Raw genomic sequence first — 49,460 nt, 5'->3', positions numbered from 1 at the left:
TCAAATCATCTAAATCCGTTAAAGTATTTTGTAAATGATGTGTCAACATACTACACCCCTGTTATTTTATCTCTAAAGCAACTCATCAGCCATTTTATTTGCTAAGGCAGACAAGTCTACTTTGTACGCTCCCGACTCTACAGCCGTTTTAAGTTTTTCTATTTTGTCACCACTAAGTTGGGAGTTTCCAACAGCAGTAGAATCCTCTTTTTTTTGTGAACCTTTAGCGCTATTTATGTAGCTATGATTCAGACCAGAACTATTTAAATTAGAAATCATAATTTTTCCTTCTAAGCCCGCCACTCGCGAACTTTATTCATATGCAACTATATCGGCAAATAAATAATTTACTAAAGTAAAATCAAGAGCTCTTTTTTGATAAATAGTCATACAACATTTGTGAAAATCCAAAACTCCCTGCACTCGCTTTTGAGAGTTCATCTCTATACATTGATTTGTATATTTTATCTCCAGGATCATTTTGACTTGCAAACAGACCTTTTTCATCTTTCATTGCATTGTCCATAAGCATTTTTATAATAACAGCTTCAAATGCATCCGTCTGTTTTTTGAGTGCCTTATCATCTACTTTCGTATCTATTTTAGGTATTGCGCTATTTTGCGCATACATTTGCGCTTTCATCGTTGCTGGGTTTATTGAGTAACTCATTATATTACCTCTAAATCTGCAGAAATACTTCCTGCAGTTTTCATCGCTTCAAGTATAGATATAATATCTTTAGGTGAAGCACCAAGTTTATCTAAAGAGCGTACAAGATTTGCGACCGTCGTTGTCCCTTTTTTAGTATAAACCTCATCTTGGTTAAGACCAATAACTAAATTTTTATCGACTTTCATAGCCCCCGCAGGATTTGGAACACTCCTATCTGCGACTATTTTTATGGTTATATCCCCGTGTGTTAAAACAATCGGTTTTAATTCTATATCTATTCCAGCAACTATGGTACCAGTTCTCTCGTTGATAATTATTTTATCTTTAGGTTTATAGCTTATATCTATACCTTGAACCTGTGCTAAAAACTCTACCATTGAAAGATTTTTAGGACATTTCAATTTAATACTTCGAGAATCAAGAGCAACAGCAACTTGTGTAGAGTAGTATTTATTAATCGCTTTTTGTACTGCTACTGCATTTTTAAATCCAGACTCTTTTAGAGATAAAGTAGCATAATGTTTATGGAACAGGTCACCATTGATTTCACGTTCAATTAAACCACCATTGTAAACCATACCACTTGTAGGATGTGACTCACTCCCTGCCCCTCTTTCGTTACGTCCACCAATACTTACTGAACCTTGAGCAAGTGCATAAATCTTACCGTCCACCCCTTTTAGAGGTGTCATAAGAAGTGTTCCACCCTCTAGTGATTTTGCATCTCCTATAGATGAAACAACCACATCAAACTTATCTCCCTGACGAGCAAATGGTTTCATTCTCGCAGTTACAACAACAGCAGCAACATTTTTTGATTTTATGTCAATTGGTTTTATATCTACATTCATAGCCTTAAGCATATTAGATATAGATTGAAGTGTGAATTTTGAAGTCGTACCATCACCTGTTTTTTTCAAACCAACGACAAGAGAGTAACCAATAATTTGATTCTCTCTTACGCCAACAATACTTGAAATATTCGCAATCTTCGTTGCGTTTAGTGATGAGAAAAGAAGTAAAAAAACAAATAGATATTTCATACACAAATCCTTATTATTACAAAGGATTTAGCAAGTTTTATTCCACTTTAAAATAAGTAAGTGTTGTATTTCCAAATTTTTTAGATTTTTGTCTGCTGTAAATGCCTATGGTCTCTGGAAGTTCCAAGCCACTCATATGTTCTATGATTATCATCTTCACATTTTCTTGTGGTAAATTCTCTATCAAACGCAGCGTTTTATCATAAATATCTTCCATACCTTCGCGGATACTAAATGGAGGATCAATATAAAAATAGGCATCCTCTTTTTCTTTTTTAAGCCTGCTAATCACTGCGTTTATATTTGAAAAGCTATCTCCACTAAATACCATGCAGGCATTTGGATCTGTTTTCGCCATATTTTCTTTTAAAGTTTTAATGGCTTCTCTATCTTTTTCCATAAAATATATTGTTTTTGCCCCACGACTAAGTGCTTCAAGCCCAATAGAACCACTCCCTGAAAAGACCTCTACAAAGTGTGCATCTACAATATCAAACTGCAATGTGTTGAAAAAAGATTCCAATACTATTGTTTTAGAGCTTCTTGTTGTTGTTTTAGAGGGAAGATTAAGTGTTTTTCCCTTATATTTTCCTGCAATTATTTTTTTTGTAAGTTGTCTATTTTTCATAAAATGCTTTCACTGCCCGTAATATATTTTCTTGGTACTCTTTGGTAAGATACTCTATGCGTTTTTCTAAAATGCTAAAATCCAAAGCCTCTTGTGGCATCTCTTTTACTGCGTTTAACTCTGTCACATTTGTAGTACCTGTAGAGGATGCTTGAGGATAGAGTGCATTATACTTTTTTTCTAGTGCTAAAATCAGCTGTGACTTGGAAAATGGTTTTAACAAATCTGCTTTTTCACTGCTCGCTATGTAAAAACATCGCCCCTCCTCCAAACACTCTTCATCTCGAATAATAATATCACTCTTCTTCGACGAACTCAAATATCTACTTAAAAATATTTCTAATGATTTTTGTAAAAGTGGGGACTGACATTCAACTGCTACTTTCATATTTATCCTTATAAATAGTACTCTAAAGAGTATCTCAAATCTTCATCTAACTCAGGTAACTGCAACATCCACTGCAAATAGTTCCTATCAAGTTGAATAATCTCTTCAATATATCTGCCCTGATATTTACCAAATGGTAATTTTTCTAACAGCACCTTTGAAAAACTCAACTCTTGCATTTTTTGCAATGGTGCCATCTCTTGTAAATATTCAAAAAGTAATTTTGTAATAATAACATCACTTTTCACATCATGAGCAAACAAAGCATATTTAATGCCATACTCTTTTTTTAACGCCTCTTCCTTTTTATAAAGCTTCAGTTCATAACGTAAAAAATTAAGAGAAAAAAGCTCACACTCACAAATAAGATGTTTACTCACCCTAGAAGTATCTACAACTGCTCCCTGCCATGCCAATGAATGAGACAAAAGCTTTTCCAAACAAAATGCTGCATTATGCATAACTAAAATATTTTCATCCTTATTGTACTTTTGCAAAATTTCAAACGCAGTACTATCCTTAAACGCAGCACTCTCTTTTATCATCTCATTTGTAACGTTATGTATGCTTGAAGCAAGTGCAGGAATCTTTTTGCCCTCATTTATAAATTCCGAAACTAAGTTTTCTTCGTAAAGAAGAGAAATAGCACAAATTACATCCTTTGCTTCAACCCCAGTCGTCTGTAAATCTAAAAATATCAGCATTTGACAACTTTTACTTTTTTACATTTAACGCTCAAAATCATAAATGAAAAATAACCGCTAATAAGTAAAAAAAGATATAAAACATAGATATTAAACCAATCAAAAAGAGTAGCTGCGTTTGAGAAGAGTTTCATAGATATAAACGCAACTATCATTTGTGCTCCAACCAGCCATATAAGGAGCATAAACCATTTACGCCATACTTTTACCAAATCGCCATAGCCAATTTCTTCTATTTGCTGACTTTGGCTGTTTTTATCAGGACAGCTAAACAAAATAAGTTTGAAGTTCGCATAACAGCGGTTAAAAACAGTTTTAAGTGTCAAAAATAGAGAAAGTAGTAGCGTTACACTCCAAATAATAGCAAACCAAAATTTAAAAATTTCAAATAAAGCAGCATAAACTTCATTATCAAGAGGAACTGCACCTTGTTTAATATATACAACTAGCGTTGTAAACGCAGCCCCTAAAATAGCTAAAAAAACGCTCAAAAAAGTGAGCCACAGCATCCATCTAAGCCATAAAACAAGGTAAAATCTACTCACTCTTTTTCCCAAATGTTCCAATCATGCCATGATAATGTTCAAGCGTCATAAAACTCTTCTCGAATCTATATCTAATAATAAATTCCACAACCATATTTTTAAAATCAATATCAACATTTTCAGCCCTGCCATAATATCCAAGAGAAATATTTTTACTCTTCTTTGCTGCTTCTCTATCATAGCTAATCGCCAATATTTGCAGGTATTTTCCCTCTTTTACTTCACCTAAATTCTCTTTTTGCAGTGAAGCGCCAGAGAGATTAATAGCTTTAAATAAAAAAATATCATTAAATTTATCTACTTTTTGATCCATTTCTAACGCGTCAAAAAGCTTTTCTAAAAGTCGTAAATTCTCTTTTCTAGCAGTCTCATAACTAGATATTTTATTTGTTAGATTTTTTAATCTATCAAGAGCTGAACTCATGGCAATTCCTTTAATAACTGACCTTACGCACCTAGAGCAAACTTAAGTGGTATAAGTTGTATACAAGTTCAAGGCAGAAGGGTGTAGGAGCTACTAGTAGCTTCAAATCCTTCTAACGCAGAAATTGTATGCAAATTATACCATCCCAAAGGGACAAAAAGATAAAGCATCATCTGCTTCGTTGGAAATTCCCCTCCGTAGCTACGGCTACGCAGGAAAACTTCCGCCTTGCACCTAACGCTTTCTCTTTTTGCTTAAGATTGCTTTAGGTGCGTAAGGTCAGTTAATAAAAGTATATCAAAAAAAGCAACACAAATATAAGGTATAATTACAATATTAACTTAGAACAATAATATACAATTAATAAAGAGACTTATGGATTATCTAAAAATATACCCAACACAAACATTAAACGGTGAGATAGAAATATCAGGTGCTAAAAATGCTTCACTTCCACTAATAGCTATGACTATTCTAGCAAAAGAGGCTGTAACTATAGGCAATCTTCCTGATGTTGTAGATATTAAGACACTACTTAAACTTCTCTCAAAACTCGGAGCAAGTTGTGAATTTTCAAAAAAAAGTGTTCATGTTGACACTTCAAGTATAAATGAGACAAAAGCAACTTATGACATCGTAAAAACTATGCGTGCTTCTATTTTAGTGTTAGGACCTATTCTTGCACGATTTGGACACTGTGAAGTTTCACTTCCTGGGGGTTGTGCTATTGGGCAGCGTCCTATTGATTTGCATCTTAAAGCCCTAGAACAGATGGGAGCAGAAATAGACATAAAAGCTGGGTATATCCAAGCAATAACTCCAAATGGCTTGCATGGATGTGAAATTATTTTTGATAAAATCACCGTTACAGGAACTGCAAATATTGTAATGGCTGCAGCACTTGCAAAAGGTGTAACCACCATCACAAACGCAGCGAGAGAACCCGAAGTTGTACAGCTTTGTGAAATACTTGCACAAAGTGGTATCGTTATAAAAGGCATAGGAACTGCCATTTTGGAAATTCACGGAACAGATAGTAAACTCTTAAACATAAAAGATTTTGATGTTATTCCAGATAGAATTGAAGCGGGCACTTACCTATGTGCAGGAGCAATAACAAAGAGTGAAATAACTTTAACAAATGTTGAGCCAAAACATCTCGGTGCTGTTCTTTCAAAACTTGAAGAGATGGGAAGCAGCTTTACACTTACAAAAGATACTATTTGCATACATCCTGCAAAAGAGATTAAAGCTGTAAAAATAGTCACACAAGAGTACCCTGCTTTTCCAACAGATATGCAAGCCCAATTTTTAGCTCTTGCTACTCAAGCAGAGGGTGTTTCCATAATTGAAGAGAAACTTTTTGAAAATAGATTTATGCATGTAAGTGAGCTTCAGCGTATGGGAGCAGATATTACTCTTAACGGTCATACAGCAACAGTAAGAGGGAGGACACAGCTTAGTGGGACAGATGTAATGGCTACCGATCTTAGAGCTTCAAGCGCACTTGTTTTAGCAGGACTTGTAGCAACAGGAGAGACCAATATTCATAGAATTTATCATCTCGATAGAGGATATGAAGCATTAGAAAGCAAACTTCAAAATATTGGAGCCAAAATAGAGCGGCTCAAGGAGTAAAAAACTACTCCTCTTTAAAAACAACCATTTCATAAAGACTTCTTTTGGTTACTAAAGACTTCTCAGGTGATACAGAGTGTGCATTTTTTGCCACCTGTACATCATGCCTCAATTCGGCAATCTCTCGCTCCATAGAGTCAATACTCTCTTTAAGGTTTAAAATAATGTCCACACCAGCAAGATTAACACCAAGTTCTCTTGTTAAACGCAGTATAAGTTTAATTCTATCAATATCTCTTTGAGAATAGAGTCTTATTCGTCCATCAGAACGCGAAGGCATAATGAGATTCTCTCTCTCATATTGACGCAAGGTCTGAGGATGAATATCTAAAATCTTTGAAACGATACTAATGAGATAAACTGGTTCATCGTATGTATGCATATTGTTACCCTCCTATACCGTTTTAGGTAATTTCTCTTTCATTAATTCAACTAAATCAGCATCTAAATCATCTACATTTGGCAAAATAATATTTGCTTTTAAGTAAAGAACACCTCTTTGTTTGGTTTTACGGTTCATCGCACCCATATCTTTGACACGAAATCTTTGTCCATTTTTTGTATTTTGTGGAATTTTGAGTTTTATCTCTTTATCCAAAGTTTTTACAGAAACTTTTTCACCAAAAAGTGCAGCATAAAGAGGAACATCAATAGTTTTTACTAAATCATCACCCTCTCTTACATACTCAGGGCTTGGAGCGACTGTTATTTTTAAGAATAAGTCTCCAACTCGGCCATTTTGTGCATGTCCTTTTCCTTTAACACGCATCTTCTCACCACTTTTTACACCAGCAGGGATTTTTATATCAAAACGGTCACCATTCACTGAAACGGAGTGTGAGCCACCCAAAATAGCTGTACTAAATGGAATTGTAACACTTGTCTCAATATCTAAGTTTGGTTCTTGGTAACGCTGCTGTGCTCCGCCAAAACCGCCAGAACCAAAACCTGACGCGCCACCAGCTCCACCAAATCCGCTAAAGCCACCGCCCCCACCAGAGAACATTTGTCTTAGAATCTCATCTAAATCGGCTTGTCCGCCTGAATTTCTTGAAAAATCGTGGAAGTCTTGACCACCAAACATACTATCACCATACTGATCATACTGTGCTTTTTTCTCTTTATCACTCAGTATTTCGTATGCAGCATTAATCTCTTTAAACTTATCCTCTGCATCCTTATCTTTATTCACATCAGGATGGTATTTTCGCGCTAATTTTCTATACGCTTTTTTAATTTCTGCTTCACTCGCACTTGGAGATACCTCAAGTGTTTTATATAATGATTTACTCATATCTTTTTCCTACCTATTTCATAATTTATAAATTTATTAGTAGAATTATATCACAAGAGTTGAGTGGATGTCAATCAAGTTGGAAAATAATTAACTTTTTAAACTATTAGCGATACAATTAGTTATGAAAAATAATTTTATGAACTTTATTACTCGCGAGTGGCTTTTTTTACTCTCATTATGCGGACTACTCTTTACCTCTTACTATCTACATGCTTTTGCCACATTTTCTCAAGCAGATTTAATTCCAATCTTTTTATTGTTTACTCTCTTTGTTGTAATAAAAGGATTAGAAAATAGTCATCTGCTTTTACAGGTGAGTTCTTTTTTGGAAAAATCTAAATTTTTACCTCAAAAACTGCTGTTTCTTAGTTTTTTACTCTCCATGCTTATAAGTATAGATGTTGCTCTTATGACACTCTTACCAATAGTTCTAGCTCTAAAAATAAAACAAAGAGATAAGCTTGTCATTTTAGTGGCGCTCACTGCACATATTGGAGCAGCATTAACTCCTTTTGGAACACCACAAAATCTTTTCATTTACTCCTATTATTCTCTTAATACATATGAGTTTATAAGAACAATAGCCCCTTTTTCATTGATTATGCTTACTCTATTTTTCATTGTTTCACTTTTTATAAAAACAACATCAAATAGGAGAGGGGAAGAGTTAATAGAAAATATAAACAAACCTTTAGCCTACATATATCTCACTCTTTTTCTTACTGTGGCACTTGTTATCTTGCACATTTTACCGCTACATCTTCTTCCATGGATTTTACTCTTTATATTTTTCTTTGATATAAAGAGTTTCAAAGTTGATTATCTTTTACTTTTTACATTTATTATTTTTATAGGTTTAACCGCAAATATTAAACAGATGCTCGGCACAACAATAGAACATCCAACACATATCTTTATACTTTCATCTTTTTTAAGTCAGTTCATTAGTAATGTTCCGACAACACTTATACTAAACAAGTTTACATCACAATACGAAGCACTACTTTGGGGAACAAATGTCGGAGGTTTTGGAAGTATCATCGCTGCCATGGCAAATCTCATTACCTACAAAATTTATATTTCTCATAATGATTCAAAAAATACAAAATCATTTATATTGCAATTTACAGCGTATGGATACGCTGCGTTTATAGTAGGATACATACTCTATTTTTTAATTATGTAAGAAAAATCATATTTATACTATTAACGTAGAATCTAAAATGAAAAGAGTAATGTAATTTCAAGGTGCATAGAGAGGAAGCGTACTAATGTACGTGACGAGCGTAGCAACGCGGAAAGTACGTTGCTATTTTTATTTTAGTGTAGGAAATGGCGAATTTCTGAGAAATAAAGACTCATACCGAATTCATTCGCAGCCTCTATAATCTCTTCATCTCTTATTGAACCACCAGGCTCAATAACATTTTTTACACCAGCTTCTGCTGCTGCATCAATTGAATCACGGAAAGGAAAGAATGCCTCAGAGGCAAGTGCACAACCACTAACATCAAGTCCCATATCCTTTGCTTTTTTAAGAGCACACTGAGCTGCATCAACACGACTTGTCATTCCCATACCAACAGCAACCATCGCTGCATTTTTAACATAGACCACACAGTTAGATTTCGTAAGTGAAGCTACTTTGTAAGCGATTTCAAGGTCTTTCATCTCCTCTGCTGTTGCTGCATTTTTAGAAACAAGTTTCGCATTTTTCACTTCATCATCTTTTACTTTATCTGCATCTTGATAGATAAACCCACCATCAATATGTTTGAAGTCTTTTTTATCATTTGCAAGAATGAGCTTATCACTACCCATTTCAAAAAGCTTGATGCGTTTTTTATTAGCAAATACTTCTTGAGCCTCTTGGGTAATACGACCAGCGATGATGACTTCAATGAAAATCTCATTCATCTTCTGAGCCATTGCTTTATCAACTGTACCATTTACTGCAACAACACCACCAAACGCAGAGACCGGATCACATTTTAATGCCTCTACATAAGCATCAAGTAAATTATCGCGAATAGCAAAACCACAAGGATTTCCATGTTTTGAGATACATACTGCATTGTCATCTCCAAACGCAGAAGCTATTTTAACCGCACCGTTTAGGTCATTGAGATTGTTAAAACTTGCTTCACCCTTAAGTGTTTTGAAGTTATTTGAAAAGTGTTTGTCAAATTCATACAAAGCACCATTTTGATGTGGATTTTCGCCATAACGAGTATTCATTACTTTATTTCCAACAATAAACTGCTTCTCACCAAAACCCTCGTTAAAACGCTCATTCATATAATTTGCTATCATACTATCATACGCAGCAGTATGCTCATACGCTTTTACCATAAATCCACGACGAAAATCTTTTGTATTTTTCTCATTTTCTATCGCATCAATTACAACAGCATAATCTTCTACATTTGTTACAATAAGCACTGCATCAAAGTTTTTTGCAGCAGAGCGAACCATAGCAGGCCCACCAATATCGATGTTTTCTATGATTTCATCAAAATCATCAGTTTTTTCAATAGTCTCTTTAAAAGGATAAAGATTCACACACACCAAGTCAATAGCCTCAACACCAAGCTCTTTTGCTTGATCTAAATGTGATTGCTTATCACGACGGTGCAAAATTCCACCATGAACATAAGGATTAAGTGTTTTTACACGTCCCTCAAAACATTCAGGAAATTTTGTCACTTCATCGATCTCTATCGCTTCAACACCGCTCTCACGTAGCAGTTTAAATGTTCCACCAGTTGAAATAATCTCGTAACCGTTTTTTACTAAAGATTTACAAAAATCTACAACACCGTTTTTATCACTAACACTTACTAAAGCTCTTTTTTTCGCCATCAAATTTTCCTTATTATAAATCTTGTTCAATTACTCTTGCAAAAGTATTGAAATGATTATCTTGTAGTTGTTCTAAACTCATATCTACATCATTTATGCGAATTGAATCACCACCAACTGTTCCAATTTTTTCTATACTCATTGACTCATCAAGCATCGCTTCAAATGCTTCACAGTTTTCAGCTTTTACCTCAACAATAGCACGGCTCATACTCTCAGAAAATATATCTCTATCATCCGCAACACTCATCTCTACATCACAACCAAGTCCACTTGTTGCAGCCATTTTTGCAAGTGCAATAGCCACACCACCACTACTTGCATCTTTAGCACACTCAAGTAGATGTTTTTTATTAGCTTCTATGACTAAGTCCCATAAAGCAAGCTCTTGTTTATAGTCAATCTCAGGTATAACACCAGCAACAGTATCATAAAGCTCTTTCATATATAAAGAACCACCAAATTCTGATTTGCTCTCACCTACAAGATAAAGTGCATTTCCCTGCTCTGAAAAAGAGGACATTAAAACATTGTTCTCGTCATCATTCACACCAACAGTTGCAATAGAAGGTGTAGGGAATACTGAGACACCGTTTGTTTCATTATAGAGTGAAACATTTCCACCAATTACAGGCGTAGTAAGCTCTGCACACGCCTCTTTAATACCTAAACAACCCTCACCAAACTGCCACATAACTTCAGGATTTTCAGGATTTCCATAGTTAAGACAATCTGTAATTGCAAGTGGTCGAGCACCACTCATAGCTACATTTCTACCACTCTCAACAACAGCAGCAGCACCACCCATTTTAGGGTCAATGTAACAGTAACGAACATTACAGTCAGCACTCATTGCAAGTGCTTTCTTATTCTCTTTTACACGAATAACAGAAGCATCAAGCATCCCGCCATTTTTAATAGTATTTGTCTGTACCATTGAATCATACTGCGTATATATCCATGATTTATCTACAACTTCCATAGATTTTGTAAGTTTTTCAAATGCTTCTTGATTTGGAACTCTATCAAAATCATCTATACTCACTTTATGAATATCATCAAGATATGCAGGTTTTTTCATAGGACGATTCAGCTCAGGAGCCTCTTCGCTTACAGGATCAACTGGAACCTCAGCACACTTCTCTCCATGCCAGAAAAGTTCCATTTTTCCTGTATTTGTCACTTCACCAACAACAGCAGCATCCAAGTCCCATTTTTCAAAGATTTTAATAATCTCCTCTTCACTTCCTTTTTTCGCACAAAGAAGCATACGTTCTTGTGATTCACTCAGCATAAAGTCATACGGAGTCATATTCTCTTCACGAGCAGGAACTTTATCAAGGTGCATTATCATTCCACTTCCAGAACGACCAGCCATCTCAAACGCAGAAGATGTAAGCCCAGCAGCACCCATATCTTGAATACCAATTACATGATCAGTTTTAAAAAGTTCTAAACACGCCTCAAGCAGAAGTTTTTCAGTAAATGGATCTCCAACTTGCACAGTAGGACGCAGTGATTTTGATTCTTCCGTAAAACTATCAGAACTCATAACAGCTCCACCGAGACCATCACGACCTGTCTTTGCACCAACATACATTACAGGATTTCCAGTTCCCTCAGCTTTACCGTAAAAAATCTCATCACTTTTTGCAATACCAAGAGTAAAAGCATTGACTAAAATATTACCATTGTAACACTCATCAAAACTTGTCTCACCACCAATAGTCGGAACACCCATACAGTTACCATAGCCACCAATTCCCTCAGTGACACCACGCACAAGGTAGCGTTGATGTTTTGAAATATCATCTTTATTTAAAACATTTCCAAAACGAAGTGCATTTAAGTTTGCAACAGGACGAGCACCCATTGTAAAGACATCACGCATAATCCCACCAACGCCAGTAGCGGCACCTTGGTATGGTTCAATGAAACTTGGATGGTTATGTGACTCCATCTTAAATACAGCCGCATAGCCATCACCAATGTCAATAACACCCGCATTCTCGCCTGGTCCTTGAATAACCCAAGGAGCTTTTGTAGGAAAGCCTTTTAAGTGAATTTTTGAAGATTTGTAAGAGCAGTGTTCACTCCACATAGCTGAGAAAATACCCAGTTCTACTAAGTTTGGCTCACGTCCTAAAATCTCTTTCATATGTGCATAATCTTCTTGTGAAAGTTTATGATTTGCTAGTTGTGTATCTATATCTGGAAGTTGTTGGCTCACGAGGAAATCCTAAAATTTGGTTTTTAAAGAGGGATTATATCAAAAGCTTAGTAAAAGTTGTTTTAATGGAAAGAAAAATCTACTTTTGTTCGTATATTTTTCTTTAATGAAAAGATATTTTTATATGAAATTTTTTCAATTTCATACTCTTTCACTGCGTTTGGAAGTTTTATTTTGACCTCATCATTCACTGTTTTTCCAATCAAAGCTTTTGCAATAGGAGAATGAATGGAGATGAGATGATTTTCTGGTTCACTCTCTAAAACACCACAAATGGTGTAAACTTCTTCCTCATCACTGTCGAAGTTTAACAGAGTAACGGTACTACCAAAAGAGACACGTCTATGCTCATGAAGCGAGGGGTCAATGATTTTGGATTTTTGTATCATTTTATTTAAATAAAAAAGTCGCTTATCGATGAAACGCAGCTTCTCTTTTGCCGCCTGATAATCTGCATTTTCACTTCTATCCCCCAATGCTGCAGCTACAAGCTTTTCATGCGCGACCTTAGGCTTTTCAACTTCAAGAAGATACTTAAACTCTTCTATTAAAATATCATAACCCTCAACGCTCATTGGCTCTACCATTACACTAACACCCTACTGCTCATACCCTAGAATATAATAAGTTTCTTTACCTGGCAATTTTTCTACCTGTACTTTAAATTTTTCACTAAAATGTTTAATTTTTTCATGCGCTTCTTCTGCTAATTCAGGAGTTGGTGATTCTATTTTAATTTTAAAGTAATCTTTTGAATTTGAAAGTGCAACATAAGCATTTTCTACTTTTAAATGATCATTTAAATCCATTATGTGTTTAGCAATTTTTTCATATCCTGAAGTATTGCTTTTTATTTTATCCAACTGTTCAACCAAAGCTTCATTTGGCGTGTACCCTAACTGAACTAACATTGCCGTATCTTGCATATATCTATCCTTATAAATTTTATAAATAGACTTCTTTCATAACCTAAATATACTTCAACATTTTATAGAGAGTTTTAATCAAGGCAGATGTTCTTCAGCGTAGCCGTAGCTACGGTGAAGGTTATCTAACACAGAGTAAAGCTCTCTATAAATTGCCCAAAGGGAGGGATAAAAAAAGCGAACTTGCACAAAACTTTTCCTCACCGTAGCTACGGCTACGCTTGCCCGTAGGAAATGCCCTTGGGGTACAAAAAAGATTTTGCACAATTTCATCTTTTTTTCTTCCCTTTGAAATATATCTAGGTTATGAAAGAAGTCTAATAATAATACCAATTTTTTGTAAATATTCAGAATGTATTTATCTATAGAGACTATAATTACGAAATAATCATGATTTTTAATCATTACTACAACTAAAAGAGGGATACATGACTGAAGAAATACTTAAGAAAATAAAACAACTTCCACCACTTCCAGAATCTGCTATGCAGATAGAAGAGGTTTATAAAGATCCTGACAGCACTTTTAATGATATGGCAAAGATTTTAGAAAAAGATCCACTTTTGACAGCTGATATTTTAAAAGCTGCGAACTCTCCACTCTATGGTTTTTCTCGTGAAATTAACGCAATTAGCCAAGCAGTTGGTCTTTTTGGAATGGGTACAGTACGCGGGTTTGCACTTGCAAGTATTGTAAAAAAATGTTTTTCACTTGATCTATCACCATATGGAATCACAAATGAAATGTTTTCTGACCTTTCAAAGAAACAACATGCACTTATGACTACATGGTGTTTAAGAAAAGAGAACCGTTACCTTGGTGTTTTATCACCTGCTGCGTTTCTTGTAGAGATTGGTAAAGTACTTATTGCACAACAAGTGATGGCAGATGGAAAAACTGAAGAGTTCCGCAACGCACTCCAAGAACTTCAAGATGTTAAAGCAGCTGAGAGAGAAATCATAGGTGTAGATACTCCAGAAGTAAGTGCCACTATCTTCAAACAATGGAAATTTGAGAGCAATCTTGTAGATGTCATAGGAAATTGTCAAAACCCTGACCTTGCAACTGATGAAGACAAAAGACCTGCTCGAATCCTCAATGTAGTCCGTGTAGCTGTTCCAATTAATGGAAAAGTTACAGACGCTAGTATCAAAGCAGCAAAAGAGTTAATAGAAAAATATGAACTAGATATGGAAAGCTTTGATACTGCAATAGAACATATAAAATAGAGATACAAAACAATTGAAATCTCTACTTATAAGACTCACTCATGGTTTGAGTGAGCAAGATATTAGTGCAGAAGAACGCCCATTCATAAACGAGTGGCTTGCAAAAAAATACATCACCCATAAACATGTCATATACCAATTTAACTCAAAATACCGTGCTGGCGTTTTGGGACTCGTGCAAAAAGGGACTGCCTATCTGCATGTCATTGGCGAAAATGTAAAAGACCTTTTTATTGCTGAAGGTGACTTAGGTGTTGCTACTGAAGGTGATTTGGTAATTGCTAAGCGTCTGCTTGGAAAAAGAGGCACACCGAGTGCGAAAATTGCTGAAATTGTAGGACGAGAACAGACATATAGTGTTGCTTGCATTATAGAAAAAGAGCATCATCGCTCTTTAGTAGAGTTAAAAACGCACTACCCTATTGGCGCAGAGATGAGACCTGAAGCACTACAAGAGTATGAAGTTGGAGACCTTTTTAAGATTGACAATTTAGAGAATAGCATACTAGAAAAAATCGGTAACATAAAAGATCCAAAAGTAGATGAAAAAATCGTGCTTGCACAATTTAACAAACACGATACATTTGATGAAGAAACGCTTAAAATTGCCCGTTCTTTTAAAGAGGTAGATGCTAGTAAATACTCTAAACGCAAAGATTTACGCGATCTTACTTTTTGTACAATTGACCCTGTTACTGCAAAAGATTTTGATGATGCAATTTACTGGGATGATAAAAATGCAACACTTTATGTCGCCATTGCAGATGTAAGCGAATATGTCAAACCCTTTGGTGCTTTAGACAATGAGGCAATTTTTAGAAGTTTTTCTATCTATCTGCCACATAAGTCTATTCCAATGCTGCCAAGAGAGCTCAGCGAAACACTCTGCTCTTTACAACCTTATGTCGACAGACTTGCTTATGTTTTTGAGATAAAACTTGACCCTCACTCTCTTGATGTTATTCACTCAGAAGTTTATGAAGCACTGATGCACTCAGACAGACGATTTAATTATGAAGAGATTGACCTCTTTTTTGAGGGAAAATTGCAAGCAAAAACGCCAGAAGAGTCAGAAATTTTCGAATGGATAACAAAACTAAGAAAAGTTACAGACAGACTTAAAGAGCTGCGTTTAGCAAAAGGCTTTGAGTTTCATTCAACTGAAATTTCTATGGAGTTAGATGAAAATACAAATCTTGTTGCGACAACAGTTGCGCAGGAGACACCCTCTCATGGTCTCATAGAAGATTGTATGCTTTTAGCTAATAAAGAGGCTGCAAAACGATATAAACGAGGACTTTTCAGGGTTCATGAAGCACCAAGTCAGGCAAAACTCCAAACACTCTACCAAGAGTTAGCTGGTATTGGAATGCATATTGAGATTAAAAACTCTATAAAAGAGACTATTGAAGAGATACAAAAGCAAGCTAAAGATATGGGCATTGAGTCAGAAGTTGACACCCTTATTATCCGTTCACAAATGCAGGCAAAATACTCTCCTGTAAATGTTGGTCATTTTGGGCTTGGTTTTGATGAGTACACCCACTTTACCTCTCCAATTAGACGCTACAGTGACCTCATTGTCCATCGTCTTTTAAAAGCTATAAACGCAGGAGACAAAGAGGAACAAACTTATGTCCTTAGAAATATAGAGTCACTAAGTATGGAAATAAGTGAAAAAGAGCGTGAGGCGAGTATTATAGAATCTGAATATAAAGCGCGCAAATATGCTCGCTGGGCAGCACAGAATCTACATAAAGAGTTTAAAGCCAGAGTAACTGCCACAGATCCTGAGCTAAGAGCAGAATTGCACGATGAAATCATAGGAGCACATTTACATTTCCTAAATGGTGCAGATGTTTCACTCTTTGAAGATATTATAATTCGTATTGACAAGGTAGACATCTATAGAGCTCGAATTTTTGCTAGTGTTGTGGGAAAAGTGGATGTATAAAAACGAGTTTGATAAATATATTGCTAGTAAAAAGCTTTCAAACTCTTTTGTATTTTTTGGTGAAAGTGCATTTTTAATAGATATGTACACAAAAATGCTTAGCAATATAGATGATGCAAACATTCTGAGCTACTACCATGATGAGTATGATTTTAACTCAGCAAAAGCACATCTTTCACAAGGTTCTCTCTTTGGTGATAGAAATATACTCATCATTAAAAGTGAAAAAAAAGTTCCTAAAAAAGAGTTAGATACTCTTTTAGGATTGTGTGAAAAAAATTCTGACAATATTTTTATATATGCCTATTATGGCAATGACCATAAAACCTATAACAATAAAAAAGCATTTGCAAAGACAAAGGCTATGAGCGTCCGTTTTTTCCATCCAAAAGAGTATGAAGCACAAAATATTATTTTGAATGTAGCCCAAGAAAAAAATGTCAAAATTGACAAATACACCATCTCACACCTACTTAAAATTCACAATGGAGATGTTGCACTTGCAGCAAATGAGATAGAAAAATTTCGCGTTTATGATAGAGAAATCACAACAAAAGATGTTGATACCCTTGTGTATGGTTTAGCAGAAATAAATCTCGATGAGTTTATTCAAAAGCTCTTTACAAAAAAAGATTATAGAGATGATTTGCAAAGCATTTTAGAGCATGGTGAGGATGAAATACGAATAGTGAGCGCAATTACAGCCTACATAACCCAACTCTATATGTTTAACATCTACATTCGTGTTAATGGTGCACCTAATGCCATAGAGATTTTAGGCTATAGAGCTCCTAATTTTGTGATAGAACAAAAAGCGGCAATGGCACTCAAAGTAAAACCAGAAGTCTATTTTAAACTCCACGAGTTACTTCTGTTAAATGAACTAAAAATGAAAAGTTCTCATATAGACAAGAGTGCTATCTTATTTTCTACCTTAATAAAATTACAAAAGTTAATTTAAAAAACAAATTTTAAAGATTTTCATTGTATACTTCTACTATGAATAATTATAGTAATGCACTTAGGGAACACCATTTAAAAGCAACACCACAAAGACTAGAGATTGCCAATGCTTTAGCTTATTATGGACATATAAGCATAGATAATCTCTATGAAATAATGCTAAAAAAGTTTAACTCTATCTCCTTAGCAACAATTTATAAAAACATTAACATTATGCTTGAGAACTCTTTTATACAAGAAGTTAAAATTCCTCATGAAAAATCAGTCTATGAACTTTCAAAAGAGGCACATTCTCATCTAGTTTGTAATGAATGTGGAGAGATAGAAGACATCTCTATTGATTTATCGCAAGTATCAAACGCAGCCGCAACTAACACACACTTCAAAATCGATAAAATAGACCTTGTATTTTCAGGACTTTGTCAAAAGTGTCAAACTCTTTAACCTACACTCAGAACACTTCTAGTATAATGGCGTATTAATTTTTCCAAGAAGGAATCGTGATGCGTGGATATAAAATTTTTGCTGGTTCAGCAAGTGTTGAGTTTGCAAAAGAGATTTGTACTCTTTTAGATGTGCCGTTAGCAAAAGCGGATGTAAAAAAATTTAGTGATGGTGAGATTTCAGTACAAATTGCTGAAAGTGTTCGTGGTCGTGATGTGTTTATAGTTCAGTCAACAGGTGCTCCCTCAAATGACAATCTTATGGAACTGCTTATTATGACAGATGCGTTGAAGCGTTCATCTGCTTCGAGTATTACAGCAGTTGTACCTTACTATGGATATGCAAGACAAGATAGAAAAGCTGCTCCTCGTGTACCGATTACAGCAAAACTTGTTGCAAATCTTTATGAGACTGCAGGTATTGACAGAGTCGTTACCATAGATCTTCACGCTGGTCAAATTCAAGGTTTCTTTGACATTCCTGTTGACAATCTTTATGGCTCTGTAACATTTGAGCAATACATCAAAAGTAAAAACCTTAAAAATCCAATGATAGCTTCACCAGATATTGGTGGTGTTGCGCGTGCCAGATACTTTGCAAAACGCATGGGTTTAGAGATGGTTATAGTTGATAAACGCCGTGAAAAAGCAAATGAAAGTGAAGTAATGGGCATCATCGGTGATGTTGAGGGATATGATGTCATTATGATAGATGATATGGTTGATACTGCCGGTACTATGGTAAAAGCAGCAACTGCACTTAAAAACAAAGGTGCTACTTCTGTTATGGCATGTGCTACGCATGGTGTTCTTAGTGGAAAAGCATATGAAAACCTTGACAAAGGTGAACTAGATGAGCTCATCATTACAAATACTTTAGTAACAAAAGAGCATAAAAACATTAAAGTTTTAACTGTTGCACCACTTTTTGCTGAAGTAATCCGTAGAGTGTATCATAATGAAAGTGTTAATTCACTTTTTATGTAATTAAAAATATTTCGTAAGTTAGGAAAATAATGCCCTTAAAAAATATAAGAAACTTTTCTATCATTGCTCATATTGACCATGGCAAAAGCACTCTTGCCGATAGAATTATTCAAGAGTGTGGTTCTGTAACTGAACGCGAGATGAGTTCACAAATGATGGATACGATGGATATTGAGCAAGAGCGTGGTATCACCATTAAAGCACAGAGTGTACGGCTTGACTATGTCAAAGATGGAGAGCATTATGTTTTAAACCTTATAGACACTCCAGGTCATGTTGATTTTTCTTATGAAGTGAGTAAATCTCTAGCTTCAAGTGATGGGGCACTCCTTATAGTTGATGCTGCACAAGGTGTTGAAGCACAGACTATTGCCAATGTTTACCTTGCACTTGACAATGACCTTGAACTCATTCCAGTTATAAACAAAATAGACCTTCCTGCGGCTGATCCAGATAAAGTAGCAGAAGAGATTGAGACAAGCATTGGAATTGATGCCACAGATGCTATTTTAGTATCTGCAAAAACAGGTGTAGGCATACATGAGCTTGTAGATGCCATCGTTGAGAGAGTCCCTGCTCCGGTTGGAGACCCTAATGCCCCTACAAAAGCCATTATTTATGACTCATGGTTTGATCAGTATCTTGGCGCACTAGCACTTGTTCGCGTCTTTGATGGTTCAATAAAGAAAAATCAAACCATTAAACTTATGAGTAATGGTGAGGAGCATCAAGTTCTTGATTTAATGTATCCACATCCTATTAAAAAGCTCAAAACAAACACTATTAAAAGTGGTGAAATTGGCATTGTTGTTCTTGGTCTTAAAGAGGTAAGTGTTGTCAATGTAGGCGATACTGTGACAGATGCTAAAAATCCAACTGCTGAGGCTGTTGGAGATTATGAGCCTGCAAAACCTTTTGTATTTGCCGGTCTTTACCCAATAGATACTGATAAATTTGAAGATTTAAGAGATGCATTAGATAAACTCAAGCTCAATGACTCTTCTCTCTCTTATGAGCCAGAGACTTCTGTAGCACTTGGATTTGGATTTCGTGTCGGCTTTTTAGGGATGCTTCACATGGAGGTCATCAAAGAGAGACTTGAGCGTGAGTTTGGACTTGATTTGATTGCTACTGCACCATCTGTTGTCTATCATGTATATCTCACCAATGGAGATTTAGTCACTGTACAAAATCCATCAGAACTTCCAGAGGTAAATCACATTGACCGTATTGAAGAGCCTTATGTAAAAGCAACTGTCATTACACCGAGTGAATATCTTGGAAATATTATGAATCTGCTTATATCTAAACGCGGTATTCAAAATAAAATGACCTACCTCAATGAAGAGCGTGTTATGCTTGAGTATGAGATACCAATGAATGAAATTGTCATTGATTTTTATGATACACTCAAGTCTATCTCAAAAGGGTATGCTTCTTTTGATTATGAACCAACAACATTTAAAGCAGGTGACCTTGTAAAGCTTGATATAAAAATTACAGGTGAAGTAGTGGATGCACTTAGTGTCATTGTACCTCGTACATCTGCACTTTCTCGCGGTCGCGCACTTGTTAAAAATATGAAAGAGCTCATACCTCGTCAACTCTTTGAAGTTGCGGTACAAGCATCACTTGGCAATCAAGTCATTGCTCGTGAAACTGTTAAAAGTATGGGGAAAAATGTTACTGCAAAATGTTACGGTGGGGACATTACTCGTAAACGCAAGCTTTTAGAGAAACAAAAAGCAGGGAAAAAACGAATGAAGTCCATAGGAAAAGTACAACTTCCTCAAGAGGCATTTATGTCTGTACTTAAAATGGACTAAGTAAACGCAGCTATGAAATGCATATTGTGTGAGAAATACTCTCTTACACATATATGCAAAGATTGTCAAACAAATTTTCTTACACCCTCCATCTACAAACGCAAACTTCCAAATAATATTACCGTCATCTCTTTTTACAAATATAGCGAAATCAAAGAGCTCCTCTTCACAAAACACACGGACATTGGATTTTATGTTTACAATATTTTAGCCAACCTAAGTTTCAAAAAATTTGCCGAAGAGTTTCATACAAAAGAGAAATATGTGAGCATTGCAGTTGATGACAATCCCAAGGGCGGCTATTCGCACACTGCCATTTTAAACCATGCACTTAAAAGCTACAACATCATGCCCCTACACAACAAACTAAGAGCACAAAGCACCATTTCATACTCAGGAAAAACAAGAGCCTTTAGAGAGCAAAACCCTCGAAATTTTCATCTAAAAAACTTCAAAAATCCAAATGTACTTCTAGTAGATGACATCATCACAACAGGAACAACCCTTCGTGAAGCAATAAAGACTTTAGAAAAAAGAGAGAAAGAGGTAGCCTTTTGCTTAACACTTTGTGATGTAAGTATAAGTGTGTAAATGATGATAAAAACACAATAAAAAGCCAAATACTTTATAGTGTATCTCTTTTAATATTCTGTTTAAAACATTATTTACAAAGGGACTAAAACAGTCCCTTCAGTAGCTGATTCGCTGCTTTTTGCAACTCCTTTGTTCCTTTTTTATCCATGTATTTTTTAGCCTCTTTTTGCAGTGCTTTTGTTGCTTCTTTTTCTATAAGCTTGTTTGCATCAATTCCAACTTTTGGAGATTTAATATCTCCTTTGAGGGTAATTGTGAGTGGATTTTTATTTGCTATTATATCAATTTTAGAGTTGATTTTTTGCGTTAAAGTATTAAGCTTTGTATTTGTTGTTTTAATGGATGATGTATTTGAACGTAAATCAAGATTAGCGATTATGTGTTCTTTGTTAATGTCTGCGTTTACATCACCTTTAAATTTTTGTACATACATATTTATATGCGCATATTGTTTTACCAAGTCAAGCACTTTATTTTTTGTAAATGTTCCATGAGTTAAAAATCCTGATAGTTTTCCTTTTGATTTTGCAAGATTATAATCCAAATCTGCATCAAGAGAAGCTTTGAAAATCTTAGGATAAATTAGGATATCTAAAATATCCAAAGTTTTTAAAGAATTTAAATCTGCATGAAAATCATCGTTATGGAGCTTAGCATAAAGCTTTCCACCTGCAATATTTGAATGCGCTGTAAAATCTAAGTCTTTGGCTTTTTTCAGTTCACCATTAGCGACTAAACCACCTTTTAAATGACGATCAGTTACAAAGTAGAGTCTGTTTAAGTCACTAATTTTTACCGTATAGTCACTATTTATAGAAGCGTCTTTCATATTGAAACGGGCTTTTTTCACATTCAGATCTGCAAGTGTTGAAAAGAAGTTTACTTTTGTATCTATAATATTTTTATTAAGTGTTGTCTCTGTTTTTGCACTAAACGCAGTCTTTGGCATTTGTGAAGTGAATTTATACGCTTTTGTAAGATATCTAGAATCAAGCAGACCTTTTTTAATCTCTGTATTGACATTTCCTTGAAGGTTTTTCATATCTGCGTTTGAAATATCTACCTGCATATCAAATAGCGCATCTGCATAGTGAGGCTGTTTTATCATATAGAGTAATTTTTGCAGTTTTAATCCAACTACATTTGCTTTGATGCTTTTTGGAGCAAAATTTTCTAAAATAGCTTTAAAAGTCGTATTTGAACTTGCTAAATCAGTTTTACCTGTGATGCTCATTTTCTCTTTAGATCCTTTTACATCTCCATCTAAACGCAGCGCACCTCTTACATCTGCTCCTGTTATTGGTTTAAGCAGAGCCAACTCTTTTACATTTACTTTGTAATTAAGATTGAGTTTTAATGGTTGAGGAACTACATCTCCTGCAGAGCTTATTTTTGCCAAATTAGAATTTAAAAGATATTTGTAGCCAACACTATCACCTTTTAATACCGCTCCAAGATTCATACTAAACGCAGTCCTAGGAATAGTAATGTTAAAATCTTTTTTCATTACCTTAGAGTTAAGTAGCCCATCTCTTGTAATGAGTTCAATATTTCCATCAAGTTTATGTGGTGTAATATTTTTAAAATTCACATTCAAATCAATTTTTGCTTTTGCATACTCTTTTTGATTTACCATATATAAAAGAGATTCTAAATCAGCAGAGTCAATTTTAGCAATAATGGAGGTTGGATTCAAATCAGTTAAAACAATATGATAATTTGTATCACTTCTTGCCACATCACTTTTTCCATCAATATTTATAAGTTTCATATTACCTTTTACGGTTCCATTTGTGCGAAATGCACCTAAAAGTTGCGTTTTAGTTAGGCTCTTAAGTGTTTGCAGTTGCTCTAATTTCAGATTATATTTCACATCAAAAGATTGTGCAAAAAGGGAATATGTTCCTTCTAAATGGACACTATTGTTTTTATTTAGCAAAAGATTGATTTCAAATTTATCCATACGAAGATAAAAAGTCTCCAATTTTGAGGGCAAATGAAGCTGCTTTTGTATTTCTGTTTGAATAAGGGGTTTAATGGTACTGTTTCCGAGCGTTGTAAACGCTACTACATATACTATAAACACTATTGCTACTATAATTCCTACTAACCATGATATTATTTTCATATGTACTCTCCAACTAAGTATCTGACTATTATTACATAATGATACAAAAATATACTTCATATTCTTTTTAAATTTACAATTAAATTACACTTGATATAGATAGGCTCAACTAGATTAATCAATATTTATTAACTACTACTTGACATTGTTACACTCAATATGTATAATACGCTTATCTTACCAAAAAAGGAGCAAGAGAATATTATGTCTGATAAAAATATAGAAAACGAAAATCTTCAAGAAAATGAAGATATTGAAAACTCTAACGCATCCGAGGAAGAGACTCAAACAGAGACTACTCCAGAAGATGAATTTGAACTTTTAAACAAAGAATTAACAGAGTTAAAAGATAAATATGCGCGTGTTCATGCTGATTTTGATAATATCAAAAAGAGATTAGAGCGTGAAAAATACACAGCAGTTGAATATGCAAATGAAAAATTTGCAAAAGATATGATTCCCGTAGTGGATTCACTTGAAATGGCACTACAATCTGCAAATGCAGATGCAGAGCCCCAAGAGCTTATTGAAAAACTTAAAGAGGGTATTGAACTTACTTTAAAACAATTTACAACTGCACTTGAAAAACATGGAGTAACCATGGTATCTCATGATGAACCATTTGATCCAAATATTCATAATGCTGTACAAAGTGTAGATCATGATGAAATCAAGAGTGGAGAGATTGTCCAAACTTTCCAACGCGGTTATAAATACAAAAATAGACCACTTCGTGAAGCAATGGTGGTTGTTGCAAATTAATTCGCAACAATGCAACATAAGTTGCAAAACTAATTTTTAATACAGTATATACTTTCACTGTTTTAAAAATAAATATATATAAATAAGAAACTTAAATTAAAGGATAATAAAATGAGCAAAGTAATAGGAATAGATTTAGGAACAACAAACTCATGTGTAGCAGTTTATGAAGGTGGTGAAGCGAAAATCATCCCAAATGCGGAAGGTAAAAATACAACTCCATCAGTAGTTGCGTTTACAGATAAAGGCGAAGTTTTAGTAGGTGATCCTGCAAAACGTCAAGCTATTACAAACCCTGCAAAAACAATTTCATCAGTTAAGAGAATTATGGGTCTTATGATGAATGAAGAGAATGCAAAACTTGCACAAGACAAAGTAACATACAAAATTGTTGATAAAGATGGTATGGCTGCTGTTGATGTTGCAGGAAAAGTATATACTCCTCAAGAAATTTCAGCAAAAATTCTTACAAAACTAAAAGAAGATGCTGAGAGTTATTTAGGTTCTAAAGTTACTGACGCTGTTATTACAGTTCCAGCATACTTCAATGATTCACAAAGAAAAGCAACAAAAGACGCTGGTACTATTGCTGGTCTTAATGTTCTTCGTATTATCAATGAGCCTACTGCATCTGCATTAGCTTATGGACTTGAAAACAAAAGTGAAGAGAATGTACTTGTATATGACCTTGGTGGTGGAACATTTGATGTTACAACACTTGAAATTTCTGATGGTACATTTGAAGTTCTTTCAACTGATGGTAATGCATTCTTAGGTGGAGATGATTTTGATAATAAAATCGTTGACTGGTTAGCTGAAGAGTTCAAAGGAAGTCATGGAATTGATCTTAAAAATGATAAAATGGCACTACAACGTCTAAAAGATGCTGCTGAAAATGCTAAAAAAGAGCTTTCAAGTGCAACTGAAACTGAAATTAACTTGCCATTTATCACTATGACAGAAGCAGGACCACAACATTTAGTTGTAAAACTTACTCGTGCTAAATTTGAGGGTATGATTGATTCTCTTGTAGCTGAAACTATGAGTCACATTGATACTGCAATGAAAGATGCAGACCTTAATAAGGGTGACATCAAAGAAATTATTATGGTTGGTGGTTCAACTCGTGTTCCTGTTGTTCAATCAAAAGTATCAGAGTACTTTGGTGGAAAAGAGTTAAATAAAAGTGTAAATCCTGATGAAGTTGTTGCAGCTGGTGCAGCTATTCAAGGTGGTGTTTTACGTGGTGATGTAAAAGATGTTCTTTTACTTGATGTTACTCCACTTTCACTTGGAATTGAAACTCTCGGTGGTGTCGCAACGAAAGTAATTGAGAAAGGAACAACAATTCCTGTAAAAAAATCTCAAGTTTTCTCAACAGCAGAAGACAATCAACCAGCCGTTAGTATTAACGTTGTACAAGGTGAAAGAGAGTTCGCAAAAGACAACAAATCTTTAGGTCTTTTTGAACTTACAGACATCCCAGCTGCACCACGTGGTGTGCCTCAAATTGAAGTTACATTCGACATCGATGCAAATGGTATCTTAACTGTATCTGCACAAGACAAAGGTACAGGTAAAGAGCAAAAAATTACAATCTCTGGATCTTCAGGACTAAGTGAAGAAGAGATTAACAAAATGGTTCAAGATGCTGAAGCACACAAAGCTGAAGATGAGAAACGCAAAGCGCTTGTAGAGCTTAAAAACCAAGCAGATGCACTTATTGCTCAAACTGAGAAATCTATGACAGAGATGGGTGATAAACTTGAAGCTGATGAAAAAGCGAAAATTGAAGCTGCTATTAATGACTTAAAAGAAGTTCTCAAAGATGAAAATGCTACAAAAGAGCAAATCGAAGAGAAAGTAAAAGCATTAACTGAAGCAAGCCACAAAATGGCTGAGCAAATGTACAAACAAGAACAAGGCGGTGAAGCTGCTGGTTCTGCAGATGCTACAAAGAAAAAAGATGACGACGATGTTATCGATGCAGAGATAGAGTAATACACTCTATCTCCACCCTCCCCTTATAATTTATCTATCTACTTAAGGCTTTCATAGCTGCTATTAAATATTTTGGATTATGAATAGAGTCATACACTGGTATTACCTCTTTATCAGTATCAAAATGTCCATAAACTGCCATTTGTGCTGTTCTCACAGAGTACTCAACCGTAAAAACACAATCTTTTTCTACCTCAGCAAACTGTCCTAAAAATGCAAAATTTGTAGCACCTTTTGGAATGACATCAGGTCTATCACCAAGTTTTCTAGGCATAAAAAGACTATCGATAAAAGGCATAGAAACAGGAAGACAATTAATTTTACCTGCCTTTGTAATTGGCTGCATCATCTCTTGAATTTTAAGATGATAATAGAGCTCTTCTAAAATCTCCTCTCCATTACACTCTGACATAGTTTTATTGACATAGTTCCCTTTTCTATCTGGATAGAGTGCATAACCCCAAAATATTTTCACACTATCACTCTGATTTGGAAAATGTGGCTGATGGGCAATAACTATAGACATAAGCCAATTTGAATCTGTCATAGTAACCAAACCACCCGTGCCATCAACATTTCCGGTAAAATCTTGCATATAATCATGAAAAGTAGAATCTTTGAGAGTTACCGTAAATGAGTACCATTTTTGTAAATCAACATTATCACAAAAAGGGCTGGGATTTCCAAAAATCTCATGTTTTTTAGCTAACCTTTTCCATAACTTCCACGAACCAGACTCATCAACACCTTTAAGTTTTGGTACTTCACTCCATGAACCAACATCTGTACTCTCTGTAATTGAACCATTAGTAATAAAGACATAATCATCTTTAGCTAACACTATCTCATCTCCATTTTTAAGATGAATTACTGTTGCCGTATGCTTATCTGCTGATAAATTAAAGTCAATATCTACAACCTCTCTTCCCATTTCAAAATGCACACCTCTAGCTTCAAGGTATCTACGTAGAGGTCGAATAACAGAGTCATACTGATTGTACTTTGTTCTTAGTATTCCACCAATTTTATAAAGTCCATCGACAAGATGTATAAAACGTTTCATATAACGCCGCATCTCTGCGACCGAACTCCATTTTTGAAATGCAAACATAGTTGACCAGATATACCAGTAGTTTGTATCAAAAAACTCTTGATCAAACCAATCTTCTATACGTAGATTATTTAAAGTAATTTCAGGTACAAAAGTAAGTTCCACAAGTTTTGCCTGCTCTTTAAAAGAGAGTCCATAAGAGGATAGATCAACTTTTTTGGCATCTTTAAGGAGTCTTGCCTTTGCATTTGAGACATACTTTTTATTAAAAGCGAAAGACTCCTCTTTGACTGAAACTGTTTCATCTTCAAGAGAGGGAATATTTGAGAGTAAATCCCAGTAACACTCATAGTGAGCTTCGTGCATTCTTCCACCACGGACTAAAAAGCCATCTTCTTCATTTCCAGAGCCATCACAAGCACCACCAGCAATATTGTCTTTTTCCAAGATATAGATGTTCTTTCCTAAAACACCAGTATCTTTTTCTAAATATACAGCACTAGCTAATGCGGCTATACCACTTCCTATAAGATAAACTTTTGAACTATTTTCCTGCATTTTTATCTCCTAAAAATTGAGTTTAAATTACTTGAAATCCTTTTTTGCAAGCTGCCAAGCAGAATAAAAGTCCACTATATCTCCACCGTTTTTTGCTTGAAATTTTTTCGCATCTGCTAGCGATTTAAAAGCATACTTGCTTACATGGCTCATAGTACCATGCTTTTTACTTCCTACCACATAGTATGCTTCTTGCACAGGAATAAATTTTAACGATGAGACATCAACAACTTTAGGGTTTTGTAGTTCAGCGCCATGGCGTAAATCGTTGGTTAAGCAGTGTAGTGAGCAATATTGACGTACGGTACCATTACTATCTGTTGCTGCATGATTTGTTTTATAAAACATCACTAAATTCATTCCACAAACAGCACAATGCTCTTTTGCTTTGCCCTTTTGTAATAAAATTGCATCTTTTTTGGCTACAGTTTGGAACATCTGATGTTGTTTTACTTTTACCTTCTTTACACTTTTTACCTTTTTTACCTTTTTTACACTTTTTACATTCTTTACACTTTTCACGCTCTTTTTAACTTGTGGAGTATTCTGTAAAGTTGCACATCCAGAGAGTAAAAATATTGATAATGATATAAATAGGAGTTTTAGCACTTTTTTTCCTTTGTTTTTAGCTATTTTATCAGTTTATTATTACAGAAGTGTTAATCTAAGGATATGAAAAAGATTATGCATTATGCAAAAGAGATAATATTCTTAATTGTAACAGTAACAATTATGACAAATATAATGAGTCTCTACAAAAGTCAGAGTTTGACACATACACCACTTAATATTCGTTCCATTGAATTAATTGATGGCTCTGTATATAAGGTAAAATCAGATAAACCCCTTTTAGTTCACTTCTGGGCTACTTGGTGTCCTGTATGTAAATTAGAGGCTTCAAATATTGTTTTTTTATCGAAACATTTTGAAGTATTGACCATAGCCGTTAAATCAGGAGATGATGCAAAAGTTCGTCACTTCTTACAAGAGCACAACTATAATTTCAAAGTATTTAACGACCCAAACGCAGCCCTTGCTTCTAAGTTTCACATCACTGGTTTTCCTACTACTTTTATCTACAATAAAGAGCATAAACTTGCATTTAGTGATGTTGGATACAGCTCCACGCTTACACTCTATCTTAAAATGTTATGGGCAGGTAGATAATTGCATAATTTTGAATTCCAACACCCCACAGCGTTTATACTTTTAGCACTTATCATTTGTATCTATAAATGTCCCCTAAGTATTAAAAAAATAGTTTTTCCCCATACCTCACTTTTTCGACAACACGGAGGCTGGATTAACAAAGAGAAGCTACTTTACTCTTTGATTTTAACCCTTTTAGTCACTGCCCTTGCCTCTCCTGTCTCTTATGACTCCAAAGATGCACAACAACGTAAGGGTCGTGACCTTGTTTTTGCACTAGATACCAGCGGTTCAATGAATGAAAGCGGCTACTCTTCCAAAGAGAGCGATGCAAGTAAATTCACGATTTTAGAAAATCTTATGAAAAGTTTTGTGCAAAAACGATTTGATGATAATGTCGGTGTAGTTGTCTTTGGTTCTTATGCTTTTAGTCCCGTACCAATTACCTATGATATGCATTCACTCTCTTATATGCTTGATTTTTTAGAGGTTGGCATGGCTGGAAGTTCTACTGCCATAGGTGATGGTCTCGCCCGTTCACTCGATATGCTGCAAAAATCTCATGCAAAAAACAGGGTCATTATTCTTGTCACAGATGGGTATCAAAACAGTGGAGAGACAAAAATAAAAGATGCTGTAATAAGGGCAAAAAAACTTCATGTAAAAATATACACCATTGGTCTTGGAAAAAAAAATGAGTATGATAAAAAACTCCTTGAAAAAATAGCAAAAGATACAAATGGTGTCTCATTTAGTGCAACAAACGCAGATGAATTAAAAGATGTATATAAAGAGCTGAATACGCTTGAACCTAGTGCTATACGCTCTGAGCACTATCTCAACAAAAAGGTGCTTTTCACCTATCCTCTCGCATTTGCAATTTTACTTCTTTTATATATGCTTGCAAAAAGGAGAACTTAAATGGCACTTCTTAATGCGTGGGTTTTATTTGGACTTATTCCTCTATATCTTATTTACAAAAAAGAGATACACCCTCATAAGCAAAAGAAACTACTCTACCTAAGCTTGGTTTTTATGTTTTTTGCAATGGCAAGACCAGCCTATGAAAATGCTTATGTAGAGCAAAACTTCAATTCACATGATTATATAATAGCAATCGATGCTTCCTACTCTATGCAGGCAAAAGACTTAAAACCCAGCCGATATAAACTTGCAAAATTAGCTATTAAAAAACTCATAAAAGAGCATCCCCAAGATAGATTTACGCTCTTTGCGTTTACATCATCTACACTACTTATCTCCCCTCCTACGACCGATACAGAGATAAGTATAATGGCACTGGATGCATTAAATCCAAAGTATATTCTCACAAAAAGCACCAATCTAAAAAATCTTTTTAAAACAGTAGCAAAACTTCCTATAAAACAAAAAAATCTTATTATATTTAGTGATGGGGGCGATGAGCACTCGATTGAGACTCTTGTAAAAATTGCTAAAAACTCTAGCATTATTCCCTATATTGTTGCTACTGCTACACAAAAAGGAGCAGCACTTAAAAAGGGTACTAAATACATAAAAGACAGCCATGATTCTATTGTTATTTCAAGAATAAACCCTATGTTAATTGATTTATCTAATGAAACAGGTGGAAAATACTATGAGCTAAGTAGCCTCAATGACATAGATAAACTCTCAAGTGATTTACAAACGCAGCAGACAAAAAAAGAGCAGATTCAAGTAAAAACATATAAAGAACTTTTTTATATTCCTCTGCTTATAGCTATTGTTTTATATATATCTTCTATTACAAGAATTGCGCAGAGATTTTTAGTTTTCTTGCCATTATTTCTTTTCATTCCAAATCAAAGTAGAGCAAATTTACTAGATTTTCACTATTTGAAGAGTGCAAATCAATCCTATAAAGAACATAAATATAACAATGCTGCCACTGCGTTTAAAAAGGTTTCGCCCTCACCAAAAAGTTACTATAACATAGCTACATCCTACTATAAAGAGGGTGCATATAAAAAAGCAGTGAGTTACTATATGCAAATAAAAAGTAGAGACAAAGAACTCAAACAAAAACTCTTTTATAATCTTGGAAACTGTGCTGTAAAACTAAAAGAGTATGATAGAGCTAAAAAGTACTATATATATGCGCTTGCATTAGGTGAAGATAAAGACGCACTTTATAATCTTACACTGCTTAGAAAGTTACCCCTTAAAAGTGCAAAAGATGTCTCAAAAATGCTGCCAAAAAATCAGCAAACAGCAAAAAAGAATAGTTCTAAGAAATCCTCAAATAAAAAAAAGAGTAGTGGTAAAAAGGGTTCAAACAGATCAGGAAACAGCCAATCTAATGGCAGCGGAGCGAATAAGAAAACCAAACGAAACAAATCTATAAAGAGCACAAGTAAGAAACAAAAAGGTGCTTATAAATTCACATATAAAGCTTATGAAAAAATCAACAAAGGATATACAGATGAAAAAGAACCTTGGTAGAGTACTCTTTACACTCATTCTATTTTTTATATCTGCACATGCACAAAATTTAGCCGAATATAAATTATTGGCAAATAAAAAATCTGCTTATGTGAAAGAGGCGATAGTAATCACATTTACAGCCACACAACTCAATCATACAGACAATATGATGTTTTCACTGCATCCTAAAAAAAGCAATGATTTTAAAATCATTTTACTCAATAAAAAAATTGATGATAAAGATCACCATAGTTCACATACAGTTTTTACTTACCTTCTTTTTCCTCTTAAAGCAAAAGAGATAGCTCTCAATTTTGACTTTACTATTCGCACAGCAAGTGACAATGCAGTAGCACAAAGCTATGTAGATGACCATGACGGCAGTGTTGGCATTCAAACAAAAGACACAAAAGTAGCAATTGAACCCCTACAGATAAAAGTAAAAAAACTAGCAAAAAGTATAGATTTGGTTGGAGATTTCAAACTCAAAAAAAAGTTACAAAACAGTGCGATCAACCAATACGAATCAACAAATATAGTCTATACTTTGAGTGGCACAGGTTATGATAATAAAAATATTCATCCTATCAAAAAGATAAAAAATGTAACTGTATTTTCTGAAGTAAATGACATTTATACCAAACTGACACAAGATGGATATAAGATAAAAAGAGAATACATTTATGCATTAAGTGCAAAAAACAACTTTACCATACCAAAGATTACCCTGCAAGCCTACTCTCCAAAAAGAGGAATATACTATACATTAACAATACCAAAGCAGATAATTACAGTTACAAAAATAGAGACATCTAGCCTTTTAGATAAAGAAGAGTCACCCAAAGATAAGCCTTCCATAGACTTTGAAAGGTTCAAACAATTTTTAATCTATTTAATGATTTTTATAAGTGGTTACATTACTGCATTAAACACACCAAAGAAGATAAAGAAAAAACTTACATTTCAAAAACATGATGCTTTGCAAAAAGCAAAAACAGCAAAAGAGTTACTTGCCATACTTACAAATAGTTATGACCTGCAAGAAATGCATGATGAGATTAGAGTGTTAGAAGAGCTTGTTTATAAAGAGAATAAAAGTATTAGTTTTAAGAAAATAAAAGCAGAAATAATTGAAAAATTGAAGAATAAAAGGATTTACTAATGAAACTTCTCATCTTAGGCACATGCCTCACCCTGACTACTCATCTGCTCTATGCTTCCGAATCTGCATACGAGCAGGGCAGAGATCTCTATTTTCAAAATGGTTGCGCTAACTGTCATGGAACAAACGCAGAAGGAAGTAGTTACTATCCAAAATTGGCAAATAAGAAGAAAAAATATCTAACAGATAAATTAGAAAACTTCAAAAAGGGAATTGCAAATACCCAAAAGCAAGAGATAATGTTTACCTTTGCTCAAACACTTACACAAAAAGACATTATTAATATCACGAGTTACCTTGCAAACTTTAAAAAAGATAACTCAGATAAATATGATGTAGAAGAGGATTTACTCGGAGTTGATTACTAATTATTCAGTAAAAAACTCTTTATAAACTTTTTCAAAATAGCGTTTTGACTTTTCAGCTTTTTCAATTTTAACATCAAAAATCTCTTTTGATGCAGGGTATTTTTCACTATACTCTTTATACATATCACATTTCATATCCATGTTCGTAGAGAACTGCTCTATAACAGCTCTAAAATCATCAGGTGTAGCAACCCATTGCATAAAGTTTTTAAACATTCTCTCTCTTACATCAATAGCAAAAGATTCATCAAGCCCTTGGGCCATTCTTTTTAAATCCCAGCGAGAAAAATAAATACCACTTTTAGCTGGTGGCATAATTTCAGCATAAATAGCTCTTAAGTAGTCGGGGTAATCTTCTGGAGTATCCATATCACAACTATCATCTTCACAGGACTGGTTCATAGCCTGTCTCTGCATCTGCTCAAATTCACCTCTTAACTCATTTAAATCTTTCATATCCATAATTTTATTCCTCTATTTTATAAATTGTTCGTATATCTCTTTTGCTAAAGCATCACCACTAAGCGCACCATTTTTTTCCAAATATGTACCTATAAGTTTTTCACCATCACGCAGTACAAAATCACACTTGTTATAAACCTGAACAAACTCATCTGCTTCATCTAAAAGTTCAACAGCTTTTTCTTGGTACTCCTGTGCAATATAAGCACCATTTACATGAGATTTTTTCATATTAGAAAGTGTAAAATAAAAATCATCTTCACGTATATTCATCGGTATCATCATAGCGTCTACATTATCTGCTTTTACAAGTTTATTTAACAAAACAAAAAGGCGATTTGGACTTGCATGTTCTGCAATAAGACCATATAACTTTGTCTCTATTTTGATTTCATCATTTAGATTCATTGTATCAATATTTTGCATATTTTCACTCATTATTTAATTCCCCACAGTTCTTTGGCTTCATCTTCTTCTATCTGACATCTACGACAAAGCATTTCACCACCATGATAGGCAAAGAAATTGCCACATTCATCACAGCGTTTTATATCAAAACGGACTAAAGTTTCAACCTTTGGCTCAAAAAAGTTTGAGAGTGCAAAAGTTTTTCTTAGTGTTAGCGAATCTGGCTCACAAACATCATGACAACTATGACACTGCACGCAAGAGAGTGGATTAAAATTAATCACAGAACCTCTACCATCTGAACTTAATGCACCAGTAGGACAAATTCTGTAACACATCTGACAATTCGTACAACTGCTCTCATCTAAATCTTTTTGAGAAATAAAACTAATATCTTCTATGGAAATAGTATGAAAAGTCTCAGGCACCTCTGCTCTTTTCATCGCCATAAGCAGTAAACTTCTTCTATCTGGAAGATTTTTTTGCTTAATTTTAACAATATCAGCACTCGTCACTTCATGCGTTTTTAATGTAGTATCCGTTGATTCCACTTCATTTTCAAACTGTTGTTTTATACTGACAGCTTTTTTCAAGCCATCTTTTGAGAGTAACTTTCTTCTGCTTAGGGTATCTGTTTGAACTATCTCTTCTTTAATGTCCAACTCTTTTAAAGCAATAAAAGAATTTTGTTCCATCGCTTCTAAAAGAAAATTAACCTCTTCAACTCGCTCTTGAATAATTGGTAAATTTTTTGCAGCAATAGGACACTCTTTACAAGCACCAATATCCGCAGTAATACTTTGAGGCGATATAAGTGCCATACTTAACAACTCTTCAACGCTTAATGCAGCGATACAAGGAAGTTCATTTTTACATGTTATAACATCCAAGTCATTTTCTAAAAAGTTAAAAACATAATTAATAGGCTTAAAGTCATCCAACTCATAAGCAGCAGTAGGACAAACAGCATCACACCCACCACATCCAACACATTCACTTGGGACAAAGGAGATAACACCTTCATCTATTTTAATAGTTTCAACGGGACATACTGTAACACATTTATCACATATAGCAAATTTGTTTGAAGTATGTACACATTTTGAAATGTCTAAAGTTAGTAAACTCATGCTATGTATTTATACTCTTTTTCTTTTAATGCACTAAGGTACTCAAAATCACTTAAAATAAATTCTAAAGTAAAATCAGCCAAATCAAAATAAAATGCTGTTCCTGCCTCATTTTTTACATTTAAGAGATACATAGGCATCCACTCTACAATATGATCTTTCATAAAGCCATATTGAAGCTGTGCAAGTTGTTTAGCAATCTCTATGTCATTCTCTTCAAGCGCTTTCATCTCTGCTCTGCAAAGTTCGTACATAAATTCTAACTCAATTCCAATGTGATCTGCTGACATAACACGAGCTTTATCAAGTTCTACTTTAAATTCAAAAGCATTGAAAATTGCCTGTACAGGGTTATCTCCACCTGTTTCCATCATCTGATCTTCTCGAGTATAAAATGATTCATATGGAATGAGATGTAGTAAAAAAAGATTAGTAAAATCAACATTGAGATATCTCTCAATTAACTCTTTTCTATCAAATTTATCTCTTTTTTTCCATGTTTTATATGTTGGAAAAAAAGATAAGATATTCTCATCCTCTTCTATTGATTTTAATAAGCCTTCATCAACTTCACTCATTGTAAGTCTTGAAAGTAGTGCATATATATTTATACGAGCAATTTGTTGTTGTTTTAAATCATTATTCATAAATAATGTACCTTTATGGGAAGTTTCTATATTTGAAAATTATATTAAAGCACCACTTGAAGTGGGCTTTAATCTAGAATTTACACATCTTTAATGTTAAATTCATAAGCTTTTTGGCTTGGTTTAACCGGACGCTTAATAAAGTAAGGACGACGTAATTTATCTGACGCTGTCAATGGACGAGTCAGTTGATCTCTCCACGCCTTATACACCTTAAAGTTGTTTTCATAATTTACATGAATATCACCAATTTTATCATCATTTCCAGCTTTAGAAAGAATGACTTTTTGATGCCAACCATGATTACCAGCAATTGGGTCTGGATGACAAGGAGCTACAGCATTTTGCCATGCACCACTTAGTCCATTCCACCAGATATCATCTAGGTCTCTGTTGTACTCTTTAAACTGCCATGCTTCATGAGGATGAATACCCTCAGTAGTCGTCATAGTTCCAATTTTACCATCATTTGTCATAGAAACTTTTGGTGAACCTAAACTCATTACACCTAATGTATGTTCAAATCCTGGAATTTTCACAGCATCTTTAAGTTTCCAACGACCAGCATGGTGTGAACACGCAAGCACACCTGGACGAGTAGCCTCAGTAGGTACTGCCATAGCGATGAAATAACCACTCTGAATACCAGAGAGTGTATCTTCAATTTGTACTTTCACCGCATCACCACGCTTAATACCAAGCTTTTGGGCATCTTTTGTGTAAATCCAAATTGGATTATGATTTTGTGAAATCTCCATAAGATGTTTCGAGTTTACTGAACGAGTATGAATGTTGTACGGCAGACGATATATCGTATTTAATGCAAATTCATTATCACCTTTCATATGTTTATGATGAACTTGAGTTACAAGATGCACCATTTTATCATTTTCAGCTTTATTTCTAGGATAAATAGGAATAGCATACTCTGGCCATTTCCATTCAGTTAACCACTCAGAGAAGAATTCAAGTTTTCTACTTAATGTATGAAAACCGCCTAATACTTCTTTATCTTGTATAATACCTATAGATTTCATAAATTTACCATCTTGAACCCATAATGCACCAAACTGATCTTTTTCAACTTCATTTTTTTCATATTTATGACCATGCGCGTAAACATAATCACCCTCAATTTTAAGTTCTTCTTCTTGAGGTTTATATACATTAGTTTTTTCAGTCCAACAACCATGATCTCTAATGTAAGAATATACAGGGTACTCTTCGCCTTTATACATTTTCTTCGCAGTTTCATTCAATCTAGGAAGTAATGAAAGTGCAGCATCAAAATACTCTGGTACAGTTACACAGCGAGATGGGTCTTTTTTACTTGCCCAGTAGTCTCTAATACCTAAAGAACCATCAGGATCTACATAATGGAAAATTAGATTTGGCCAAAATTCACTCTCTTCCCAAACTTCACCAAGACCAAACTTTGTATGTGCTTCTAGTGTAGCACGAGTTGGATCTTTTGGTTTCCATCCAGATTTTTCAGCAGCAACACGAAGAACTGCTTGACGGAATTCAATACGCTGTTCTGGCTTCGATGGAGTTGACTGTTGGTCATTTCTCTCACCGGCAAGTCCAACTGGAAGTACATAGTCACAGTACCAGTTAGTCTCAGACCATGTTGGAGATAAGTTAAATGTTAATTCAAATTTATCTTCACGTTTAAGCGCTTCCATCCATCTAAAACCATCTGGATTAATCCATAATGGATTGTGCATTCTTGGGATATATACAGAAATAGCCTTAGGAATCTTAAGACCACGTTTTGTCCATTTTGCATGCCAGTTGTCATCCATCATAATCTGAGGTAACATAAAGCCCATTTCATATGTTGAAATCGGATACTCTGGTGGCCAAGCCAACTCATTCCATGCATCAGTTTTTGCAGGGTGTTTTCCAGCTACTGTAGCTTTATCACCTTTACCTGCAACAGAAATTTCATGCCAATGGTGCATACCTACACCACCAATATCTCCACGCATTGCTCCAACAAAAGCAAGAGGTAAGAAACCTGCACGAGTATTCATCCAACCACCACGGTGACCGATCGCTCCTGCACGCCATAGATATGAAGCTATTTTAGCACCAGCTGGAACAAAAAGTTCCCAAAGTTGGTCAAGTTTATACTCCATACCTTCAAGTTTACACTCTTTAACAACAAATTCTTTTGTATATGGAGAATAAAGCTCTTGTGCTAACTCAATAAATGACTCATAAGAGTCATCTTTTGGCATTTTAGAGATATAGCCATAACTAATCATCTTTTTAAGATAATCTTTATTTGCCATCAATCTATCCCAGTTGAGCCACTCTTTTACATATTTATGATCTACTATATCTGAACCGTCTTTTTTCTTTTCATTTAAAATACGATTTGCAAGATAAAGATAAAGAGCTGCTTCAGTTCCTGGCCAAGTTGGTATCCAAAGGTCAGCCATACCAGCAGAGTTACTCATTCTAGGGTCAATAACAACCATTTTAGCACCACGTTTTCTTGCATCAGCAATTAAACCTGCTGATTGTTGGAAGTAGTGACCAGCATCTGCTGCATGAGATGATTGTAAGAAAATAAGATCTGCATTTCCCCAATCTGGTGAATTTCTATCATCATTTGCCCATTGAATAGTACCTTGACGAGCACCTGCAGAACAGATATTTGTATGTGAGTTGTAACCATCAATTCCTAAACTTTGAGGAACACGGGGACCAAAACCATTTTCATTTGGACGACCAACATGATACATTATTTGTTTTTTAGAAACTTCATCACCTTTAGCAAGTGTATCGTGCATTTTCTTACCAATGACAGCCATTGCTTCATCCCAAGTTACACGAACCCATTTACCTTCACCACGCTTAGAACCCGGAGCACGCTTAATTGGAAATGGAATACGATCTGGATCATACATCTGAGATGTTACAGCGTACCCTTTTGCACAGTTTCTACCACGAGAACCGGTATGAAGTGGATTACCCATATATTTACGTACAGTAAGCACTCCCTTATCAAAATCGTTCTTGTTTACCCATGCAGTAAGACCACAACCAGCTTCACAGTTTGAACAAACTGTAGGAACGATTGTATAGTCATTTACTTGAATACCATCTGGATTTTCAGCCGAACGAACACCATGTCGTTCAATACCACCACGCTTCCAATCTGTTCCATCAAGCTCTTTAAAACTATCCCACTCTTTTTGATCAGGATAAAATGAAAGTGTATCAGGAGTATTTGTAAACTTACTATCCGTTACAGATTCTGCAGCAGCATCAGTTGTAAATACACCCTTTGCAATAGCTACGCCAGCAACGCTAAACGCAGCACCTTTTAAAAATGTTCTTCTACTTTGTAAATACATTTATACTTTCTCCTTAACTCAACGATAATAATTGTGGAATAACAAGCCAAACATGTTTTATTACCCACAGACCAACGATTGCTAACATCGATGCAAGATTTAAAAGATTACTACTATTACTAACACGTGCAAGTGCTACAAGTAACATAGGTAAAATATAAGCTACCCATTGTCCAATCCAGAACATAGTCGCATAATCACCATCACCTTTTATATTTGACAAGATAGCAATAACTTCTTCTGATTTCATTCCACCGAAGATATACTCTGACATATAGATAATAAATGCCATCAAAGCACTAAGCCCTAAAATAGCTCCAAAAAACTGTCTTGTCTTATCACTAAGTTTAGAACCACCAAGTAAGATCATAGCCGCAGAACCACTTAATGTTGCTGCTAAAATCATCTGTACTGATTCTGTTGACATTTGCCATAACTCACGAGCAGTAGCTTCTGCCATAATACCTGCAGTATATAGTGTTACAGGAATAGCAAGCAGTGTTACCCAAAAAAGGAGTTTATCAAAGAAGCCTGTAGAATTTTTTGTTAATAAACATTTATCTTTTCTAAGCATTACTACAATCATAAGAGATTCAAGTCCAACAAAAACTGTTGCCATCCATGCACCAACTGTAATAGCTGAAGTCCAATGAGGATAGAAAAATATATGCCACATTCTAAATGGTTGGTGTAAATCAGCCAATGTAAAGAGTAAGAAAACATTCATCATAATAAATGAAACAATTAATGTTGGAGTTCTTAAACCTTTCATCTCATCGGGATTCTTTTTCATTAATAAGAAAAGCATAAATACTAAACCAGTACCAATACTTTTCGCCCACATATTCATTGTAACAAACCAGCCCCAAAATATGTCTGGTAATGGTACGTCCAAAGTTACTACTGCTTGTGTTGCAGCTATTGATTCATGTATCATTCGTGGTGCCCTCCTAATGGAAGATGTGTTATTTTATTAAATAAGCTAAATCCCTCTACTCTTTCTGATGCAAGAGGATTCAGATTAACTTGACTTGCTCCAACATAGAAATGGTGAGGATTTGTTCCCTTCTCTGGTTTACGAACCTGAACATCTCTATGATCTTGAATATACATAGATATATTTGAAGTAGGATCTTCTAAATCACCAAAAATATTTGCTTCAACAGGACAAGCAACAACACAAGCTGGCATCATAGATGAAGCAACACGGTGCGCACAATATGTACACTTGTCAGCAGTTTGCGTTTCAGGATCTATATAGATTGCTCCATATGGACAAGCCATAACACAACCAGCACAACCAATACATCTTTCGCTGTCAATGTTTACAATTCCATTATCAATATAATGAAGAGCAGACACCGGACAAATTCGCTCACACGGAGCATTTTCACAGTGATTACATCTTAGAGGTGTAAACGTTCTCTTTGTTTCAGGGAAAGCTCCCACATCCACATATTTGACACGAAGTCTCCATGTACTTAGTGGAACTTCATTTTCCACTTTACATGCGATCTCACAACCTTTACATCCCATACAAAGATGTAAATCAACTAGGAAACCTAATTGCATATATTCTCCTTTGGCCAATCACAGCTTAATTAAGATTTATAACTACGATTTATTGTTATTAAAAGAAGTTCTTATCAATCATAATAAAAACTTATTTTACTGTCTAAATAGTATCTAACTTAACTTAAAGTTTATATAAAAAAGAGAGAATGAAATGATTGTTTTCATGGGATGTGTAGATTAATTTAACTTATATTTAAAGAAGTTATGATTACTATAAACAGACTATATATTTATAGTAATCAGTAGATTTTTATTGTTTCAATCTTACTCGAACAGATTGTTCGTGTGCAGTCAAACCTTCAGTATTTGCGATAAGAGCGCACTCTTCACCTATTTCATTAATTGCATTTGCACTAAACGCAATGATAGAACTTTTTTTCATAAAGTTCTCAACGCCAAGAGGAGAGTAGAACTTAGCAGTTCCTCCCGTAGGTAGCGTATGATTTGGTCCAGCGATATAATCTCCAATGGCTTCAGGTGTGTTATGACCTAAAAAGATTGCCCCAGCATGTTTAATATATGGTAAGAGTTCAAAAGGGTTCATAGTAGCAACTTCGAGATGTTCTGGTGCTATTTTATTCATTAGTGTTATTGCTTCATCCATATTAGTAACAACAATAATTGCACCACGCTCCTCTATAGACTTTCTTGCAATCTCCTGACGAGGAAGTTTAAGCAGCCAATTTTCTATCTCAATTTTTACTGCATCTGCCAACTCTTGAGAAGGTGTAATTAAAATCGAACTTGCCATCTCATCATGTTCTGCTTGAGAGAGCAAATCAATAGCTAAATGATTTGCATTTGCACTATCATCAGCAAGCACACCTATTTCACTAGGTCCTGCTATCATATCTATATTTACTTCACCAAATACCATCTTTTTTGCAGTTGCTACAAAGATATTTCCCGGTCCTGTAATGACATCCACTTTTGGAATAGTTTGAGTACCATACGCCATAGCAGCAATTGCAGAGGCACCACCTACCTTATATACTTCACTAACACCACATAAATGGCATGCAGCAAGTAGTAATTCATTTGGCTCATTATCGGGAGTAGGCGTACAGACAATAATTTGTTCAACACCAGCAACCTGAGCAGGGATAACATTCATAAGTAATGAAGATGGATAAGCTGCTTTACCTCCAGGAATATAGAGTCCAGCACTATCAACAGGAGTAACTTTTTGTCCTAAAATAGTACCATTAGACTCTGTATCAAACCATGATTTTGGCTTTTGTTTTTCATGATATACTTTAATTCTATCATAAGCTAAATGCAAAGATGCTTTTAAATTTTCATCTAAATTATCATACGCTCTGCTCATTGCATCAGTTGTAATTTTCAGATCTTCATCTGATGCAGGCGTCCAGTGGTCAAATTTAGATATATGCTCTTTTAAAGCACTATTTCCATCATTTTTAATTTCATCAATAATATTTCCAACTATCCCACTTACATGAGCAATATCCATCTTCCCGCGGTTTAGCAATTCATTAAATTTTTCACTAAAATCATTATCAGTTGATTTTACAAATATCATTATTTTACTACTCTCTTTTTAGATTTGTCAAAAGTTGTTTTTACAGTAGCCAAAGCGCCAATAAAAGCATTTGTTTTCATATAGCCTAAAATTGGTTGATACATCGGATCTCCATTAGGGAATAAGAACCAAATACCTGGTAAGCCTGGAGTGTTTTGAGCTAATACGGCAGGAATATAATCTCTCTGATCTGTCCATGAACGGATAGCTATAAAATCCTTATTAATAGACTCAACAACTTTTGAATCTTTTAATGTAGTTCTATCTAATAAAAGACAATATTTACAAGAGTGACTTGAGATAATAAACAGTACTGGTTTATTCTCCTTTTTTGCCATCTTCATTCCACTATTAAAATCTTTCGCCCAATGAACTTCAGAAGCCATAACTACCGAAGTTAAAAGTATAAATACCAATATAAGTTTACGCATGTTTTTTTACCTTTTTTAATAATTCTTTAGAGCAATCTTCCGCTGATTTATCTGTAACATCAATAACAACATCTGCAAGTTTTAAATACTCAGGTCGTCTTTCATCATAAAGTGCTTTTGCTTTTTTCAAATCACTCAACAAAGGACGCTTCTTTAACTTTCTTGCTGCGTTTGGATGCTCTTTAATTCGTTTGATAATTGCATCAAAAGGAGAGTCCAGAAGAACAATTATACCTATTTTTTTTAAATTTTTCTGTTTATAAAAGCCACCACCCGTAGAAATCAATGTATTTTTCACACTATTTTCAAGCCATTTTGCAATATTTTTTTCTAACTTTCTAAAGTATACCTCACCCTCATGTTCAAAAATATTTTTTATTTTTCTATTTTCCATACTTTCAATAAGGTCATCAGTATCTATTGCAATATAATTGGAATGCTTAATAACTTCTCGTGCAACACTTCCCTTACCAACCCCCATAAAACCAATTAGTACTATATTTTTCATCTTTATGCCCTGCATATTTTAAATTCTTAGCGCATTATATAAAAATAAAATTATCTGCTATTTAAACAGCCATTTATTAAGAGTTGATATAATATCTTTTTTAAAAACTATATATAGGTATATTATGAAACACACAAAAATTATTTCACTTGGATTTCTTTCTGTTGCACTCTGCTCAACCCTGCTTTTTTCTTCAGAACTTACTGCAAAAAAAGCTGCGCAACAAGATGAAACTTCTCGTCTTCAAGCATTAAGTAAGTTTGCAAATGTATTAAATATTGTACAAAAGTATGATGTTGATAAAATTACTATCAACCAGCTAATAGATAAAGCATTAGATGGAATGATGAGAAATCTTGATGCCCATTCAGATTTTCTTACACAAAAAGATTTTAAACGCCTAAAAGTACAAACTGATGGTGAGTTTGGTGGATTAGGTATTACGGTGGGTATGAAAGAGGGAGCACTTACTGTTATCTCTCCAATAGAAGGAACACCTGCTGATAAAGCTGGATTAAAAGCTGGTGATATTATTTTAAAAATCAATAAGAAATCAACTATTGGAATGGGCATTGATGAAGCTGTCTCCATTATGCGTGGTAAAGTTGGAACACCAATAGACTTAATGATTGTCCGTAAAGGAGCAAGTAAACCACTCTCCATCCATATAGTACGCGGCATTATTAAAATCCAATCAGTTTACGCAAAAGTAATTAATAATGACATTCTTTACCTACGAGTTACAAGTTTTGATAAAAAAGTTGTTAAAGATGTGAGAAAAGAGATTAATAAAAGAAAAGGAACAACAAAAGGAATTATTCTTGACTTAAGAAATAATCCAGGAGGACTCCTCGATCAGGCAGTTGGCTTGGTAGACACGTTTGTTGACAATGGTGTTATTGTCTCTCAAAAGGGAAGAAGAAAAGATGAAAATCAGGTCTATTCAGCACATGAGAGCAATACGCTTACAAAGGTACCTCTTGTTGTTCTAGTCAATGGAGGAAGTGCAAGTGCAAGTGAAATCGTAAGTGGTTCATTACAAGACCATAAGCGTGCTGTTTTAGTTGGAGAAAATACTTTTGGAAAAGGAAGTGTGCAAGTTGTTTTACCTATCTCAAAGACAGAAGCAATTAAACTCACTATTGCAAGATACTATCTACCAAGTGGAAGAACTATTCAAGCCGTTGGTGTAAAACCAGATGTTGTAGTCGCTCCAGGCGAAGTAAAAACACATAAAAATGAGTTTATGATTAAAGAAGCAGACCTAAAAGAACACCTTAAGAAAGAACTTCAAAAAATTGATGGCAAAAAAGAAAAAACTAAAGAAGATAAAAAAGATAAAAAAGATATAATAACGCCAGAAATGCTTCAAAAAGATATTCAACTTAAAGAAGCTGTTGATATTGTCAAATCATTAATTATAGTAAAAGGATAGAAAAGGTGCAAAAAAGAGAGTTACTCTACGAAGGTAAAGCAAAAAGATTATATCTTACAGATGATGAAAACTTAGTTATCTCAGAATTTAAAGATGATTTAACTGCGTTTAACGGTGAAAAAAAATCAAGCGAAGCAGGTAAAGGTGCGCTTAACAATAAAATTTCAACAGAGCTTTTTAAAGTGCTTGAAGCCAAAGGTATTCCAACTCACTTTGTAAAAATGTTGGATGACAACCATATGCTCCATAAAAAAGTTGATGTAATTATGATTGAAGTTATCGTACGCAACATCGCTACTGGTTCACTAACTCGTAACCTTGGCATAGAAGATGGAACAGTTTTACCATTCACATTAGTGGAATTTGACTACAAAAATGATGCACTAGGTGATCCAAAACTCAACGACCAACACGCGCTTATTTTAGGACTTGTAGATTATCAAGATGAACTTGACAAGCTCCGTCGCATGGCAAGACAAGTCAATGACATTTTAAAACCTTATTTTGCAGACAAAGGTCTTAATCTTGTTGACTTTAAACTTGAATTTGGAAAAGACAAAGATGGAAACATCATCTTAGTAGATGAGATTTCACCTGACAACTGCCGTTTTTGGGACATACAGAGTGGTGAGAAGATGGATAAAGACAGATTTCGTCAAGGTCTTGGTGGATTAACAGTTGCCTACGAGCAAGTATTAGATAGAATTTTAGGAAAATAATTATGATAAAAGCAATAGTAAATGTATACTTAAAGACAGGAGTTTTAGATTCTCAAGGAAAGGCAGTACACCATGCACTTGACTCTCTAGGATTTAACTTGGTAGAAGATGTTCGTATTGGAAAGCAAATTGTTTTACAACTTGATGAGACAGATAGAGAAAAAGCAATGAGTGATGTAACCAAAATGTGTGAAGAACTTTTAGCAAATACTGTAATTGAAGACTACAATATAGAGCTAGTATAATGAAAGTATCAATTCTTCAATTTCCGGGTACAAACTGTGAATATGACACAGAGTATGCCTTTAAAAAACTTGGTGCAGATACAGAGATAATCTGGCACAAATCAGAAACAATTCCAGACAATACTGACCTGCTTGTGGTAGCAGGGGGATTCTCTTATGGAGACTACCTTAGAAGTGGTGCTATTGCAAAATTTTCTCCTGTTATGAAAGCAGTTACTACCTATGCAAACAATGGCGGTAAAGTTTTAGGAATTTGTAATGGTTTTCAAGTTCTCACAGAAGCAGGTCTGCTCCCTGGTGCGCTTAAACGCAACGAGGGCCTACATTTTATCTCTAAACACCACCATCTTAAAGTACAAAATAGTGATAACATCTTCTTAAAAGAGTTGAGTGATGGAGATATTGTAAATATTCCTATTGCACATCATGATGGTAACTACTATATTGATGATGCAGGTTTACAAGAGCTTGAAGAGAATGAACAAATTCTTCTAAAATATACAGATGCAAGCGGTGGTGTACAAAATCCTAACGGCAGTGTCGCTAGTATTGCAGGTGTTTGTAATAAAAATAAAAATGTATTTGGTCTTATGCCACATCCTGAACGTGCTATGGAAGTAGTGCTTGGAAGTGATGATGGAGTAAATATGTTAAAAGGTTTCTTTGAGTCGTGATAAAAGCTTTTCTACTTGTCTTATTGTTTATTTCATCTTTATATGCAAATAAAGTTATATACCTTAGCTATGATGAAATACCAACACGAATAATTCAAGGTGAAATTTTCACGGTTACTCTAAAAGCGCTCTCAACAGTTAAAAAATATGATGATATTTCATATGAATTTTCTAACTCAAGAGGGGTAAAGATTTTAGATGATATTCCTATACGAGAAAAAAAAGGAAAATTTTTATATGATACCTTTCATCTTCTGGCAACTTCAAATGTAGTAAAACTTCCTGATGTCAATGCCACACTTATTGCATCTCAAGAGTATAATTCTACTTTTATTCAAGGTAAAAAACTTAATGTTATTCAACTTAATCCAAAGAATAACTTTTCAAATATCATAGCCAACAATCTAGAACTAAATGATTATAAAACAACAAGCTACGATAATAAGCATAATATTATAGTTTTTGTAGTCTCTGCTGAAAACACCAATATTGACGCAATGCATTTTAAAAATGTATATAAACAAGGTAAAGAATCTTCAACGAACTCCTATTTAACATCAAAAATCACCTACTTCGTGGTTATAGATAAAAGAGCTGAACACTTTTCTTTTACCTATTTTAATCTACTAAAAAACAGTTTTGAACTTATAGACATACCAGTTATTGTAGATGATGACAGCGTTACAACACAAAGTGATTTAAGACCAAGGGACCAATCTCATGATATGCAAAAGATGTATGTAGCCGCAGCAATTGCAATTCTGGGATTTATTCTTATTCTATTAAAAAGAAGAATCGTCTATTTGATTTTAATCTTTTTACCACTAGGCTATATTCTTTATCTTTCTATGCCTCAAAAAGATATTTGCATTAAAAAGGGAGCACAGATACATCTTCTACCTGTAGATAATGGAACAATTTTTGAAACAACACAAACACAATATAGCCTTCCAAAAGAGGGTCAAACAGATCATTACATTAAAGTAAAACTAAATAACAATAAAATAGGTTGGGTAAAGAATGAAGATACTTGCTCATATTAACTGGTTTATAGCTACTACAATTATATTTATAGCTTTAACTTTTTCCATCATTATGTACCCAATATTGCCTCGTCCTTATGCCCGAAAAATTGCTGCATGGTTTGTACGTATTGCAACTTTCTTTTCTGTAACTAAGATAGGACAAGAAGATCCAGAGGCACAAATGTTTTTAGTAAATCATCAAAGCGATTTAGATATTGGAGTAATTGAAACTATTACATCAAAAGACATCACTTGGGTCGCAAAAAAAGCTCTTTTTGATGTACCATTTTTTGGTCTTGCTATGAGTCTTCCTGAAGATATTGAAGTAGAGCGTGAAAGTAAAATCTCTCTTATAAAACTTTTACACGCAGCAAAAGACAGACTTAAGAAGAAAAGAGTACTTACAATGTTTCCAGAGGGAACACGCTCTAGAACAGGTAAAATGCTTCCCTTTAAATCTGGAGCAAAATTTATAGCTGATAAATATCAGTTAAAAGTACAACCTATTGTCTTAATGGAAACATCAAAATGTTACAATATAAAAGAGTTTTACTATATGCCAAAAAATATAAAAGTCATATTTTTAGACTCATTTATTGCAGATAAGAGTGACCAAAACTGGCTAGAAAATTTACGGTCAAAAATGCAACAAGCATACGACAATGAAATTAAAAGAGAGAAATAATGAAACGATATTTAGGACAAAAGAAAATTCTTCGTATCTACATAGATACTTTAGATAAATACAATGGTGAACCTCTTTTTGAAGAGATTTTAAAAGAGGTAAAAAAAGAAGGATTAGCAGGAGCAACTGTTTTTAAAGCGGTTGCGGGTATTGGTGCTTTTTCAGAAGTACATAGTTTTAAAGTATGGGCTTTAGCACAAGAGCTTCCCCTTGTGATTGAAATTATAGACGATAAAGAAAAAATAGATAATTTTATAGAGCATATTGATCATATGATGGATAATGGATTAATGACATTAACAGATACAGAAGTTATAAACTATAAACATAAAAATTTTAATAAACAAGAAGAACAATGAATTTAACACTTATACTTTTCGTTGGCGCAGGTGGTTTTTTTGGTGCAATATCAAGATTTTTAATTGCTACTGGTGTACAAAAAATTTCAGGTTCACTCTTTCCTTTAGGAACACTTAGTGTCAATGTTCTTGGAAGTTTCATAATTGGATTAGCTGCAATGTTCTTTGCACAAAATGTGCAACCAGAGTATAAAGCCTTTGTAGTTACAGGATTTTTAGGAGCACTCACAACATTTTCAACATTCTCCTTAGAAAATGTAAATATGCTTCAAGATGGTGAATTTACTAGTTTTGGAATCAATATATTTTTAAATGTAACGCTAAGTATCACAGCTACACTTCTTGCTGTTATATTATTTAAAAGATTATATTCTTAAATCGTTATAACCTCATCTGCACACCAAGAGGCTAACTCCATATCATGTGTTATAAGTAACATTGCCGTGGAGTCAAGTCTCTTTATCAACATCTGCATTACCTCTAGTTGAATAACATTGTCAAGTGCTGATGTTGGTTCATCAAGCAGTAGAAGTTCACTCTCCATCAGCATTGCTCGTAAAATGGAAGCACGCTGGAGTTGCCCTCCTGAAAGTTCATGAGGAAGTTTATGTAAAAGTTCTTTTTCTAACTTAATCTCTTTTAGACAGACATCAAGCCTATCTAATGATGCTACATCAGATATTTGATTTAAAAGTGTATAGCTGGGATGAAAAGAGCTGTATGGGTCTTGAAAAATTTGAGAAATAGAACTACAGCTAACAGTGCCACTAAATGGTTTTAAGTTTCCTAAAATCACTTCAAAGAGGGTACTTTTACCAGCACCACTCTCCCCTACTATTGCTTTTAGCTCTCCTTTTTTTAAACGCAGAGAAAAATTTTCAAAAAGTAACTTCTCTTTTGAGTAACCAAAAGAGAGATTCTCTATTTTTAAAGTATCTTGCAAATCAAATCTCTAAACAAGAGTTACATAAACTTTCGATAATTCTTCATATAAAAACTCAGGAGTAACATCACTATTTGTTTCCCAAATTGATTTCATTACAACATTATCCTCTTTGTCATTCCATACTTTAATATATGTTCCCTCTTTATAGCCATTATCCTGACGGAATTGGTTTAAAATATTTTTTCCTACATAGAGTCTATAGAGTGAATCAAGATTTAATCCACTCATAGCCACTAAATCAAAAAATTCACCAAAAAGAGTATCTAAATCAACAGCTTCTTTAGAAATAGCTACGCGTATGAGATTCTCTACCTTTTCTAAA

The 49,460-nt window shown here is 34.4% G+C and carries 54 protein-coding genes (1 of these 54 running past the window's edge); 24 read left to right on the top strand and 30 right to left on the bottom strand.

Features of this window, described 5'->3' with window-relative positions:
- Positions 1-72: 72 nt before the first annotated feature.
- The 8 genes from MV589_RS09665 to MV589_RS09630 form a co-directional block, all read right to left on the bottom strand.
- A complete protein-coding gene (locus tag MV589_RS09665) occupies positions 73-279 on the bottom strand; it encodes a flagellar biosynthesis anti-sigma factor FlgM (protein ID WP_297434331.1) in 207 nt (68 codons plus the stop codon).
- Positions 280-361: 82 nt separating this feature from the next.
- Entirely contained in the window at positions 362-670 is a 309-nt protein-coding gene (locus MV589_RS09660) for a rod-binding protein (protein WP_297434330.1), read from the bottom strand.
- Positions 670-1,716 carry a flagellar basal body P-ring protein FlgI gene (locus MV589_RS09655; RefSeq protein WP_297434328.1) on the bottom strand — a complete coding sequence of 349 codons (1,047 nt, stop codon included), beginning with the start codon at positions 1,714-1,716 and terminating at the stop codon, positions 670-672. Before MV589_RS09655 ends, MV589_RS09660 begins: the two co-directional genes overlap by 1 nt.
- A 37-nt stretch (positions 1,717-1,753) precedes the next feature.
- Positions 1,754-2,344, bottom strand: a complete 591-nt coding sequence (rsmD, locus tag MV589_RS09650; RefSeq protein WP_297434326.1) for a 16S rRNA (guanine(966)-N(2))-methyltransferase RsmD — start codon at positions 2,342-2,344, stop codon at positions 1,754-1,756.
- Positions 2,334-2,732, bottom strand: a complete 399-nt coding sequence (locus tag MV589_RS09645; protein WP_297434324.1) for a hypothetical protein — start codon at positions 2,730-2,732, stop codon at positions 2,334-2,336. Before MV589_RS09645 ends, rsmD begins: the two co-directional genes overlap by 11 nt.
- Before the next feature lie 8 nt (positions 2,733-2,740).
- Positions 2,741-3,436, bottom strand: coding sequence for a putative quorum-sensing-regulated virulence factor (locus tag MV589_RS09640; RefSeq protein WP_297434322.1), 696 nt, complete (start codon positions 3,434-3,436; stop codon positions 2,741-2,743).
- Positions 3,430-3,981 (bottom strand): hypothetical protein, encoded by a 552-nt coding sequence (locus MV589_RS09635; protein WP_297434319.1) that lies wholly within the window; start codon positions 3,979-3,981, stop codon positions 3,430-3,432. The genes MV589_RS09640 and MV589_RS09635 overlap by 7 nt, the downstream gene beginning before the upstream one ends.
- Positions 3,974-4,405 (bottom strand): hypothetical protein, encoded by a 432-nt coding sequence (locus tag MV589_RS09630; protein WP_297434316.1) that lies wholly within the window; start codon positions 4,403-4,405, stop codon positions 3,974-3,976. The genes MV589_RS09635 and MV589_RS09630 overlap by 8 nt, the downstream gene beginning before the upstream one ends.
- 375 nt (positions 4,406-4,780) lie before the next feature.
- Here MV589_RS09630 and murA point away from each other — a divergent pair, with 375 nt between their 5' ends.
- Positions 4,781-6,043 carry a UDP-N-acetylglucosamine 1-carboxyvinyltransferase gene (gene murA, locus MV589_RS09625; RefSeq protein ID WP_297434315.1) on the top strand — a complete coding sequence of 421 codons (1,263 nt, stop codon included), beginning with the start codon at positions 4,781-4,783 and terminating at the stop codon, positions 6,041-6,043.
- 4 nt (positions 6,044-6,047) lie between these two features.
- On the opposite strand, the gene MV589_RS09620 is transcribed toward murA, so the two are convergent.
- Positions 6,048-6,425: a heat shock protein transcriptional repressor HspR gene (locus MV589_RS09620; protein WP_297434313.1), complete on the bottom strand. Its 378-nt coding sequence runs from the start codon at positions 6,423-6,425 to the stop codon at positions 6,048-6,050.
- 12 nt (positions 6,426-6,437) lie between these two features.
- Positions 6,438-7,337, bottom strand: coding sequence for a DnaJ C-terminal domain-containing protein (locus MV589_RS09615; protein ID WP_297434311.1), 900 nt, complete (start codon positions 7,335-7,337; stop codon positions 6,438-6,440).
- A 124-nt stretch (positions 7,338-7,461) separates the two neighbouring features.
- On the opposite strand from MV589_RS09615, the gene MV589_RS09610 reads away from it, so the two are divergent.
- Entirely contained in the window at positions 7,462-8,526 is a 1,065-nt protein-coding gene (locus tag MV589_RS09610) for an SLC13 family permease (protein ID WP_297434309.1), read from the top strand.
- 134 nt (positions 8,527-8,660) lie between these two features.
- Here MV589_RS09610 and purH read toward each other — a convergent pair whose 3' ends face one another.
- The 5 genes from purH to MV589_RS09585 all read right to left on the bottom strand — a co-directional run bounded on the left by purH (position 8,661) and on the right by MV589_RS09585 (position 13,631).
- Positions 8,661-10,202 carry a bifunctional phosphoribosylaminoimidazolecarboxamide formyltransferase/IMP cyclohydrolase gene (purH, locus tag MV589_RS09605; protein ID WP_297434307.1) on the bottom strand — a complete coding sequence of 514 codons (1,542 nt, stop codon included), beginning with the start codon at positions 10,200-10,202 and terminating at the stop codon, positions 8,661-8,663.
- A gap of 13 nt (positions 10,203-10,215) precedes the next feature.
- Entirely contained in the window at positions 10,216-12,432 is a 2,217-nt protein-coding gene (purL, locus tag MV589_RS09600) for a phosphoribosylformylglycinamidine synthase subunit PurL (RefSeq protein WP_297434305.1), read from the bottom strand.
- A 62-nt stretch (positions 12,433-12,494) separates the two neighbouring features.
- On the bottom strand, positions 12,495-13,019 hold the full coding sequence (gene greA, locus MV589_RS09595; RefSeq protein ID WP_297434303.1) for a transcription elongation factor GreA: 525 nt from the start codon (positions 13,017-13,019) through the stop codon (positions 12,495-12,497).
- 12 nt (positions 13,020-13,031) lie between these two features.
- Positions 13,032-13,358 carry a hypothetical protein gene (locus MV589_RS09590; protein WP_297434301.1) on the bottom strand — a complete coding sequence of 109 codons (327 nt, stop codon included), beginning with the start codon at positions 13,356-13,358 and terminating at the stop codon, positions 13,032-13,034.
- 78 nt (positions 13,359-13,436) lie between these two features.
- Positions 13,437-13,631, bottom strand: a complete 195-nt coding sequence (locus tag MV589_RS09585) for a hypothetical protein (RefSeq protein ID WP_297434299.1) — start codon at positions 13,629-13,631, stop codon at positions 13,437-13,439.
- 155 nt (positions 13,632-13,786) lie between these two features.
- Here MV589_RS09585 and MV589_RS09580 point away from each other — a divergent pair, with 155 nt between their 5' ends.
- From MV589_RS09580 to MV589_RS09550, 7 genes are read left to right on the top strand one after another with little or no spacing between them, the layout of a single operon-like run.
- Positions 13,787-14,587: an HDOD domain-containing protein gene (locus MV589_RS09580; protein ID WP_297434297.1), complete on the top strand. Its 801-nt coding sequence runs from the start codon at positions 13,787-13,789 to the stop codon at positions 14,585-14,587.
- A gap of 13 nt (positions 14,588-14,600) precedes the next feature.
- Positions 14,601-16,541 (top strand): RNB domain-containing ribonuclease, encoded by a 1,941-nt coding sequence (locus MV589_RS09575; RefSeq protein ID WP_297434295.1) that lies wholly within the window; start codon positions 14,601-14,603, stop codon positions 16,539-16,541.
- Positions 16,534-17,502 carry a DNA polymerase III subunit delta gene (holA, locus tag MV589_RS09570; RefSeq protein ID WP_297434293.1) on the top strand — a complete coding sequence of 323 codons (969 nt, stop codon included), beginning with the start codon at positions 16,534-16,536 and terminating at the stop codon, positions 17,500-17,502. Before MV589_RS09575 ends, holA begins: the two co-directional genes overlap by 8 nt.
- A gap of 38 nt (positions 17,503-17,540) precedes the next feature.
- On the top strand, positions 17,541-17,948 hold the full coding sequence (locus tag MV589_RS09565) for a Fur family transcriptional regulator (protein ID WP_297434291.1): 408 nt from the start codon (positions 17,541-17,543) through the stop codon (positions 17,946-17,948).
- A gap of 59 nt (positions 17,949-18,007) precedes the next feature.
- Complete coding sequence (locus MV589_RS09560) at positions 18,008-18,934, top strand: ribose-phosphate pyrophosphokinase (RefSeq protein ID WP_297434289.1); 927 nt, start codon at positions 18,008-18,010, stop codon at positions 18,932-18,934.
- Positions 18,935-18,963: 29 nt separating this feature from the next.
- Positions 18,964-20,760 carry a translation elongation factor 4 gene (lepA, locus tag MV589_RS09555; RefSeq protein WP_297434287.1) on the top strand — a complete coding sequence of 599 codons (1,797 nt, stop codon included), beginning with the start codon at positions 18,964-18,966 and terminating at the stop codon, positions 20,758-20,760.
- Positions 20,761-20,772: 12 nt separating this feature from the next.
- Positions 20,773-21,351 carry a ComF family protein gene (locus tag MV589_RS09550; protein WP_297434285.1) on the top strand — a complete coding sequence of 193 codons (579 nt, stop codon included), beginning with the start codon at positions 20,773-20,775 and terminating at the stop codon, positions 21,349-21,351.
- An 85-nt stretch (positions 21,352-21,436) separates the two neighbouring features.
- On the opposite strand, the gene MV589_RS09545 is transcribed toward MV589_RS09550, so the two are convergent.
- On the bottom strand, positions 21,437-23,482 hold the full coding sequence (locus MV589_RS09545) for a hypothetical protein (protein ID WP_297434284.1): 2,046 nt from the start codon (positions 23,480-23,482) through the stop codon (positions 21,437-21,439).
- Positions 23,483-23,641: 159 nt separating this feature from the next.
- On the opposite strand from MV589_RS09545, the gene grpE reads away from it, so the two are divergent.
- Both grpE and dnaK read left to right on the top strand, forming a co-directional pair.
- Positions 23,642-24,244, top strand: a complete 603-nt coding sequence (gene grpE / locus MV589_RS09540) for a nucleotide exchange factor GrpE (protein WP_297434282.1) — start codon at positions 23,642-23,644, stop codon at positions 24,242-24,244.
- Positions 24,245-24,355: 111 nt separating this feature from the next.
- The gene (dnaK, locus tag MV589_RS09535; protein ID WP_297434280.1) at positions 24,356-26,245 is read left to right on the top strand and encodes a molecular chaperone DnaK; all 1,890 of its coding nucleotides are present in this window, start codon (positions 24,356-24,358) and stop codon (positions 26,243-26,245) included.
- A gap of 34 nt (positions 26,246-26,279) precedes the next feature.
- On the opposite strand, the gene MV589_RS09530 is transcribed toward dnaK, so the two are convergent.
- Positions 26,280-27,854 (bottom strand): oleate hydratase, encoded by a 1,575-nt coding sequence (locus MV589_RS09530; RefSeq protein ID WP_297434278.1) that lies wholly within the window; start codon positions 27,852-27,854, stop codon positions 26,280-26,282.
- A gap of 27 nt (positions 27,855-27,881) precedes the next feature.
- Positions 27,882-28,463, bottom strand: coding sequence for a nitrous oxide reductase accessory protein NosL (locus MV589_RS09525; protein ID WP_297434276.1), 582 nt, complete (start codon positions 28,461-28,463; stop codon positions 27,882-27,884).
- Between the two features lie 63 nt (positions 28,464-28,526).
- Here MV589_RS09525 and MV589_RS09520 point away from each other — a divergent pair, with 63 nt between their 5' ends.
- The 5 genes from MV589_RS09520 to MV589_RS09500 are packed head-to-tail and all read left to right on the top strand — an operon-like array spanning position 28,527 to position 32,978.
- Positions 28,527-29,021: a redoxin domain-containing protein gene (locus MV589_RS09520; RefSeq protein WP_297434274.1), complete on the top strand. Its 495-nt coding sequence runs from the start codon at positions 28,527-28,529 to the stop codon at positions 29,019-29,021.
- On the top strand, positions 29,022-29,924 hold the full coding sequence (locus MV589_RS09515; protein WP_297434272.1) for a vWA domain-containing protein: 903 nt from the start codon (positions 29,022-29,024) through the stop codon (positions 29,922-29,924).
- Positions 29,925-31,466, top strand: a complete 1,542-nt coding sequence (locus MV589_RS09510) for a vWA domain-containing protein (protein WP_297434270.1) — start codon at positions 29,925-29,927, stop codon at positions 31,464-31,466.
- The gene (locus MV589_RS09505; protein ID WP_297434268.1) at positions 31,447-32,610 is read left to right on the top strand and encodes a hypothetical protein; all 1,164 of its coding nucleotides are present in this window, start codon (positions 31,447-31,449) and stop codon (positions 32,608-32,610) included. Before MV589_RS09510 ends, MV589_RS09505 begins: the two co-directional genes overlap by 20 nt.
- Positions 32,610-32,978, top strand: coding sequence for a c-type cytochrome (locus MV589_RS09500; protein ID WP_297434266.1), 369 nt, complete (start codon positions 32,610-32,612; stop codon positions 32,976-32,978). Before MV589_RS09505 ends, MV589_RS09500 begins: the two co-directional genes overlap by 1 nt.
- Here the strand turns inward: MV589_RS09500 and MV589_RS09495 are convergent, their stop codons facing one another.
- The 10 genes from MV589_RS09495 to MV589_RS09450 form a co-directional block, all read right to left on the bottom strand.
- Complete coding sequence (locus tag MV589_RS09495) at positions 32,979-33,440, bottom strand: hypothetical protein (protein WP_297434264.1); 462 nt, start codon at positions 33,438-33,440, stop codon at positions 32,979-32,981. It abuts the gene before it with no gap.
- A gap of 12 nt (positions 33,441-33,452) precedes the next feature.
- Positions 33,453-33,878 carry an RNA-binding protein gene (locus tag MV589_RS09490; RefSeq protein WP_297434262.1) on the bottom strand — a complete coding sequence of 142 codons (426 nt, stop codon included), beginning with the start codon at positions 33,876-33,878 and terminating at the stop codon, positions 33,453-33,455.
- On the bottom strand, positions 33,878-34,978 hold the full coding sequence (locus tag MV589_RS09485; protein WP_297434260.1) for a 4Fe-4S dicluster domain-containing protein: 1,101 nt from the start codon (positions 34,976-34,978) through the stop codon (positions 33,878-33,880). The genes MV589_RS09490 and MV589_RS09485 overlap by 1 nt, the downstream gene beginning before the upstream one ends.
- Positions 34,975-35,625, bottom strand: coding sequence for a TorD/DmsD family molecular chaperone (locus tag MV589_RS09480; RefSeq protein WP_297434258.1), 651 nt, complete (start codon positions 35,623-35,625; stop codon positions 34,975-34,977). The genes MV589_RS09485 and MV589_RS09480 overlap by 4 nt, the downstream gene beginning before the upstream one ends.
- Before the next feature lie 80 nt (positions 35,626-35,705).
- A complete protein-coding gene (locus MV589_RS09475; RefSeq protein WP_297434257.1) occupies positions 35,706-38,993 on the bottom strand; it encodes a molybdopterin-dependent oxidoreductase in 3,288 nt (1,095 codons plus the stop codon).
- Between the two features lie 13 nt (positions 38,994-39,006).
- Positions 39,007-39,930: an NrfD/PsrC family molybdoenzyme membrane anchor subunit gene (gene nrfD, locus MV589_RS09470; RefSeq protein WP_297434255.1), complete on the bottom strand. Its 924-nt coding sequence runs from the start codon at positions 39,928-39,930 to the stop codon at positions 39,007-39,009.
- Entirely contained in the window at positions 39,927-40,565 is a 639-nt protein-coding gene (locus MV589_RS09465; protein WP_297434253.1) for a 4Fe-4S dicluster domain-containing protein, read from the bottom strand. Before MV589_RS09465 ends, nrfD begins: the two co-directional genes overlap by 4 nt.
- A gap of 253 nt (positions 40,566-40,818) precedes the next feature.
- Positions 40,819-42,111 (bottom strand): histidinol dehydrogenase, encoded by a 1,293-nt coding sequence (gene hisD, locus MV589_RS09460; RefSeq protein WP_297434251.1) that lies wholly within the window; start codon positions 42,109-42,111, stop codon positions 40,819-40,821.
- Complete coding sequence (locus MV589_RS09455; RefSeq protein ID WP_297434248.1) at positions 42,111-42,542, bottom strand: thioredoxin family protein; 432 nt, start codon at positions 42,540-42,542, stop codon at positions 42,111-42,113. The genes hisD and MV589_RS09455 overlap by 1 nt, the downstream gene beginning before the upstream one ends.
- The gene (locus tag MV589_RS09450; protein ID WP_297434246.1) at positions 42,535-43,050 is read right to left on the bottom strand and encodes a shikimate kinase; all 516 of its coding nucleotides are present in this window, start codon (positions 43,048-43,050) and stop codon (positions 42,535-42,537) included. The genes MV589_RS09455 and MV589_RS09450 overlap by 8 nt, the downstream gene beginning before the upstream one ends.
- A 109-nt stretch (positions 43,051-43,159) precedes the next feature.
- On the opposite strand from MV589_RS09450, the gene MV589_RS09445 reads away from it, so the two are divergent.
- The 8 genes from MV589_RS09445 to crcB are packed head-to-tail and all read left to right on the top strand — an operon-like array spanning position 43,160 to position 48,569.
- The gene (locus tag MV589_RS09445) at positions 43,160-44,485 is read left to right on the top strand and encodes a S41 family peptidase (protein WP_521966176.1); all 1,326 of its coding nucleotides are present in this window, start codon (positions 43,160-43,162) and stop codon (positions 44,483-44,485) included.
- A 5-nt stretch (positions 44,486-44,490) separates the two neighbouring features.
- The gene (purC, locus tag MV589_RS09440) at positions 44,491-45,204 is read left to right on the top strand and encodes a phosphoribosylaminoimidazolesuccinocarboxamide synthase (protein WP_297434242.1); all 714 of its coding nucleotides are present in this window, start codon (positions 44,491-44,493) and stop codon (positions 45,202-45,204) included.
- A 5-nt stretch (positions 45,205-45,209) separates the two neighbouring features.
- Positions 45,210-45,449, top strand: coding sequence for a phosphoribosylformylglycinamidine synthase subunit PurS (purS, locus tag MV589_RS09435; RefSeq protein WP_297434337.1), 240 nt, complete (start codon positions 45,210-45,212; stop codon positions 45,447-45,449).
- Positions 45,449-46,123 carry a phosphoribosylformylglycinamidine synthase subunit PurQ gene (gene purQ / locus MV589_RS09430; RefSeq protein ID WP_297434240.1) on the top strand — a complete coding sequence of 225 codons (675 nt, stop codon included), beginning with the start codon at positions 45,449-45,451 and terminating at the stop codon, positions 46,121-46,123. The genes purS and purQ overlap by 1 nt, the downstream gene beginning before the upstream one ends.
- Positions 46,120-47,166 (top strand): hypothetical protein, encoded by a 1,047-nt coding sequence (locus MV589_RS09425; protein WP_297434237.1) that lies wholly within the window; start codon positions 46,120-46,122, stop codon positions 47,164-47,166. Before purQ ends, MV589_RS09425 begins: the two co-directional genes overlap by 4 nt.
- Positions 47,144-47,833 carry a lysophospholipid acyltransferase family protein gene (locus tag MV589_RS09420; RefSeq protein WP_297434235.1) on the top strand — a complete coding sequence of 230 codons (690 nt, stop codon included), beginning with the start codon at positions 47,144-47,146 and terminating at the stop codon, positions 47,831-47,833. The genes MV589_RS09425 and MV589_RS09420 overlap by 23 nt, the downstream gene beginning before the upstream one ends.
- Positions 47,833-48,192, top strand: a complete 360-nt coding sequence (locus tag MV589_RS09415; RefSeq protein ID WP_297434233.1) for a putative PII-like signaling protein — start codon at positions 47,833-47,835, stop codon at positions 48,190-48,192. The genes MV589_RS09420 and MV589_RS09415 overlap by 1 nt, the downstream gene beginning before the upstream one ends.
- Entirely contained in the window at positions 48,189-48,569 is a 381-nt protein-coding gene (gene crcB, locus MV589_RS09410) for a fluoride efflux transporter CrcB (protein WP_297434231.1), read from the top strand. The genes MV589_RS09415 and crcB overlap by 4 nt, the downstream gene beginning before the upstream one ends.
- Here the strand turns inward: crcB and MV589_RS09405 are convergent.
- Together MV589_RS09405 and MV589_RS09400 are read right to left on the bottom strand one after the other, a co-directional pair.
- The gene (locus MV589_RS09405) at positions 48,566-49,135 is read right to left on the bottom strand and encodes an ATP-binding cassette domain-containing protein (protein ID WP_297434229.1); all 570 of its coding nucleotides are present in this window, start codon (positions 49,133-49,135) and stop codon (positions 48,566-48,568) included. The genes crcB and MV589_RS09405 overlap by 4 nt on opposite strands.
- A gap of 9 nt (positions 49,136-49,144) precedes the next feature.
- Positions 49,145-49,460, bottom strand: the final stretch of a protein-coding gene (locus tag MV589_RS09400; protein WP_297434227.1) for a dUTP diphosphatase. Its footprint extends 374 nt past the window's final position; the window shows 316 of its 690 coding nt (coding positions 375-690); its start codon lies beyond the right edge, outside the window; its stop codon occupies positions 49,145-49,147.

The sequence above is a fragment of the Sulfurimonas sp. genome (genome assembly GCF_026991475.1).
Taxonomy (GTDB): Bacteria; Campylobacterota; Campylobacteria; order Campylobacterales; family Sulfurimonadaceae; genus Sulfurimonas.
The sequence above is the reverse complement of the archived record's forward strand: the minus strand, read 5'-3'. Positions and strand labels throughout refer to the sequence as shown.

Coding starts and splice junctions, on each gene's coding strand:
- MV589_RS09665 (WP_297434331.1), bottom strand. CDS start 279: ATGATTTCTAATTTAAATAGTTCTGGTCTGAATCATAGCTACATAAAT.
- MV589_RS09660 (WP_297434330.1), bottom strand. CDS start 670: ATGAGTTACTCAATAAACCCAGCAACGATGAAAGCGCAAATGTATGCG.
- MV589_RS09655 (WP_297434328.1), bottom strand. CDS start 1,716: ATGAAATATCTATTTGTTTTTTTACTTCTTTTCTCATCACTAAACGCA.
- rsmD (WP_297434326.1), bottom strand. CDS start 2,344: ATGAAAAATAGACAACTTACAAAAAAAATAATTGCAGGAAAATATAAG.
- MV589_RS09645 (WP_297434324.1), bottom strand. CDS start 2,732: ATGAAAGTAGCAGTTGAATGTCAGTCCCCACTTTTACAAAAATCATTA.
- MV589_RS09640 (WP_297434322.1), bottom strand. CDS start 3,436: ATGCTGATATTTTTAGATTTACAGACGACTGGGGTTGAAGCAAAGGAT.
- MV589_RS09630 (WP_297434316.1), bottom strand. CDS start 4,405: ATGAGTTCAGCTCTTGATAGATTAAAAAATCTAACAAATAAAATATCT.
- murA (WP_297434315.1), top strand. CDS start 4,781: ATGGATTATCTAAAAATATACCCAACACAAACATTAAACGGTGAGATA.
- MV589_RS09620 (WP_297434313.1), bottom strand. CDS start 6,425: ATGCATACATACGATGAACCAGTTTATCTCATTAGTATCGTTTCAAAG.
- MV589_RS09615 (WP_297434311.1), bottom strand. CDS start 7,337: ATGAGTAAATCATTATATAAAACACTTGAGGTATCTCCAAGTGCGAGT.
- MV589_RS09610 (WP_297434309.1), top strand. CDS start 7,462: ATGAAAAATAATTTTATGAACTTTATTACTCGCGAGTGGCTTTTTTTA.
- purH (WP_297434307.1), bottom strand. CDS start 10,202: ATGGCGAAAAAAAGAGCTTTAGTAAGTGTTAGTGATAAAAACGGTGTT.
- greA (WP_297434303.1), bottom strand. CDS start 13,019: ATGGTAGAGCCAATGAGCGTTGAGGGTTATGATATTTTAATAGAAGAG.
- MV589_RS09590 (WP_297434301.1), bottom strand. CDS start 13,358: ATGCAAGATACGGCAATGTTAGTTCAGTTAGGGTACACGCCAAATGAA.
- MV589_RS09585 (WP_297434299.1), bottom strand. CDS start 13,631: ATGAAATTGTGCAAAATCTTTTTTGTACCCCAAGGGCATTTCCTACGG.
- MV589_RS09580 (WP_297434297.1), top strand. CDS start 13,787: ATGACTGAAGAAATACTTAAGAAAATAAAACAACTTCCACCACTTCCA.
- holA (WP_297434293.1), top strand. CDS start 16,534: ATGTATAAAAACGAGTTTGATAAATATATTGCTAGTAAAAAGCTTTCA.
- MV589_RS09565 (WP_297434291.1), top strand. CDS start 17,541: ATGAATAATTATAGTAATGCACTTAGGGAACACCATTTAAAAGCAACA.
- MV589_RS09560 (WP_297434289.1), top strand. CDS start 18,008: ATGCGTGGATATAAAATTTTTGCTGGTTCAGCAAGTGTTGAGTTTGCA.
- lepA (WP_297434287.1), top strand. CDS start 18,964: ATGCCCTTAAAAAATATAAGAAACTTTTCTATCATTGCTCATATTGAC.
- MV589_RS09550 (WP_297434285.1), top strand. CDS start 20,773: ATGAAATGCATATTGTGTGAGAAATACTCTCTTACACATATATGCAAA.
- MV589_RS09545 (WP_297434284.1), bottom strand. CDS start 23,482: ATGAAAATAATATCATGGTTAGTAGGAATTATAGTAGCAATAGTGTTT.
- grpE (WP_297434282.1), top strand. CDS start 23,642: ATGTATAATACGCTTATCTTACCAAAAAAGGAGCAAGAGAATATTATG.
- dnaK (WP_297434280.1), top strand. CDS start 24,356: ATGAGCAAAGTAATAGGAATAGATTTAGGAACAACAAACTCATGTGTA.
- MV589_RS09530 (WP_297434278.1), bottom strand. CDS start 27,854: ATGCAGGAAAATAGTTCAAAAGTTTATCTTATAGGAAGTGGTATAGCC.
- MV589_RS09520 (WP_297434274.1), top strand. CDS start 28,527: ATGAAAAAGATTATGCATTATGCAAAAGAGATAATATTCTTAATTGTA.
- MV589_RS09510 (WP_297434270.1), top strand. CDS start 29,925: ATGGCACTTCTTAATGCGTGGGTTTTATTTGGACTTATTCCTCTATAT.
- MV589_RS09505 (WP_297434268.1), top strand. CDS start 31,447: ATGAAAAAGAACCTTGGTAGAGTACTCTTTACACTCATTCTATTTTTT.
- MV589_RS09500 (WP_297434266.1), top strand. CDS start 32,610: ATGAAACTTCTCATCTTAGGCACATGCCTCACCCTGACTACTCATCTG.
- MV589_RS09495 (WP_297434264.1), bottom strand. CDS start 33,440: ATGGATATGAAAGATTTAAATGAGTTAAGAGGTGAATTTGAGCAGATG.
- MV589_RS09490 (WP_297434262.1), bottom strand. CDS start 33,878: ATGAGTGAAAATATGCAAAATATTGATACAATGAATCTAAATGATGAA.
- MV589_RS09485 (WP_297434260.1), bottom strand. CDS start 34,978: ATGAGTTTACTAACTTTAGACATTTCAAAATGTGTACATACTTCAAAC.
- MV589_RS09480 (WP_297434258.1), bottom strand. CDS start 35,625: ATGAATAATGATTTAAAACAACAACAAATTGCTCGTATAAATATATAT.
- MV589_RS09475 (WP_297434257.1), bottom strand. CDS start 38,993: ATGTATTTACAAAGTAGAAGAACATTTTTAAAAGGTGCTGCGTTTAGC.
- nrfD (WP_297434255.1), bottom strand. CDS start 39,930: ATGATACATGAATCAATAGCTGCAACACAAGCAGTAGTAACTTTGGAC.
- MV589_RS09465 (WP_297434253.1), bottom strand. CDS start 40,565: ATGCAATTAGGTTTCCTAGTTGATTTACATCTTTGTATGGGATGTAAA.
- hisD (WP_297434251.1), bottom strand. CDS start 42,111: ATGATATTTGTAAAATCAACTGATAATGATTTTAGTGAAAAATTTAAT.
- MV589_RS09455 (WP_297434248.1), bottom strand. CDS start 42,542: ATGCGTAAACTTATATTGGTATTTATACTTTTAACTTCGGTAGTTATG.
- MV589_RS09450 (WP_297434246.1), bottom strand. CDS start 43,050: ATGAAAAATATAGTACTAATTGGTTTTATGGGGGTTGGTAAGGGAAGT.
- purQ (WP_297434240.1), top strand. CDS start 45,449: ATGAAAGTATCAATTCTTCAATTTCCGGGTACAAACTGTGAATATGAC.
- MV589_RS09420 (WP_297434235.1), top strand. CDS start 47,144: ATGAAGATACTTGCTCATATTAACTGGTTTATAGCTACTACAATTATA.
- MV589_RS09415 (WP_297434233.1), top strand. CDS start 47,833: ATGAAACGATATTTAGGACAAAAGAAAATTCTTCGTATCTACATAGAT.
- crcB (WP_297434231.1), top strand. CDS start 48,189: ATGAATTTAACACTTATACTTTTCGTTGGCGCAGGTGGTTTTTTTGGT.